Below are 57081 nucleotides of genomic sequence, written 5' to 3' on the forward strand. Positions count from 1 at the left end.
GCTAAGCGGTCTTAGGAAGACAAAACATTCTACCAACTCCTTGGCTCACAGAACGACATGGCTACGATCCGACTTTATGGGGGATATTGGGGATGGCAAAACGCCAAAAAAGCTATTGTAACGTAACGTCAACAGGCGCATGCGGCACAGTTCCCCTGCCCTTATACCGTTTGGTGATTAGTTTATGGCCTGCCCGGCAGGCCGGTTTCAGCGGACCGGCTGCCGCTCGCACCATCGGGTAACATCCGCCTGTTCGCGCGATGCGACGCCGGTTTGCGTCCGCTGGTTTACGTCCGCTGCTTCACATTCGCTGCTTTACATTCGAATACACTGACCATAGCAATCGTCGTTCATCCGCGGTCTTGCCCGTTACCTCATGATCATCACCTCGCTGCTCGATACCGATCTGTACAAGTTCACGATGATGCAGGTCGTACTGCATCACTTTCCGGCGGCCAGCGTCGAATACCGGTTTCGCTGCCGTACGCCGAACATCGATCTCGTGCCGTATATCGACGAGATTCGCAGCGAAGTGCGCAAGCTTTGCCAGCTGCGTTTCAGCGACGGCGAACTCGACTATCTGCGCCGGATGCGGTTTATCAAAGGCGACTTCGTCGAGTTCCTCGCGCTCTTTCACCTGAACGAGAAGTACATCACGATCACGCCGTCCGCGAAGGGCAATGGCGAGATCGATATCGACATCACGGGACCGTGGCTGCACACGATTCTTTTCGAAGTGCCGGTGCTGGCGATCGTCAACGAAGTGTATTTCCGCAATACGCAGCAGGAGCCCGACTATCTCGAAGGCCGCGAGCGGCTCAAGAGCAAGATCGCGATGCTCGGCGCGCGGCCCGAATTCGCCGACTGCAAGATCGCCGACTACGGCACGCGCCGCCGCTTTTCGAAGCAGTGGCACGAGGAAATCCTGCTCACGCTGAAAGACGGGCTTGCCGAGCAGTTCGCCGGCACGAGCAACGTCTACTATGCGATGAAGCACGGCCTGACGCCGCTCGGCACGATGGCGCACGAGTATCTGCAGGCATGCCAGGCGCTCGGGCCTCGGCTGCGCGATTCGCAGATCTACGGCTTCGAGATGTGGGCCAAGGAATATCGCGGCGACCTCGGCATCGCGCTGTCCGACGTGTACGGCATGCAGGCGTTCCTGCGCGACTTCGACATGTACTTCTGCAAGCTCTTCGACGGCGCGCGCCACGATTCCGGCGACCCGTTCGACTGGGGCGAGCGGCTCCTCAAACACTATGAAGACAATCGCTGCGACCCGCGCACGAAGGTGCTTGTGTTTTCCGACGCGCTCGACATTCCGAAGGTGCTGCAGCTGTACGAGCGCTTTCGCGGCCGCTGCAAGCTCGCGTTCGGCGTCGGCACGAATCTGACCAACGATCTCGGCTACCGGCCGCTGCAGATCGTGATCAAGATGGTTCGCTGCAACGGCCAGCCGGTTGCGAAACTGTCCGATTCGCCCGGCAAGAACATGTGCGAGGACAAGGCCTATCTCGCCTATCTGCGCCAGGTGTTCGGCATTCCGCAGCCCGCCGACGACGACGGGTTCGACACCGGAAAGTGATCTCGCAGTGATGCTACGCCGCCATTCGCGGCGTGTGCATTAGCCGGATGGCCGGGTGTTACGCGCAAGGACCGGCCGGTATAATCCGCCGATGTCGCTTCATCGCATCAGCCACGATACGGGGACTTCGCTCATGGACACATCCACCGCCCGCCGCAACATCCTCGCGCGCATTCGCGCGGCGCAGGGGCGCGCGCCCGAACCGGCCGCCGGCGAGCGTGACGCGGTAGAGCGCTATATCGCAAGCCACCCGCGCGGCCCGCGGCCGCCGTTGCCCGACGATCTCGTCGCATGCTTCGTCGAGCGCGCGCAGCTGATGGTGAGCACCGTGGACACCGTCGAAACGCTGGCCGACGTTCCCGCCGCCGCGTACCGGTATCTGAACGAACAGGGCTTGGCTGTGCACGCGATCGCGTGGCAGACGCTGCAGGACATGCAATGGGCCGCGGCGGGCATCACTGTCGAATTTCGCAAGCCCGTCGATTCCGACAAGGTCGGTCTGACAGGCTGCTACTGCGCGATCGCCGAGACCGGCACGGTGGTTTTGATGTCGGGGGCCGAAACCTATGCGTCGGCAGGGCTGCTGCCCGAAACGCATATCGCGATCGTGCCTGCGTCGCGTATCGTCGGCTGCCACGAGGACGTGTTCGATCTCGTGCGCAAAGAACGCGGCGGCGAGTTGCCGCGCGCAACGAACTTCGTATCGGGGCCGTCGCGTACCGCCGACATCGAACAGACGGTGGTGCTCGGTGCGCATGGGCCATATCGCGTGCATGTGATCGTCGTACGCGGCGCGTGAGCGTCTCGTTGCTCGCTTCGTTTGGCTGGTTGTTCAGCCGTGTTTTCTCCCGTCTGTTAGTCCGCTTTTCAGTCCGCTTTTCAGTCCGCTTGTTAGTGTCTTTTTCCACTCTGTTCAATGCCACGGCACTCGCCGCGCGCGCGGCCGTGCCTCGCGCGCTAGCCACACTCGCGATCGCATGCGCTGCGTGGCCGCAACACGCGTTCGCGGCAAGCGTCGACGGCGCTGCGCTGTCCGCGTGGTGGGGCCTGCCGTTCGCCTGCATGCTGCTTTCCATCGCGGTTTTTCCGCTCGTCGCAGCGTCGTTCTGGCATCGCCACTTCGGCAAGATTTCGGCCGGCTGGGCGCTTGCGCTGCTCGTGCCGTTCGCCGTCGCGTTCGGCCCCCAGGCGGCGTTCGGCACGCTGATGCACGCGGTCTTCGAGGAATATCTGCCGTTCATCGTGCTGCTCGCCACGCTTTACACGGTGGCGGGCGGTATCTGTATCAACGGCAACCTGCACGGATCGCCGCGGCTTAATACGGGCATGCTCGCGCTCGGCACGCTGCTCGCGAGCATCATGGGCACGACCGGCGCGGCGATGCTGCTGATTCGTCCGCTGTTGCGCGCGAACGATAACCGCAAGCACGTCGTGCACGTCGTGGTGTTCTTTATTTTTCTGGTCGCGAATGCCGGCGGTTCGCTGTCGCCGCTCGGCGATCCGCCGCTGTTCCTCGGCTTTCTGAATGGCGTGGATTTTTTCTGGACCACCGTGCATCTCGCGCTGCCGATGCTGTTCATCTGCGCGGTGCTGCTCACGGCGTTCTATGCGCTCGACTCGTACTACTTCCGCCGCCACGGCGGCAGCGGCGAGACGCGCAAGCCGTTTCTCGACCCGACGCCCGATTCTCGCGTATTCTTCATCGACGGCAAGATCAACTTCGTGCTGCTCGCGCTGGTGATCGCGCTCGTGCTGATGAGCGGTCTGTGGAAGCCCGGCATCGCGTTCGATCTGGCCGGCGCGCGTGTCGAACTGCAGAACGCGGTGCGCGACGTGGCGCTGATCGTCGTCGCGCTGCTGTCGCTCGCGCTTACGCCACGTTCTGCGCGCAAGGGAAATGCGTTCGACTGGGCGCCGATCGAAGAGGTCGCCAAGCTGTTCGCGGGCATCTTCGTGACGATCGCGCCGGTCATCATGATGCTGCGCGCGGGAGAGGCCGGCGCGTTCGCGGGCGTCGTGCATCTGGTCAACGACGCGGCGGGCGAGCCGCGCAATGCGATGTACTTCTGGGCGACGGGCCTGCTGTCGTCGTTCCTCGATAATGCGCCGACCTACCTCGTATTTTTCAATCTGGCAGGCGGCGATGCGCGGCACCTGATGACCGCGGGCGCGTCGACGCTGGCGGCGATTTCGGCCGGCGCGGTGTTCATGGGCGCGAACAGCTATATCGGCAATGCGCCCAATTTCATGGTGAAGGCAATCGCGGAATCGCGCGGCGTACGGATGCCCGGTTTCTTCGCGTATCTCGCGTGGTCGGGCGCGGTGCTCATACCGTTGTTTATCGCGACGACATGGTTGTTTTTCTGAAGCGGCTCACAGCGCGCTCATGGACGCAGCATCGTTCGGCAATCGATAAGCGGCCGCGATGCCGCGCATTATTCGGAGAATACGGAAATGGCAAAGCAAAAAATCCTCGTCGCACGCCCGATTTTTCCTGATGTGATCGATCGGCTCAAGCAGCATTTCGAGGTCGACTGGAACAATGGCGACGTGCTCGGCAACGATGCGTTGCTCGAGCGCCTCGCCGATAAAGACGGCGCACTGACGGCCGGCGAGCCGATCGGCGCCGCGACGTTCGCGGCTGCGCCGCGCCTGCGTGTCGTGTCGAATATGGCGGTCGGCTACAACAACTTCGATATGGCCGCCTTCAACGCGGCGAATGTGCTCGGCACGAACACGCCCGACGTACTGAACGAAGCGACGGCCGACTTCGGCTGGGCGCTGATGATGGCGACTGCGCGACGCGTTACCGAATCGGAGCACTGGTTGCGCGCGGGTCACTGGAAGAAGTGGGGCTACGACAGCTTTCTCGGCGCCGACGTTTATGGCTCGACGCTCGGTGTAATCGGCATGGGCCGCATCGGCCAGGCGCTCGCGCGCCGCGCGCGCGGCTTCAACATGCAGGTGATCTACCACAACCGGTCGCGTGTCGCGCCCGAGATCGAGGCGGAGTTGAATGCGCAGTACGTGTCGAAGGAAGAACTGTTGAAGCGCGCTGACCACGTCGTGCTCGTCCTGCCATACAGCGCCGCGAGTCACCATACGATCGGCGCGGCCGAACTCGCGCAGATGAAGCCGACCGCGACGCTGACCAATATCGCGCGCGGCGGCATCGTCGACGATGCGGCGCTGGCCGAGGCGTTGCGCGCGAAACGGATCGCGGCCGCCGGCCTCGATGTGTTCGAAGGCGAGCCGAGCGTGAATCCGGCGCTGCTCACGGTGCCGAATGTCGTGCTCACGCCGCATATCGCAAGCGCGACCGAATCGACGCGCCGTGCGATGGCCAATCTCGCCGCAGACAATCTGATCGCAGGCCTCGGCGTGGGGCCGCGGGCCGGTCAGCCGCCGAATCCGATCAACCCGGACGTGATCGGGAAGGCGCGTTCATGATCACGGCATTGCTGGCGGCAGTCGTCGTTCTCGCGGTTGCGCTGGTGATCGCGCTCGTCGTGTTGATGCGCGCGGGCTCGCAAGCGCGCGACGGCGATCGTTTCGACGAATTGAGCGGACGTATCGCATCGAGCACCGACGCGCAGGCGCGCGAGTTCGAGCGCGTCGAACGCGAGCTGCGCAACGACATCACCGAAACCGCGCGCGTGTCGCGCACCGAACTTGCGGGAGGCTTCTCGCAGTTTCAGCAGACACTTGCCGCGCAGTTTACGAGCATGACGAGCGTGCAAAGCGGCAAGATCGACGGCTTCGCGCAGCAACTCCTGAAGCTTACCGAAACAAACGCGCAACAGCTCGACGCGGTGCGGCAGAGCCTGCAGGTGCAGGCGCAACAGGCGCGCGACGAGCAGGGCGTCACGCTGAAGCGTTTTGGCGACACGCTGACGCAGCAGCTCGCGCAAATGACCGAAGCGAACGACCGGCGCTTTGCGGAAGTGCGCGCGACCATCGAACAGCGCTTGAAGGATATCGAAGCGAACAACGCGACGAAGCTCGAAGAGATGCGCCGCACAGTCGACGAAAAGCTGCATGCGACGCTCGAGCAGCGTCTCGGCGAATCGTTCAAGCTCGTGTCCGAGCGGCTCGAGCAGGTGCATCGCGGGCTTGGCGAAATGCAGACGCTCGCGGCCGGCGTCGGCGACCTGAAGAAGGTGCTGACCAATGTGAAGACACGTGGGACGTGGGGCGAAGTGCAGCTCGAAGCCCTGCTCGAGCAGATGCTCACGGCCGATCAGTACGCGAAGAACGTGGCGACGAAGCCGAAGAGCGCGGAGCGCGTCGAATTCGCAATCCGGCTGCCCGGCAAGCCGTCGGCCGACGGCGCCGCGGAACCGGTGTGGCTGCCGGTCGATGCGAAATTCCCGCGCGAAGACTATGAGCGGTTGATCGAAGCGCAGGAGCGCGCGGACCCGGTCGCGGTCGAAGAGGCATCGCGCGCGCTCGAGGCGCGCATTCGCGGCGAGGCTCGCACGATCGCCGAAAAGTATGTCGCGCCGCCGCACACCACCGATTTCGCGCTGCTGTTCCTGCCGACCGAAGGGCTGTATGCGGAAGTGTTGCGCCGGCCGGGTCTGACCGACCTGCTGCAGCGCGACTATCGCGTGACGGTGGCCGGCCCGACGACGCTGACCGCGTTGCTCAATAGCCTGCAGATGGGCTTCCGCACACTGGCGATCGAGCAGCGCTCGAGCGAGGTCTGGCAAGTGCTGGGCGCGGTGAAGACCGAGTTCGGTCAGTTCGGCGATGTGCTCGCCAAGACGAAGGCGCAACTCGAAACGGTGACGCGCTCGATCGAAAAAGCCGAAGTGCGCACGCGCGCGATGAACCGCAAATTGCGCGATGTCGAAGCGTTGCCGGGGGAAGAAGCGCGTGAATTGCTCGGCGATGCATTGTCCGGGTCGGACGCCGACGAACCTTGAGCAGCGGCGGTGGAGCGGGACCGGTCGTGCCGACCGGCGTCTTCCCGCAGCGTTCGCGCTGCCGCGGCGCTTATTTCACAGCCGCTTCACAGCCGCTTCACAACCGCTTCACACCAGCTTCACGCCGCTACTTCTGCCCGGCGCGCGCTGCAAGCTGTGCAAGCGCGTCGCCGGTAATCCGCACGATGCGCCAGTCGGGCAGCACGTTCGCGCCCATTCTTTCGTAGAAGTCGATCGCCGTCTGGTTCCAGTCGAGCACCGACCATTCGAAACGCCCGCACTGCCGCTCGACCGCGAGGGCCGCGAGATGCCGCAGCATTGCCGAGCCGAGCCCGCTGCCGCGCTGCGACGGCTGCACATACAGATCTTCGAGATACAGCCCACGGCGGCCGAGGAAGGTCGAGTAGTTGTGGAAGAACAGCGCGTAGCCGACGATACGGCCGTCGTTTTCCGCGACGAGCGCTTCGGCCGACGGCCGCGCGCCGAACAGCGCGTCATGCAGATCCGCATCGGTCGCGATGAACAGATGCGTGAGCTTTTCGTATTCGGCGAGCTCGTACATGAGCGCGCGCATCGCGCCGACGTCGGCCGGCGCTGCCGCGCGAATGGCCGCCGCCATCATGCTTCCTCGGGCACGTCGCTCAACTGGATCTCGATCCCGCCGAAGCGCGACGCGACCCAGTTATACGCGTGACAGGCGATCCACAGCAGCACGAAGCCGAGAATCGCGTTGAGCAGCAGTGCGCTGAACACTGTCGAGAGTTCGACCGAGCCGTAACGGATAAACGCGACGAGCACGCCGAGCAGCACGATCGGCACGCTGAACGTCAGATAGACGAGGATCAGCGCTTTGGCGGTTTGTCCCGGTGCGATGGACGAGATCTGTTTTTTCATTGAGGTCGTACCCGTGAGTCGCGTAGTGAGCAATGTGGTCGGTCTTGTTCTGGCGCGTGTCGTGATCGCAAATTTATACGCAAATGCGCGTGTGTCAGATTAAACCGTCGAAAAGCATGATATCGACAGTGTCGCCCGCATCGACGTCCGGCTGGTCATGCGCGAGCACGATAAAGCAGTTCGCTTCGCTCATCGAGCTCAACACGCCCGAGCCTTGCGAACCGGTCGGTGCGACGTGCCAGCGGCCGTCGGCGGCGCGCTGCGCGGTGCCGCGCTGAAATTCCGTGCGGCCGGGACGCTTGCGGATCGGCACCGCCGATATCGCGTGCAGCACGGGCGCGGGCTGCGGCGTGGCGCCCGCCATGATCAGCAGCGCGTCGCGCACGATCTGATAGAACGTGACCATGACCGCGACCGGATTGCCGGGCAGGCCGAAGAAGAGCGCAGGGTCGCCGACGCCGGCACGGCCGCCCGACCATACGCGGCCAAACGCCATCGGCCGGCCCGGCCGCATCGCGAGACTCCAGAATGCGACGTCGCCGAGCGCGCGCGAAAGCTGCTTCGTCAGATCCGCGTCGCCGACCGATACGCCACCCGACGTCAGGATCACGTCGGCGCTGGCTGCCGCGGTCAGCAGCGCTTTCTCGAGCGCTGCCGGTTCGTCGCGCACGACACCGAGGTCGATTGCATCGAAGTTCAGGCGGCGCAGCATCGCGAGCAGCGTATAGCGGTTGCTGTCGTAGACGCAGCCGGGTTCGAGCGGCTGACCGATCGAGCGCAATTCGTCGCCGGTCGAAAAGAATGCGACGCGTAGCCGGCGACGCACGGCGACTTCGCCGATACCGAGCGACGCGAGCAGACCGAGATCGGAGGCGCGCAGGATGCGCCCCGCGCGCACGGCCGGCGCGCCGCGTGCGAGATCTTCGCCCGCGCGGCGCCGGTTCGAGCCGGCGCGCAGCGCGGCGGCGGCAAAGCGGATCGATTGACCGTCGCCGGCCGCCTGGTCCGCTTGCGGCCCTTCTACTGCTTGCACTTCTTGCACCTGCTCTTGCGGCACGACCGTGTCGCAGCCGGCCGGCATCAGCGCGCCCGTCATGACGCGCACGCATTGCGCGACGTCGATATTGCCCGTGAACGGATGGCCGGCGAGCGCGCGGCCTGCCACCGCAAGCGAAACGGAGCCGTCGGCTTGCACCGCTGCGGCGAGCGCCGCGCCGTCGAAGGCGTAGCCGTCCATCGCCGAATTGTCGTAAGCCGGCACGTCGATCGGCGACACGATGTCTTCCGCGAGCACCCGATCGAGCGCGTCGGAGAGCGCGACGCGCTCGGCCGCGACGATCGGGGTTGCCCACTGGCGCACGATCGCCTGCGCGGCCGAAACCGGCAAAGCTTGAGGATCGAACTGCGCTACGCAGCGTGAGAGTTCGTTGGACGTGGTCATGAATCGGGAAAGGTCGCGACCGGATGCGGGTCCGGCAGTGGCCGGACGATCGCGGCAGAGACAGCGGAAAGCGGGTGCCCGCTGCCCTCAGTCTGGTCCTCGGTTTCGTTCGAGGTCGGCCAGTTCTTGCAAAGAGTTGACATTGTAAAACGCACGTTCATCGGCAAAAGCGACTTCGACTGTCTTGTGGCGCGCGTACCACGCGCGTACCTTGCGCTCGCCTGCTTCCAGAAAGCTCGCGAGATCGTCGGCAAGGGCGGTGCGCATGAGCGCGAAGACCGGGTGGATCGATACCTCGTGCTGCGCATTGCTCGTGGCGACGGTCGCGATATCGGCGTGTTCGGTATCGAGCGCGCCGGCGAGCCGCGCGGCGAGGTCGGCGGGCAACGCGGGCGTGTCGCACGGTGCGCTCAGCATAAAGCCTGTGCGCGCGGCGCGCAGGCCGGCGAGCAAACCCGCTAGCGGACCGGGGAAGTCGGGCAACGTGTCGGCGATGACCGTTGCGTCGAACGGCGCGCCGAGCTCGGCATAGCGCGGCGCATTGCGGTTCGCGCTGATCAGCAGCGCGCCGGTTTGCGGCGCGAGGCGCCTCAATACATGCAGCGCGAGCGGCTCGCCGCGCAGCATCTGCAAGCCCTTGTCGACGCCGCCCATGCGCATGCCGCGGCCGCCTGCGAGCAGGAGGCCGGTGATCTGTTCGGTCGGAATCGGCATGGGTTTGAGCGGGATGGCGTAGGGGCGTGGGACAGGGCGGCCGGTCGCGCGGGTGAGCGCTGTCGCGTCCTTTTTTCCCGTTAGCCGCCGATATACGACATTTCGACGCGCCGCTCGGCCGCCTCGGCCTGCTGTCCCGGCTGCGCGCTGCCGCGCAGCTGCGAATAGCGGTCCGCGCGCGCTTCCCAGATATGCGCGATGGCGGTCGCAATCTCGTCGTCGCTCGAGCCGTTGCGCAGCAGCGCGCGCAAGTCGTGGCCGTTCGACGCGAAGAGGCACAGATAGACCTTGCCTTCGGTCGACAGCCGTGCGCGCGTGCAGGTGCCGCAGAACGCGCGCGTCACGCTCGAAATCACGCCGATCTCGCCGCTGCCGTCCGCGTAGCCCCAGCGCTGCGCGGTTTCCGCCGCGCTGTGCGCCTCGAGCGGCACGAGCGGAAACTGCTCGCCGATGCGCGCGACGACGTCGGCCGACGGCAGCACTTCGGCCATGTTCCAGCCGTTCGACGTGCCGACATCCATATATTCGATAAACCGCAGCACCGCGCCGCTGCCTTTGAAATGACGCGCCATCGGCACGATCTCGGCGTCGTTCGTGCCGCGCTTGACGACCATGTTTACCTTGACGGGCGCAAGGCCGATCGATTGCGCGACGTCGATGCCGGCGAGCACGTCTTCAACCGCGAAGTCGGCGTCGTTCATCTTGCGAAACAGCGCGTCGTCGAGCGCGTCGAGGCTGACCGTCACGCGCGCGAGGCCCGCGTCCTTGAGGCTGCGCGCCTTGCGCGCGAGCAGCGAGCCGTTGGTCGTCAGCGTGAGATCGAGCGGGCGGCCGTCCGGCGTCGTCAGGTTCGCGAGGCGCTCGATCAGGAATTCGATGTTCTTGCGCAGCAGCGGCTCGCCCCCGGTCAGCCGGATCTTTTCGACGCCCTGTGCGACGAATAGCCGCGCGACGCGCTCGATTTCCTCGAAGGTCAGCAGCGCGCTGTGCGGCAGGAACGGGTAATCCTTGTCGAATACCGCGCGCGGCATGCAGTAGACGCAGCGGAAATTGCAGCGGTCCGTGACTGAAATGCGCAGATCGCGCAGCGGTCGCGACAGCGTGTCGCGCAACTCGCCGCGCGGCGCTTGCGCGGGACCGGAAAAAACCGGCACCGCGCTGACATCGGTCAGAGGAATGATGCGTCGGGACATGGTTCGAATATTGAGATCCAAGACTTCATTCTAACGGAACGCTTCTTTTCGCTCGATTCGGGGAATACCTGCTGGTTGTGAAAAAGCCCGCCGATCGGCGGGCTTTGCGGGTCAGGCATCGGGAGCCGTCTGGCGGGGCTGGCGACCGATTGATTGTTCGGCCACCAGCCTGCCGAGCCTTACTGCGGATGCTTCACCGTTTCGACTTGTTGCATCGGCGCGGTATCGACCGGCGGCAGCGGCTTGCGCTCGCGCGGCGCGCGCACCGGCGGCACGACCTGCGCGGCGGCTTGCTGTGCTGCGCGCAGCTTGTCGGCATCGGTGTTCACCCAGACGAGGCCCACGCCTTCGAGCATCGACTGCAACGCTTGTGGCGACGCTGCGGCCGCGGAGTGCGTGCCGTTTGCGCGTGCTGCTTGCGGCGCGACGGACGCCTGCTCGTGCGCGACGGCGGCAGCCGGGCTCGCAGCGGCGGCGCTCGCCGCTACGGGCGCCGGCGCCGGCTCGGCTGCTGTTTCACGTGCCGGTTCAACGGTCGTTCTTGCCGGTTCGGCGGCTTCGGAGGTTGCCGTATGCGGCGCTTCGACTTGCTGCGGCGCGGGCGCATAGGCCGGAGCTGCAGGTTGCGGCGCGGCGACTTGCACCTGAGCCGGTGCTGCCGCGGCCGATTGGGACTCGGGCTGCGTTGCCGCTGCACCCGACGGTTCGACCGCGGCCGAAGCCGGGGCAGAAGCAGGGGCAGAAGCGGCTGCAACGGGCGCCGATGCTTCGTCGGCAGTTTGCGGCGCAGCCGACGGTGCGTCGAATGCGGCAGCCGGAGCAGCCTCGACGTGCGACGGTGCCGGTGCAGGCGCAACGGGCGCCGGAGCAGCCGACGGCTGGGGCTGTGCGTGCATTGCCGTCGGTTCGCTGACGACCGGCGCCGGGTGCGCGGCCACCGGTTCCATGTGCTGAACCGTCGCGGCCTTTTCGGCTGCGAGCGGCGGCGTTTCGTCGGCCGGCTGCAGTTCGGTGACGACGTGCGATTGAGTCGCAACGGCCGCTACGACCACTTCCACTGCGGCCTCTGCCGGCTGCTGCGTTTCATGGCGGCCCGCATATTCCGGCGCACGCACCGGCATTTCCGCCGGCACGCTCGCGCTATCGCCTTCCGCTTCCGCGACATCGGCTGCCGTGTTGACGTTGACGCCTTCCTCTTCGCGCTCGCGACGGCCGCCACGACGGCCGCGGCGGCGCCGGCGACGCTCTTCGCCGTCACGCGCGACTTCCTGGTCGGCCGGCGCGACGCCGTCCGTCAGGTTCGCCTGAGTCTGAAGGGCGGTATCCGCGGCTTGCGCTTCGGTCTGGCTCAGCGCGTCGGCATTTTCCTGCTGTTGACGGCGCCGCTCGCCGCGCTCGACGCGGTCTGCGCGCTCACGGCGTTCGCCACGCTCCTGGCGCTCGCCGCGCGCGCCGGCTTCCGCCGTATCGACGCGCTCGGCTGCGCGGTCCTGACCGCGTTCCGCGCGCTCGACGCGGTTTTCGCGGCTGTCGCGCTCGCGGCTTTCACGCGGCTCGCGACCTTCACGGCCCTCACCGCGGTTGTCGCGACCTTCGCGACCTTCGCGACCTTCGCGACCATCCCGGCCGCCACGCGTCTCGCGCGTGTCACGCTCCTCGCGCCGCGGCTGCTGACCCGGACGGCCGCCGGCCGCCGCGCCTTCGCCGCGCGTGACCTTGTCGCGCGCCGCGCCGCCACGGCGGTTGCGATCGCCACCGCGTTCGCCACCGCGTTCACCCGTGCGCTCGCCACGTTCGGCGCGCTCGCCGCGTGCCGGCCGGGCGGTCTTTTCCGCCGGAGCCGGCTGGGCGGCCGGCGCTGCCGGCTGCATGCCGAACAGGCCCTTGAGCCATCCGATAAAGCCGCCCGAAGCCGGCGTGACCGCAACCGGCACCGGGGTGGCCGCAGCCGTTCGCACCGGTGCGCTCGGCGCCGGCTTCTCGGGCGTGATGCCCTTGACCGCCGCTTCCTGCTTCGGCTTCACCTCCTCGGTGCGCTTGCTGTAACCCGTTTCCGACTCGAGTTCGCGAGCCGCTTCCTCGGCCATCTTCCACGACGCGCGCGGGTCGTCGAGGCGCACATCGTCGTGACGCAGACGCTCGAGCTTGTAGTGCGGCGTATCGAGGTGCTTGTTCGGCACGAGCACGACGTTGACCTTGAAGCGCGATTCGATCTTGTTGATTTCCGAGCGCTTTTCGTTGAGCAGGAAGGCCGTCACTTCGACCGGCACCTGGCAGTGGATCGCCGCGGTGTTCTCCTTCATCGCTTCTTCCTGAATGATCCGCAGCACTTGCAGCGCGGACGATTCGGTATCGCGGATATGGCCGGTGCCGTTGCAGCGCGGGCAGGTCACGTGGCTGCCTTCCGACAGCGCCGGACGCAGCCGCTGGCGCGACAGTTCCATCAGACCGAAGCGCGAAATCTTGCCCATCTGCACGCGCGCGCGGTCGTGCTTCAGCGCGTCTTTGAGGCGCTGCTCGACTTCACGCTGGCTCTTGGCCGACTCCATATCGATGAAGTCGATCACGATGAGGCCGCCCAGATCGCGCAGACGCAGCTGGCGCGCGACTTCGTCGGCGGCTTCGAGATTCGTGCGCGCCGCGGTTTCCTCGATGTCGGCGCCTTTGGTGGCGCGCGCCGAGTTCACGTCGATCGCGACGAGCGCCTCGGTATGGTCGATCACGATCGCGCCGCCCGACGGCAGCGGCACGGTGCGCGAATACGCGGTTTCGATCTGATGCTCGATCTGGAAGCGCGAGAAGAGCGGGACGTCGTCGTGGTAGCGCTTGACCTTGCTGACGTTGTCCGGCATCACGATGTCCATGAAGGCGCGCGCCTGGTCATGGATTTCGGTCGTATCGATAAGGATTTCGCCGATATCGGGCTGGAAGTAGTCGCGGATCGCGCGGATCACGAGGCTCGATTCGAGATAGATCAGCATCGGCGTGCCGGGCTGGCCGCTTTGCGAGGCCGCCTCGATCGCGCGCCACAGCTGCATCAGGTAGTTCAGGTCCCACTGCAGTTCTTCGGCGCTGCGGCCGATGCCGGCCGTGCGCGCGATGATGCTCATGCCCTCGGGCAGTTGCAGTTGCGCCATCGTTTCGCGCAGTTCCTGCCGGTCGTCGCCCTCGATGCGGCGCGACACGCCGCCGCCGCGCGGGTTGTTCGGCATCAGCACCAGATAGCGGCCGGCGAGCGAGATAAACGTGGTGAGGGCCGCGCCCTTGTTGCCGCGCTCTTCCTTTTCGACCTGAACGATCAGTTCCTGGCCTTCCTTCAATGCATCCTGGATGCGCGCGGAGCGCATTTCGACGCCATCGCGGAAGTACTGGCGGGCGACTTCCTTGAACGGCAGGAAGCCGTGGCGGTCTTCGCCGTAGTTGACGAAGCAGGCTTCGAGCGACGGCTCGATACGTGTGACGATGCCCTTGTAGATATTGCCTTTGCGCTGTTCGCGGCCGGCGGTTTCGATATCGATGTCGATGAGTTTTTGCCCATCGACGATGGCGACGCGCAATTCTTCCTGCTGCGTCGCATTGAACAGCATGCGTTTCATTGAACGGCTCCAGAGCGGCTTTGCGCGGCCCGGCATCCGACGAACTGCGAGGTGCAATCCGGGTTGCAACCAGTTGCAACCAGTTGCAACCAGTTGCAGACCCGTCGCCGGATGACAGGCAGCGGCACGCCGCGCCTTATTGTGTTTTCACAAGCACGCTGGAGCAGGAAAAGTGGCGGGAGAATTGCCTTAAGAGGGCGCCGTCCGCAAGAAAGGACGAGGACGACTGCCGCAGGGCACATGCGAACACGGCTTCAAATAACGGCGCGACACGCCAGAGCCCGGCCGACCGTCTGCCTGTGCCTTCATCCATTCCCGCCGGCGCGCCAACTGGGCGCTGAACCGGACGGGCGAAGGCTGCGGTCTAACGCATGGGATTCGCTGTGCACCGCGATGTCCCGCTCTAAGCTGTCTCGCCTGATTTTTGACGTCGCCAAGTCCCGCATTTCCTCGCAGGACGCCATGGGCGCTCGCCGTATTTTCGCCACCGGCGCGCTTCGCATCGAAGCAAGGCGCGCCCGTCAAATTCTTTTTGACCAAAGTTCCGTTACCGTCGGAGCCGTTTCGACCGAACGCGCCTCTGGGCGCTGTCCCTGCCGGGCACGGCTTCCGTGCGTGCAACTTGTTGCATCTCGTTTTGGGGTGAGCAACGCGCCCCTGGCGCAAGTAAGATGTTGGTTTAACACCTGCACCTGTGCAATCCGCGCGCGGTTTGGCTGCGATTCGGCTGTGGTTCGACTGCGCTTTAACCGCATTTGAACCTCATTTGGACCGCGCTCGGGCTACCGGCGTCGGTTCCATGGCGCAGGCCGAACCCGCTCCCGCTGCAGACTGCTGGGCAAATTATATTCAGAATGAAAGAGTTAGGCAAAAATTCGCAGAAACCGGTCGCAGGTGATCAGGTGTCGATGATCGAAATCGACGACGGTGCGGCAGGTCAGCGGATCGATAATTTTTTATTGCGCATCTGTAAAGGTGTGCCAAAGAGCCATATTTATCGCATCCTGCGCAGCGGGGAAGTGCGCGTCAACAAGGGGCGCGTCGATGCGCAATACAGGCTTGCGTACGGCGACCTCGTCCGCGTGCCGCCGATTCGCATTGCGCACGGCGCGGCCGAGGCGGCGCCGCCGCCGCCTTCCGCCCATTTCACCATCCTGTTCGAAGACGACCACCTGCTCGTGATCGACAAGCCGGCCGGCGTCGCCGTGCACGGCGGCAGCGGCGTTGCGTTCGGCGTGATTGAGCAGCTGCGCGCGGCGCGGCCGCAGGCGAAGTTCCTCGAACTGGTACACAGGCTCGACCGCGAAACGTCGGGCGTGCTGATGCTCGCGAAAAAACGCGCGGCGCTCGTCGATCTGCACGAGCAGATTCGCGAGAACCGCGTCGACAAGCGCTATTACGCATGCGCGCACGGTGCATGGGCGAGCGACTGGGGCCGCCGCCGCGCGGTCAAGGAGCCGCTTCACAAATACCTGCTGCCCGACGGCGAGCGCCGCGTGCGCGTCCAGCCGGACGGATTGCCGTCGCATACGGTGTTCAATCTCGTCGATCGCTGGCCCGAGTACGTATTTCTCGAAGCGGAGCTGAAAACGGGGCGCACGCATCAGATACGCGTCCATCTGGCTCACCTGGGGCTGCCGATCGTCGGCGACGCGAAGTACGGCGATTTCGCGCTGAACAAGGCGCTCGCGCGTGCGAACGCCGTGCCGGGGCTGAAACGCATGTTTTTGCACGCGTACCGGCTCAAGATCACGCATCCGGCGACCGGCGAGACGCTGCAGTTCGAGGCGCGGCTGCCGGACGAGTGCCGGCGCTTTATTTCACAGCTTGCCGAGCTGAACGGGCAGAATCCCTCCGGTCCTTCATCGAGCATTTCTACCCTTATTTCCTCCGATAACGAGACGCACACGCATGGCTCGACAGCAATTTGATCTGATCGTCTTCGACTGGGACGGCACGCTGATGGATTCGACCGCGCATATTGCGCGCAGCATTCAGGCCGCGTGCCGCGATCTGGGGTTGCCGGTGCCGGCGACCGAGGCGGCGAGCTATGTGATCGGCCTCGGCCTGCGCGATGCGCTGCAAATCGCCGCGCCGACGCTGGACCCGGCCGACTATCCGCGGCTTGCGGAGCGCTATCGCTTCCATTTCCTCGTCAAAGATCCGACCACCGAGCTCTTTGCCGGCGCGCGCGAATTGCTGGCCGAACTGCGCGAAACCGGTTACCTGCTGGCGATCGCAACCGGCAAGAGCCGCGTCGGTCTGAACCGCGCGCTCGATCAGGTGCGTCTGACGAGCGTGTTCGACGGCACGCGCTGCGCCGACGAAACCTTCTCGAAACCGCACCCGGCGATGCTGCACGAGTTGACGCGCGAACTCGGGCAGGACCCGGCGCGCACCGTGATGATCGGCGACACGACGCACGACCTGCAAATGGCGGCGAACGCGGGCGTTGCCGGCATCGGCGTCGCTTACGGCGCGCATCCGGCCGACTCGCTATCGGCTTTCGGACCGAAGTACATCGCCGAAAGCATCGGCTCGCTGTCCGACTGGTTGCGCGAGCACGCATGATGAGCGAAAACGCCGCATCGCCCGATCCCGTGCGCGTGTGCGCATCCGACGACCTCGTCGACGGCGGCGCCGGCGTGCGGCGCGACGCGACCTGTGGCGACGGTAACGTCGTTGTATTCTTCGTGCGCTACGATGGCACCGCATACGGCTACCTGAACCGCTGCGCGCACGTGCCGATGGAACTCGACTGGGTCGAAGGTCAGTTCTTCGAATCGTCGGGTTTATACTTGATGTGCTCGACGCACGGCGCGATCTACGCGCCCGATACGGGGAAATGCGTCGGCGGTCCATGCCGTGGCGGGCGGTTGCGTCCGGTGCGCGTCGAAGAGCGCGAAACGCCTGAAGGGCGCGCGGTATTCTGGCTACCGGATGACGAGCTTCGGCCGCTGGGTTTGGGGCCGCTGAGTCTGGGCCGCTGAGTCTGGGCCGCTGAGTCTGGGCCGCTGAGCGCCGGACCCGAAGCACCCCGATCATCCCGTTCAATTCCCGTAACAGCAATCCAATCGATGCAGGCGGCAACGCATGTCTGACAATCTCACTCCCGATTCCCACGAAGCGGCCAAAGCGGCTGCGCAAAAGTCCGTGGCCGACCACGAGCCCGGCTGGGAGCGCGCCGCGCTCGAACGCATCGCGCTCGCCGCGATTGCCGAGCAGCGTGCCGCGCGGCGCTGGCGCATCTTCTTCCGCTTCGTGTTTCTCGCGATTCTCGTCGCGATCGGCTGGGGCGTGTTCGATCTGACGGGCGACCATGTCGCGGCGACGGGCCGTCATACCGCGCTCGTTTCGCTCGACGGCGAGATTTCGTCGGATACCAATGCGAACGCGGACGACATCAACTCCGCGCTCGACGATGCATTCGACGATGCCGGCACCGCCGGTGTGGTTCTGCATTGCAACAGCCCGGGCGGCAGCCCGGTGCAGGCGGGCATCATCTATAGCGAGATCCGGCGGCTGCGCAGCAAGCATCCGTCGATTCCGCTTTATGTCGTGGTCGGCGATATGTGCGCGTCGGGTGGCTACTATGTGGCTGCCGCGGCGGACAGGATCTATGTCGACAAGGCGAGCATCGTCGGCTCGATCGGCGTGCTGATGGACGGCTTCGGCTTTACCGGTCTGATGGACAAGCTCGGCATCCAGCGGCGGCTGCATACGTCCGGCGAAAACAAGGGCTTCTTCGACCCGTTCTCGCCCGACACGCCGAAGATGGACGCGCACGCACAACAGATGCTCGACCAGATCCATACGCAATTCATCGACGCGGTACGCCGGGGCCGCGGCAAGCGGCTGCACGAGACGCCGGACATTTTCTCGGGCCTGTTCTGGACCGGCGAGAAAAGCGTCGAACTAGGGCTTGCGGACGGCTTCGGCGATACCGACTATGTCGCGCGCGAAATCATCAAGGCGCCGGATGTCGTCGACTACACGGTGAAGGAAAGCATCACCGACCGCGTGGCGCGCAAGTTCGGCGCGGCGGTCGGCAGTGCAGCGATTCACGCGATGATTGCCGGCGGAAAGCTCAATTTGCGGTAACGCGCGGGCGGTGCCGCGCGCGTCGAGCGGCTCGACGTGGTGCGACACCGGATGGCGTCTCGGCTCGCGCTGTCGCCGTCGCGATCTAAACTGCCAGCAGCAGAAAAATCGCCGGCCGCTTGTGCAAGTCGGGCGCCGGCTTCCTCTTCCAGTCACTGATCGCGCGGCTCACGATCGTTTCACTCGCGAGCGTCAGATCGACTGCGACACAGACAAGCGTCGACGGCGCGCACGATGCGATCAGCGTATCGAGCAGAGCGCGATTGCGATACGGCGTTTCGATGAAGATCTGTGTCTGTTTCGCCTTGCGCGACTGCTGTTCGAGTTCGCGCAAGCGCTTTGCGCGCTCGCCCGCATCGACGGGCAGGTAGCCGTGGAAGGCGAAGCTCTGGCCGTTCAGGCCCGACGCCATCAACGCCAGCAGAATCGAACTCGGGCCGACGAACGGCACGACCTTGATGCCGCGCTCATGCGCGCGCCGCACGAGCAGCGCGCCCGGATCGGCGACGGCGGGGCAGCCGGCTTCCGATACGAGCCCCGCGTCGGTTCCGGCGAGAATCGGCGCGAGCAGCCGGTCGATTTCACCGGCGGGCGTGTTCACGTTGAGCTCGCGAATCTCGATTTCCTGGATCGGCCTCCCGGTGCCGACTTTCTTCAGAAATGCGCGCGTGGTCTTTGCGTTTTCGCCGATGTAATAGCCAAGTGTCGCGGCGCGCGCGCGAACCGGCGCGGGAAGCACGGCGTCGAGCGCACTCGCGTCGCCGTCGCCGAGCGTGTTCGGGATCAGATAAAGCACGCCGGTCATTGCATCCCCCAGAGCGGATAGCCCGCGGCGAGCAGCAGGCCCGACAACGCGATCAGCGGCAGGCCGATCAGCGCGGTCGGGTCGTCCGATTCGATGGCCTCGATGAGCGTGATGCCGAGCCCTTCGGCCTTCGCGCTGCCGGCAACGTCGTACGGCGTTTCGGCTCTCAGATACGCGTCGAGCGCGGCGTCGGGAAGCTTCCGGAAGCGCACGCGCGTCACGACATCGACGCGTTGTGCCTGATCCGAGCGGCTGTCGAAGAGGCATAGCGCGCTGTGGAACAGTACGTCGCGGCCGCGCATTGCCTGCAACTGCGCGAGCGCTTTTTCGTGAGTGCCGGGCTTGCCGATCTGCAGGTCGTCGAAAGTGGCGACCTGGTCGGAGCCGATGATGAGCGCTTCGTCGCCGGCGGCGAGGCTTGCCGCGACCGCACGCGCTTTCGCCTCGGCGAGGCGCAGCGCGGTCGCTTGCGGGCTTTCGCCGGCATGCGGCGTCTCGTCGAGGTCCGGCACGGCGACATCGAACGGGATGCGCAGGCGTTCGAGCAGCTCGCGGCGGTAGCGCGAACTCGACGCGAGAATCAGGCGGGGCGGGCGTTGGGGCGGGCTTTTGAACGGTTCCGGCATGGTGAAGAACGGGTTATGAAAGGTGGTCCGCGTGCGGCGCCGCAAAGCGCGGCTTAAGTGTTTGACTCGAAAAGACAAAACGGATATAGTTTTGGGCTTTTCTGGCGAGGCTCCTGCGGAAAGCGCTGCGTGATCTCCGGGTTTCTCGATTTTTCGCTGAATCCTTCGCGGCAGGTCTTTTGGGGAATCCCTTTGCGGCAAGGCCTGCCGGGTTTTGCCGCACGTCTTGCCAGATGCCCGCAAGCATGCCCGCAAGCACCTCGCACGCGCCTCGCAGCGCAGGTAAAAGCGAAGCGGGCGGGCGGCGATAGCGGGAAAATGAGCGGGAAAATGAGCGGGAAAATGAGCGGGAAAATGAGCTGAAAAGAGAGCTGGAAAATGCAGGCAGCAGGGGACGCATATGACGCATTCGACTCAGCACAAAGGTACGCCTGGCACCGTTGATCCACGGCAACTCGACCTGTTCGAGTTTGCGCGCAGTGGGCGGCAAGCGGCCGGCGTCGTGCGCGTTTCGCAACTGCCGCGCATGTTAAACGAAGTTCCGGCGGACGCGCCAGCAGACGAACGCGATACCGCTTTCACCTGGCAAGCCGAAGGATCGACGCAGCCGGAATTGCAGGACGACGGCACCGAAGGACCGCAGCCGTATTTGCGGCTCGCGATTCACGGCAGCGCGTGGCTCGAATGTCAGCGCTGTCTTGCGCCGTACGAGCAGGCATTCAATGTCGATGCGATTTATCGCATCGTCGGCACTGAAGCGGAAGCTGAAGAGTTTCCGCTCGATGAAGATGAAGTCGATGTGATCGTGGGCTCGCGCCAGTTCGATCTCGTCGAACTGATCGAAGAAGAATTGTTGCTGTCGCTGCCGCTCGTGCCGAAGCACGAGGTCTGCCCCGACGTGCACGAAAGTCTGAGCTCGGGCGCGGCCGGTACGGAGGGCAGCGACGAGCACGACGAAGCAGATGAAAAAAGCGGAGCCGAGCCGGAACGGCCGAATCCGTTTGCAGTGTTGCAAGGCCTGAAGTCGAAGGGTCCGGCCGAGTCGGATGACGAATCCGACGACGGGCCGGGCAATTCGGGCGGCAAGCACTGAACAGGTTGCAGGGGTAGCGCGGGGCGGTCAGAAAGTGGACCGCCGAGTGGACCGCGAGGTGGGCCGGTTAGCAAGCCTGCCAGTGGCGGTCGCGACATCGCGCTGTGTTAGAATTCGGAAAATTTTCAGGAGTTATCATGGCAGTTCAACAAAACAAGAAGTCGCCGTCGAAGCGTGGCATGCACCGTTCGCACGATTTCCTCAACACGGCGCCGCTCGCAGTCGAGCCGAGCACGGGTGAAGTGCATCTGCGTCACCACATCAGCCCGAACGGCTACTACCGCGGCAAGAAAGTCGTCAAGACGAAGAACGACTAATCGGCGAGAGCGTGTTGCGCCCGTTCATAGGCGTTGCGCGCGGCGATCGGTCCGTCGCTGCCGGTTGCGCGGCTGCGGTTTGCGCTGCGGCCATTGCAGCGGATTCAACGATCAGGCTGTTTCGTATCGGCTTGACAGACACTCGCCTGACATTTTCCCGGCACATCGAAAAGGCGGCATTCACTTGCCGCTTTTTTGTGTCTGAAATTCGTCGCACTCGATGACTGTAAAACTCACGATCGATTGCATGGGAGGCGACCACGGCCCGTCCGTGACCGTCCCGGCTGCCGTCAACTTCGTTCGCTCGCATCCCGACGCGCAACTGATGCTGGTCGGCATCGAGAGCGCGATCCGCGCGCAACTGAAGAAGCTGAAAGCATTGAACGAGCCGGCGCTGACGGTCGTGCCGGCGAGCGAGATCGTCGCCATGGACGATCCGGTCGAGGTTGCGCTGCGCAAAAAGAAAGACTCGTCGATGCGCGTCGCACTGAACCGCGTGAAGGATGACGACGCACAGGCCTGCATCTCCGCCGGCAACACCGGCGCGCTGATGGCGGTCTCCCGCTACGTGCTCAAAACGCTGCCCGGCATCGAGCGCCCGGCGATCGCGTTCGCGCTGCCGAACCCGACCGGCTATACGATGATGCTGGACCTTGGCGCGAACGTCGATTGCGAGCCGCAGCATCTGCTGCAGTTCGCCGAGATGGGCCACGCGCTCGTGTCGGCACTCGAGGGCAAGGAGCGTCCGACCATCGGTCTGCTGAACATCGGCGAAGAGATGATCAAGGGCAACGAGACGATCAAGCGCGCCGGCGAACTGCTGCGCGCGAGCACGCTGAATTTCCGCGGCAACGTCGAAGGCGACGACATCTACAAGGGAACGACCGATGTGATCGTCTGCGACGGTTTTGTCGGCAACGTTGCGTTGAAGACGTCTGAAGGCCTCGCGCAGATGCTCTCCGACATCATCAAGGAAGAGTTCGGCCGCTCGTGGCTCACGAAGGTGATGGCGGTGCTCGCGCTGCCGGTGCTGCTGCGTTTCAAGAAGCGTGTCGATCATCGGCAATACAACGGCGCCGCGCTGCTCGGCCTGCGCAGTCTCGTGATCAAGAGCCACGGGTCCGCCGATGCGTACGCGTTTGAATGGGCCATCAAACGCGGGTATGATGCCGTCAAAAATGGCGTGCTCGACCGTCTGGCGCGCGCGATGGACGAGAACGCGGGTTCCCTCGAACAGGCAACGCAGACGGCGCAAGCCGCGCGCGACGCGAGCAGCACGGCGGGCGGCGCTTCGCCGGATCTGGCCGCTTCATCCGGATCGGGCAGTCCCGCGAAGTTGACCGCCGCATCGACCGCCACATCGACCCCCGGGCCGACTCCTGAGCCCGGCGCGGACGATCCGGCGAATCCCGCCGGTTCATCCGCCGGTGCGGTGGGCTCCGACGGTCCCGCGGGCTCCGCTGCTAGTCCTGCCGCCAGTCCTGCGGTCGATCCTCTCGCAGGCCGCACAGGTCGTGCCGGGCCCTACGCCGCATCATCCTCGAAGGCATAATGGCGCAATCCACTCTTTACTCCCGCGTGCTGGGCACCGGCAGTTATCTGCCGCCGCAACGCATCTCCAATCAGGAACTGGCCGATCGTCTCGCGAAGCAGGGTGTCGAGACGAGCGACGAATGGATCGTTGCCCGCACGGGCATCCACGCACGTCATTTCGCTGATCCCGAAGTCACGACGAGCGACCTGGCCCTCTTCGCTTCGCAGCGCGCGATCGAAGCCGCCGATGTCGATCCGCAATCGATCGACCTCATCATCGTCGCAACCTCGACGCCCGATTTCGTGTTTCCGAGCACCGCTTGTCTGTTGCAGAACAAGCTCGGCATCAGGAACACCGGCGCCGCATTCGACGTGCAGGCCGTGTGCTCGGGTTTCGCCTACGCCGTCGCGACGGCGGACAGCTTTATCCGTAGCGGCCAGCATCGCACCGCGCTCGTCGTCGGTGCCGAGACGTTTTCGCGCATTCTCGATTTCAACGATCGCACCACGTGCGTGCTGTTCGGCGACGGCGCGGGCGCGGTCGTACTGCAGGCATCGAACGAGCCGGGCGTGCTTTCGAACGCGCTGCACGCGGACGGCAGCTACTCGAGCATCCTTTGCACGCCGGGCAATGTGAGCGGCGGTGTGGTGTCGGGCAGCGCGTTCCTGCACATGGACGGCCAGGCGGTGTTCAAGCTCGCGGTCGGCGTGCTCGAGAAGGTCGCGGTCGAAGCGCTCGAAAAAGCGAACCTCAAGGCCGAAGAAATCGACTGGCTGATTCCGCATCAGGCCAACATCCGCATCATGCAAAGCACGTGTCGCAAGCTAGGCTTGCCTCAGGAGCGCATGATCGTCACCGTGCACGAGCACGGTAATACGTCGGCTGCGTCCATCCCGCTCGCACTCGACGTCGCGGTCCGCGACGGCCGCATCAAGCGCGGGCATAACGTGCTGATCGAAGGCGTCGGCGGCGGCTTTACATGGGGCGCTTCGGTGATCCGTTTCTGACGGCCGGCCAGTTCCTGCCGCAGTTCTTTCGTGACGACGGCCGCGTGCCGCTCGCCTATGCAACGGCGGTGAGGGCCGTAAGGGCGGCAACAGCGCGATAGCACACATGCTGCTTGCGCGTACGCAGGAGCGCGCGCATGCAAAAGACGGCATCGCGCGCCTCGCCGCGCACATCTGAATTCATCGATTTTGGGGGCGATATGAAATTTGCGTTCGTTTTTCCGGGCCAAGGCTCGCAATCGGTCGGCATGCTGAACGCGTTCAGCGATCATCCTGTTGTGCGCGAGACGGTCCAGGAAGCGTCGGACGCACTGAACCAGGACATCGGCAAGCTGATCGCCGAAGGCCCGGCAGACGATCTGAATCTGACGACGAATACGCAGCCCGTCATGCTGACTGCAGCCTATGCGATTTACCGCGCATGGCAGGTGGCCGGCGGCCCCGCGCCGGCTATCGTCGCGGGCCACAGCCTCGGCGAATACACGGCGCTTGTCGCGGCCGGCGCGCTCAAGTTTCGCGACGCGGTGCCGCTCGTGCGTTTTCGCGCGCAAGCGATGCAGAGCGCGGTGCCGGTCGGCGTCGGCGGCATGGCCGCGATTCTCGGCCTCGACGACGATACGGTGCGCGCCGCGTGCAGCGAAGCATCGTCCGAAGGCTCGGTCGAGGCCGTCAACTTCAATGCGCCCGCGCAGGTCGTGATCGCGGGCCATAGGGCCGCGGTGGAAAAAGCGTGCGAAATCGCCAAGGCGAAGGGCGCGAAGCGCGCGCTGCCGCTGCCGGTGTCGGCGCCGTTCCACTCGTCGCTGCTCAAGCCCGCTTCCGATCAACTGCGTACCTATCTCGCGAATGTCGAAATCGAAGTGCCGTCGATCTCGGTGATCAACAATGTCGACGTCGCGATGGTCCGCGAGCCGGCTGCGATCAAGGACGCGCTCGTGCGCCAGGCGGCCGGTGCGGTGCGCTGGGTCGAATGCGTGCGGGCGATGGCGAAAGAGGGCGTGACGCAGGTATTCGAATGCGGTCCGGGCAAGGTGCTTGCTGGCCTCACGAAACGCATCGACGGCAATCTCGGCGGCGCGGCAATCGTCGATCCGGCGTCGCTCGACGAAGCGCTGAAGCTCGCGAACGCTTGACGTGACGCAGGGCAGGCACGGCACCACACGCGCGGTTACGAAGCGGCAGCGCCACGGCGAATAAAATGGCGGACCACCAACGGCCAACACAATCGATCGCACACGGCCGCCGCCGCGGATTGGTTTAAACCGCCTGCGAACAGCGGGCAAGCGGAACCCAGGCAGAATCACAGCGGAATTCAACGATGGAAAAATCTCTCGACAAGCAGATCGCAGTGGTCACCGGCGCATCGCGCGGCATTGGTCGCGCGATCGCGCTCGAACTCGCGCGTCAGGGCGCAACCGTGGTCGGCACGGCGACCAGCGAGAGCGGCGCGCAAGCGATCACCGAAGCGTTTCGCGAAGCGAATCTGCACGGCCGCGGCGCGGTGCTCGACGTCAACGACGCCGCTGCTGTCGAAGCGCTGATCGACGGCACGGTGAAGGAATTCGGTTCGCTCAACGTACTCGTGAATAACGCGGGCATCACGCAGGACCAGCTCGCGATGCGCATGAAAGACGAAGACTGGGACGCCGTGCTCGATACGAATCTGAAGGCCGTGTTCCGTCTTTCGCGCGCGGTGCTGCGCCCGATGATGAAGGCGCGGGGTGGGCGCATCGTCAACATCACGTCGATCGTCGGCGCGTCGGGCAACCCGGGCCAGGCGAACTATGCGGCGGCGAAGGCCGGCGTGGCCGGTATGACGCGCGCGCTGGCCCGCGAGATCGGTAGCCGCGGCGTCACGGTGAACTGCGTCGCGCCGGGCTTCATCGATACCGACATGACGCGCGTGCTGCCCGAAGAGCAGCAGACCGCATTGAAGGCACAGGTGCCGCTGGGGCGTCTGGGCACGCCGGAAGAGATCGCCTACGCGGTCGCGTTCCTCGCATCGCCGCAAGCCGCCTACATCACGGGCGTCGAATTGCACGTAAACGGCGGCATGTATATGTCGTAATCAAATTCGGTTACTATCCGCGCCGCAGCGCAGTTTCGCGCGTGCGCGGACGGAGCCTTGGCAGCAACGTGCGCGCCGTTTTTCCGCGGGGCAAACCTGATAAAATGCGCGCACCTGTATTTATGAACTTTTTTCCCTTGGAGGGGTAATGGACAACATCGAACAACGCGTTAAGAAGATCGTTGCGGAACAACTGGGCGTCGCCGAAGCGGAAATCAAGAACGAAGCCTCGTTCGTCAACGATCTCGGCGCTGATTCGCTCGATACCGTCGAACTCGTGATGGCCCTCGAAGACGAATTCGGCATGGAAATTCCGGATGAAGAAGCCGAGAAGATCACCACGGTGCAGCAAGCGATCGACTACGCTCGCGCCAACGTCAAGGCCTAAGGTCATTCGCGCCAGCGTCGCTGCCTGCATGGTCGTCGCCCGCGTGGTCTTCGCATCTGCCGGCGCCGCCCGCATCGTCCGTGTCGGCGCGCCGCCGCACCATGGCCTGCGCGCCGCGCGTGGAACAGGCGGCCGGGCCGCCGCTTCCGGCATTCATGCCAGGCTCATAGCCACAGGGTACACAGGCTCGTTTCCTGTTACCGCTGTGGCTTTTGCTTTGGGCTGAATCTGCCGCTTTCGCTTTCGTCATTCTATGGAAAAGGGGTTACCGTGAGCCGCCGTCGTGTTGTTGTTACAGGCCTGGGGCTGATTTCGCCTGTTGGCAATAATGTTGCCGATGGATGGGCCAATCTGGTCGCCGGCAAATCCGGCATCGCCGACATCACGAAGTTCGACACGTCGAATTTCTCCACTCGCTTCGCCGGCGAGGTCAAAGGCTTCAGCGTCGAGGAATACATTCCGGCCAAGGAAGCGCGCCATATGGACACGTTCATCCATTACGGCATCGCGGCGGGCATGCAGGCGATCAAGGATAGCGGCCTCGCGATCGACGAAGCGCTGGCCGAACGCGTCGGTGTTGTCGTCGGCTCGGGCATCGGCGGCCTGCCGATGATCGAAATCACGCAGACCGAACTGTTGAACCGCGGCCCGCGCCGCATCTCGCCGTTCTTCGTACCGGCGTCGATCATCAACATGATTTCGGGCCATCTGTCGATCAAGTTCGGCCTGAAGGGCCCGAATCTGTCGATGGTTACGGCGTGCACGACGGGCCTGCATTGCATCGGCGAAGCTTCGCGTCTGATCGAATACGGCGACGCCGACGTGATGATCGCGGGCGGCGCGGAATCGACCGTGTCGCCGCTCGGCATCGGCGGTTTCGCGGCGGCGCGCGCGCTGTCGCAGCGCAATGACGACCCGGCGACGGCGAGCCGTCCGTGGGACAAGGACCGCGACGGTTTCGTGCTCGGCGAAGGCGCGGGCGTGATGGTGCTCGAAGAGTACGAACACGCGAAGGCGCGCGGCGCGAAGATCTACGCCGAAGTGGCGGGCTACGGCATGAGCGGCGACGCGTACCACATGACCGCGCCGCTCGAAGACGGCGATGGTGCACGCCGCTGCATGCTGGCCGCGATGAAGAACGCGCGCATCAACGCAGACGAAGTCGGTTATCTGAATGCGCATGGCACGTCGACCCCGCTGGGCGATCTCGCGGAAACGACCGGCATCAAGCGCGCGTTCGGCGATCACGCGAAGAAAATCGTCGTTAACTCGACGAAGTCGATGACCGGGCACCTGCTCGGCGGCGCCGGCGGCCTCGAGTCCGTGTTCACGGTGCTCGCCTTGCATCATCAGGTGTCGCCGCCGACCATCAACATCTTCAACCAGGATCCGCAATGCGATCTCGACTACTGCGCGAACACCGCGCGGGAGATGAAGATCGATGTCGCGCTGAAGAACTCGTTCGGGTTCGGCGGCACGAACGGGACACTGGTGTTCAAGCGCGCATAAGCGGCCTTACCGTTTGACGCAGTCGCATAGGCAACCATCGCAGGAATCCCACGGCGGATCGTCGCAGCGCATCGTGCTGCGGCGATCCGCCTTGCTGCATGGTTCGACCGCGGCCTTCATCGCGATTGCGGCCGCAGCGGTTTTCACGACGCTGATGCCGCGCGCCGGATGGCCGCATGCCGCAGTCGCGGCACTCGCGATGCTCGCCATGCTGTGCCTCGCATGGGTGCATGATGTGCGCCGCCGCCCCGCGTCGCTTAAAATCGGGCCGGATGGTTTGAGAGCGTGGAACCGCGCCGGGAAGCCGATCGCAGAGGGGCGTGTCGCGGGCTTCGGGCAATGGAGCGGCTGGCTGCTGTCCGTTGCGGTGGTAAGCGACAATGGCCGTTCCCGCACGTTGCTGGTCACCGCCGACATGCTTTGCTCCGACCATTTTCGTGAACTGTCGGTACAGGCCAGGCGCGCCGCGCACGGGGCAATGTAACGACTGTTACCGCCGTTACTGCTGTAACGTGACGGGATGAAGGGGACGCTACAATGGTGCCCCCGCGGGCCCCTTGCTAACGGATTTATCAGGTGAGCGAAAAAGAAATTGATCAGGTGCTGGTCGAGCGCGTGCAGAACGGCGACAAGGCCGCGTTCGAGCTTCTGGTCACGAAATACCACCGCAAGATCATCCGGCTGATCTCACGCCTCGTGCGGGATCCGGCCGAGGTCGAGGACGTGGCCCAGGATGCGTTCATCAAGGCGTACCGGGCGCTTCCGCAATTCCGCGGCGAGTCGGCTTTCTATACGTGGTTGTACCGGATTGCCGTGAATACGGCGAAGAACTACCTTGCGACGCAGGGCCGGCGGGCGCCCACGTCCACCGAAGCGGACGCTGAAGAAGCTGAAACTTTCTCGGATGCCGACCAACTAAGGGATATCAACACGCCCGAGTCGATGTTGATGAGCAAGCAGATCGCAGAGACGGTCAATGCTGCGATGGCGGTTTTACCGGAAGAGCTGCGCACCGCCATTACTCTTCGTGAAATTGAGGGATTGAGCTACGAGGAAATCGCCGAAATGATGGGTTGCCCGATCGGCACCGTCAGATCGAGAATTTTCCGTGCTCGCGAAGCCATTGCGGCAAAATTGCGTCCGCTGCTGGACACACCCGAGGGTAAGCGCTGGTAGTTCGCGCTGGTATTTCGCGCTGGTAATTCGCTAGTAGTTGGCCGGTGTTCGGCTATCAGTCGCGTCGGGGCAGCGGTCCAATATCTGGGTCAGGTGGTGTCACTACGGGGTCTGTAAGGATGGGGAGCATCATGGGGTCGGTTTCGTTGCATGTGCAAGCGAACTCGCAGGCCAGTCTGCAAACGGGCTCGCGCGGCGAGCGTCTGTCTGCATTGATCGACGGTGAATGGCAAGGAGAAGACTCCGATGCGTTCATCGCCGCGTTCGATCATGAGGATCGCGCGGCGTGGTCGAACTATCACCTGATCGGCGACGCATTGCGTTCCGACGATCTCGCACTGGGCGCAAGCGCCAGTCGCGCGTTCATGAGCGGCTTTGCGGCGCGCTTCGAAAACGAAGCGCATATTGTCGCGCCCGCGGCATCGCGCGCGAGCGGCGCCGCGCAGCCCAAGCGGTTCGGTCTGCGTCTCGTGCCCGCGTTCGCGGTGGCAGCGGCGGCGGCCACGCTGACATGGATCGTCGTGCCGCAACTGCAGGGCGTGAATACGGGTCTGCAGAATGCATCGCAGATCGCCTCGCTATCGTCGGGTGACCGGTCGGGCGATCGCGTAGAGCGCGTGGCGATGGCGTCGATGCCGGCCGCGACCGCGCAGCCGGCGGTGCAGGATGCGAACATCATCCGCGACGCGAGTCTCGATCAATATCTCGAGGCCCATCAGCAATTCGCGCAGCAGCCGTCGATGGGCGGCGCGATGCCGCTGATCCGTGCGGCCGTCACGACGACGCAAGGCCGGTAGGGTCCACAGGATCGATAGCTCGATGCAGACTTTGCGGTTCAATAAAACGAAAACCTGGGGACGGCTGCCGACACTTGTGTTCTGTGCAGCCGCGTTGCTTTCAGCGTTATCCGCCTCGCCTCGCGCATTCGCGCAGGACGATTCGTCGGCCCGCCATCAGGCGGCCGAACTGCTGAATCGGATTCATGAGGCTGCGCAGCAGCAGAATTACGAAGGCGCCTTCGTCTACCAGCGCGGCGCGTTCGTGCAGACTTCGCGCATTTCGCACTATGCGACGCGCAACGACGGCGAATACGAGCAGCTCGAGAGTCTCGACGGCAAGCCGCGCAGAATGCTGCGCCATAACGACGAGCTCTACACGTTCATACCCGAACGGCATCTGTGCGTTGTCGAGCAGCGGCAGAACAAGGATTCATTCCCCGCCCTGCTGTCGGCGAGCAGCGACGACGTGCTGTCGGTCTATGAGCCGAAAATTCTCGGACGCGATCGTGTCGCGGGCCTCGAGGCCGACGTGATCGAGCTCGACCCGAAGGACCAGTATCGTTTCGCGTACAAGCTGTGGGCCGATAAGAAAACCGGCTTGCTGCTGCGCGCACAGACGCTCGATCCAAACGGCGACGTGCTCGAGCAACTGTCGTTTTCGCAAATTCGCATCGGCGTGCCCGTCGACAAAACACCGATCGCCGCGGGCATTCGCAATACAGCCGGATGGACGGTCGTGCACCCGCCGCTCGAGCCGGTCAATATGGAAGCGCAGGGTTGGCAGATCGCGCCGAACGTGCCGGGCTTCAGGAAGATCCGGGAGTTGCGGCGCCCGATGGCCGCGCACGATCCGGGCAATCCGCCGATTCCCGTCGATCAAATGGTGTTTTCGGATGGCCTCGCGGCTATTTCGATCTTCGTCGAGCCCGTCGAAAAGAATACCCGGAAGGAAGGCGCGGGCAGCACGGGGGCGACCCATGTGCTCGTCAAGCGCCGCGGGGACTTCTGGATAACCCTGCTTGGCGAAGTGCCCCAGGTCACGTTGCAGCAGTTCGCGTCTGCCATAGAATACAAGGCTCCCAGGTAATCCATCGGTTTACGACGACATGACGAATCTCTCGGTGCGCAAATTCCTCGCGGCCGCGTTGCTAGCGGCTTGCCTGCCGTTTCTGCCGCATACGGCGGCGGCGGCTCCCGCGGCAAGCCTTCCCGATTTCACCGACCTCGTCGACAAGGTCGGCCCCGCGGTCGTCAATATCCGGACGACCGCGCACGTGCCGACCAGCAACCGCGGCTTGCCGCCGGGGCTCGATGACGGCGATATGTCTGAATTTTTCCGCCGCTTCTTCGGCATTCCGATGCCGCAGTCGCCACAGTCCCCCCATGGCGGCGGCGGGGGCGGCAGCGACAATCAGGGCAGTCAAGGCGGGCAGGGCGGTGGAGACTCGCAGCAGGACAACAGCGATTCCGAAACGAACAGCGGCGTCGGCTCCGGCTTCATCCTGTCGTCTGACGGTTACGTGATGACCAATGCGCACGTCATCGACGATGCCGACACGATCTACGTCACGCTGACCGACAAGCGCGAATTCAAGGCGAAACTGATCGGCGTCGACGAGCGCACCGACGTCGCGGTCGTGAAAATCAACGCGACGAATCTGCCGACCGTCACGATCGGCGACTCGAACAAGGTCCGCGTCGGCGAATGGGTGGTTGCGATCGGTTCGCCGTTCGGCCTCGAGAATACGGTGACGGCCGGCATCGTCAGCGCGAAGGGCCGCGATACGGGCGACTACCTGCCGTTTATCCAGACCGACGTCGCGGTGAATCCCGGCAACTCGGGCGGCCCGCTCATCAATATGCAAGGCGAGGTGATCGGCATCAACTCGCAGATCTACAGCCGCACGGGCGGCTTTATGGGCATCTCGTTCGCGATTCCGATCGACGAAGCGATGCGCGTCGCCGATCAGCTGAAGACGTCGGGCAAGGTCGTGCGCGGCCGGATCGCAGTCGCGATCGGGGAAGTCACGAAGGACGTCGCCGATTCGCTCGGCCTGCCGAAGGCGCAAGGCGCGCTCGTGAGCAGCGTCGAACCGGGCGGTCCGGCCGACAAGGCAGGCGTGCAGCCGGGCGACATCATCCTGAAGTTCAACGGGCACCCGGTCGATACCGCAACCGATCTGCCGCGCATGGTCGGCGACACGAAGCCGGGCACGAAGACGTCCATCACGATCTGGCGCAAGGGCCAGACGCGCGACCTGTCGGTTACGGTCGCCGAGATGCAGCCCGAGAAGACCACCCGCGCCGACCAGCGCAAGCCGCCTGCGCCGAAACAGCAGCCGTCGAACGCGCTGGGCATCGCCGTCAGCGACATCCCCGCTGATCAGCTCAAGACGCTGAAGCTGCGCAACGGTGTGCAGGTCGATGCGGTCGACGGGCCGGCCGCGCGCGTCGGGCTCGAGAAGGGCGACATCATCCTGCGGATTGGCGACACCGACGTGACGAGCGCGAAGCAGTTCAACGAGCTCACCTCGCATCTCGATCCGCAGAAGATGGTCGCGCTGCTCGTGCGTCGCGGCGACAACACGCAGTTCGTGCCGATCCGTCCGCGCGCGTCGTCGCCGAAGTGATGTGCTCAGCGATCGCTCAGTGACCCGCTCAGTTACCCGCTCAGTGACCCGCTCAGTGACGCGTTCAGGCACCCGCTCGTTGGTCCGCGACGCGACCCCGGAAGCGGCCGCTCAGGCGACGCACGCAACCACTGAAGCGAACCCGGCGGCGTCGCGTGCGCCGCTGGTATTCACGCTTTACGGGCGCGCATGGTGTCATCTTTGCGACGACATGCGCGCGGCGCTCGAACCGCTTCTCGTCGAATCCGGCGCGCGTGTCGACGTCGTCGATATCGACGACGATCCCGCGCTCGAAGCACGCTACAACGAAGCCGTGCCGGTATTGATATGCGATGGTGTCGAGTTGTGCCGCTATCATCTGGACGCCGCGCGCGTGCGTGCGGTGCTGGCCGCGCGACTCGATGCGCCGGCTAGCTGATGCATCGCTCACGCATTTTTTCCCGGTTGCCGGCGCAAACCGCATGCGCAATTTCGCTGCGAATCGTAGCGAATCCTCGATGCGTGACGCGCTGCCGCCGTGCTCCTTCTCTGCAAAACCGCCTGTGATACCCCTTTTCGGCTAAAATAGACAGGTTTTTCAGTCAGTTTACAAGGCGTGCTTCGCGACCCACCGAGCGCGCCTTTTTTGCTTGTTCGGCCTTGAATGGATCATATTCGTAACTTCTCGATCATCGCGCACATCGACCATGGCAAGTCGACGCTTGCCGATCGCATTATCCAGATTTGCGGCGGCCTGTCGGACCGCGAAATGGAATCGCAGGTGCTCGACTCGATGGATCTCGAGCGCGAACGGGGCATCACCATCAAGGCGCAGACCGCGGCGCTCTCGTATAAGGCGCGCGACGGCAAGGTCTACAACCTGAACATGATCGACACGCCGGGCCACGTCGACTTCTCGTACGAGGTCAGCCGCTCGCTGTCCGCATGCGAAGGCGCGCTGCTCGTCGTCGATGCGAGCCAGGGCGTCGAAGCCCAGACGGTAGCTAACTGCTACACCGCGATCGAACTCGGCGTCGAAGTCGTGCCGGTGCTCAACAAGATCGATCTGCCGGCGGCGAATCCCGAAAGCGCGATTGCCGAAATCGAAGACGTGATCGGTATCGACGCGACGGATGCCGCGCATTGCAGCGCGAAGACCGGGCAGGGCGTCGAAGACGTGCTCGAAGCGCTGATCGCGAAAGTGCCTGCGCCGAAGGGCAATGCGGACGCGCCGCTGCAGGCGCTCATCATCGATTCGTGGTTCGATAACTACGTGGGCGTCGTGATGCTCGTGCGCATCGTCAACGGCACGCTGCGCACGAAAGACCGCATCCGCATGATGGCGACGGGCGCCGAGTATCCGGTCGAGCACGTCGGCGTTTTCACGCCGAAGTCGCGCAATCTCGACACGCTTTCCGCGGGGCAGGTCGGTTTTATCATCGCGGGCATCAAGGAACTGACGGCGGCACGCGTCGGCGATACGGTCACCACCGTCAAGAACCCCGCGCCCGAGCCGCTGCCCGGTTTCAAGGAAGTGAAGCCGCAGGTGTTCGCCGGTCTCTATCCGGTCGAAGCGAACCAGTACGACGCGTTGCGCGAATCGCTCGAAAAGCTGAAGCTCAACGACGCGTCGCTGCAATACGAGCCGGAAGTTTCGCAGGCACTCGGTTTCGGGTTCCGTTGCGGCTTCCTTGGCCTCCTGCATATGGAAATCGTGCAGGAGCGGCTCGAACGCGAGTTCGACATGGACCTGATCACCACTGCGCCGACGGTGGTGTACGAGGTTCTGCAGCGCGACGGCACGATCGCGATGGTCGAAAATCCCGCGAAGATGCCGGATCCGTCGAAGATCGAGGAAGTGCGCGAGCCGATCGTCACGGTGAACCTGTACATGCCGCAGGACTATGTCGGGTCGGTCATCACGCTGTGTACGCAGAAGCGCGGCAGTCAGATCAACATGCAGTACCACGGCCGGCAGGTGCAACTGACCTATGAAATTCCGATGGCCGAAATCGTGCTCGACTTCTTCGACCGGCTGAAGTCGGTGTCGCGCGGCTACGCGTCGATGGACTACGAGTTCAAGGAGTATCGCGCGTCCGATGTCGTGAAGGTCGACATGCTGATCAACGGCGACAAGGTCGATGCGTTGTCGGTTATCGTGCACCGCGCCCAGAGCCAGTATCGCGGCCGCGAAGTCGCCGCGAAGATGCGCGAAATCATCCCGCGCCAGATGTACGACGTCGCGATCCAGGCGGCGATCGGCGCGCACATCATTGCGCGCGAGAACATCAAGGCGCTGCGCAAGAACGTGCTCGCGAAGTGTTACGGCGGCGACATCACGCGTAAGAAGAAACTGCTCGAGAAACAGAAGGAAGGCAAGAAACGGATGAAGCAGGTCGGCTCGGTCGAGATTCCGCAGGAGGCGTTCCTCGCGATCCTGCGAGTCGAAGACAAATAAGACGAACAACGGGAACCCCTCGATGAATTTTGCATTGATTCTTTTTGTGCTCGTCGTTTTGACGGGTATCGCATGGGTTGCAGACAAGCTCTTTTTCGTGCCGCGGCGGCGGCGGGCGGCGGATGCGGCCGTCGCCGAGTTCGACCGTCAGCAGGAGCGCGTCGGCGAACGCTTCGCCGATGAAAACCCCGCGCAAACGCGCGCAAAACTACGTGACGAGAAGTTGCGCCAGCCGTGGTGGCTCGAATACACGGCGAGCTTTTTCCCGGTCATTCTGGTGGTGTTCGTCGTGCGCTCGTTTGTTGTCGAGCCGTTCAAGATTCCATCGGGCTCGATGGTGCCGACGCTGCTGGTCGGCGACTTTATCCTCGTGAATAAGTTCGATTACGGGCTGCGCCTGCCGATCGTGAACACGAAGATCACGTCGGGCCATCCACTGCAGCGCGGCGACGTGGTCGTGTTCCGCTACCCGAAAGACGAATCGGTCGACTACATCAAGCGCGTGATCGGCTTGCCCGGCGACGTGGTCGCGTATCAGGACAAGCAGCTGACGATCAACGGCAAGCCGGTCCCGGAAACGCCGCTGCCCGATTACTTCGATGAAGAGCGCGTTGGCTATGCGAAGCAGTTCGAAGAAGATCTCGACGGCCGCAAGAACCGCATTCTGAATAATCCGGCGGTGCCGCCGTTCATCGTCGGCGCGGAAGACTACCCGTTTCGCAGCAACTGCGACTACAACGATCGCGGCGTGATCTGCAAAGTGCCGCCGGGTCACTACTTCATGATGGGCGACAACCGCGACAACAGCGCGGACAGCCGCTACTGGGGCTTCGTGCCGGACGCGAATATCGTGGGCCGCGCGTTCTTCATCTGGATGAACTTCAGCAACCTCAAGCGGATCGGCTCGTTCGAGCAGTGAACCGCTTCTTCCTCGCGGATCGAAGCGGACGGTGCGCAGTGAGCGCGAGAGGCGCCCGCTTCGACGCCTGCTTCGGTTCGCGTTTCTGTTCATGCTTCGGTTTGCGCTCGGTTTGCGAGTACAAGCGGCGTTTGCTGGCCGTGAAATCGCGGCTTGAACGTCACGCATGAGGACAGTTGCGTCGCAATTCGATTGCCGGTACTGAAGCACCGCATCGAATCGGTCCGCACATCACGGCCTCGACCACGGCCTCAACCACGGCCAGGATCAAGCCCGGATGCCGCTCCGAAGCAAACCCGACTCGAAGCACGAATCGCAGCGCCGAATCGCGCAGCGCGATCTGCGCAACGTGTTATCACGCTACTTTAAGAACCTGTTGTAACTTCGCTTCACCACGCCTGTTCGCGTGCCGGCCCGCGTTTTCGCCGGGGCTGGCGCGCGCGTTATACTCTGCCCATGCCTTTATCTCCGTTGGAAAGCCGGCTGCGCTACGAATTTCGCAATGCGGAATTGTTACGCCAGGCTCTCACTCATCGCAGTCATAGCGCCACGCATAACGAACGGCTCGAGTTTCTCGGCGACTCCGTTCTCAATTGCGCGGTGGCGGCACTTTTGTTCCAGCGGTTTGGAAAGCTCGACGAAGGCGATTTGTCGCGGGTGCGGGCCAATCTCGTTAAACAGCAATCGCTGTACGAAATCGCTCAGGCCCTTAATATTTCCGAGGGACTTCGCCTCGGCGAGGGCGAGCTGCGCAGCGGCGGCTTCCGGCGGCCGTCTATTCTCGCGGACGCGCTCGAGGCGATTCTGGGCGCCATTTTCCTCGACGGCGGCTTCGAGGCTGCGCAGACGGTCATCAAGCGGTTGTACGTGCCGATTCTCGACCATATCGATCCGCGCACGCTGGGCAAGGATGCGAAGACGTTGCTGCAGGAATACCTGCAGGGTCACAAGATTGCGTTGCCCACTTATACGGTCGTCGCTACCCATGGTGCGGCGCACAATCAGCAGTTCGAAGTGGAATGCGCGGTGCCGAAGCTCGACGTCAAGGTGTCCGGCTCCGGCGCGAGCCGGCGCGCGGCCGAGCAGGCCGCCGCGAAAAAGGCGCTCGATGAGGTGATGGCGGCGGCGCCGGCTGTCGTGGCGAAGCCGAAGCGGTCGAAAAACGGGCGCGCTGCGAAAAACGCCGAAGCGGAAATCGTCCCGGGCGTGACCGGCGTGCAGACAGCGCTCGATCTGCGTGCGCCGGACCTGCGCAAGGCCGAGCGCGCGGCGCGTGGCGAAGCGAAGGCAGCGGCTGAAGCGCTCGCCGAACGCGCGGCGCCCGTGGCTGCGGCGAGTCAGGCGGCACCGCTCGCGGTGATTCGCGCCGCGCATGTCGAATACAGCCAGGCTCAGGGCAGCGTCGGCGGCACGGGCGGCGGCACCGATAAAGCGGAAAAAACGGACAAGGCGGAAAAGCTCGAGAGAACGGGCGACAAGGGCGCGGAGCGGTCTGACGACAAGCTCGCGCGCGGCGAAAAAGCCGACCGCGCCGACCGGCAGACCGAGCGGACCGATGCGGCGACGCGTCCGCCGGACACGCCCGGCGACCCGATCGAAGCTTCGAGTCGTCAGGGCGAGAAGGTGGTGGACAAGCCGGAAGCCGCTGCGCGCACCGCCGACAGGGCGACCGAGAAGCCCTCGGACAAAGCCGCGGACACGCCTGCCGACAAAGCTGCGGACAAAGCGACCGACAAACCCGCAGACAAAACAGATAAATCAGACAAACCCGTCGAAAAAGCCGCTGACAAGATTGAACGTCCCGCAGACCGGGCTGGAGACAAATCCGCCGACAAGCCCGAACCCGCTACCCGCGCAGCGAGCGTGAACGGGAGCGCAAGCGGGAACACGAGCGGACACACAAGCGGAAACGCAACCCCGAATCCGACGGACCGGGATAACCCGGCTGACAGGTTCGAAGCCGCCGTACGCAGCACCGAAAAGATAACGGCCCGCAGCCGTGACGCCGCCGGCGCGGCAACGGCCGAAGCGGACCTCGAACCCGGCGTCGCGAGCGCGCTGCATACGCGCGTCGCCGACGCGGGCCATTGATCCACCACGATTGCTCCCGACTGATTCACGCGTTTGACCTGACCGAACATCGTCGTCTTGCCGCCCGCTTCTGCTTTCACCGCGACCGCTTTGCGCGAGCGCGATGCAATGCACGGCGGCCGGGTCAGTCGCAGCGTAGCCCCCGAATATGAACACGCTCATTACACCAGGATTTCGTTGCGGCATGGTTGCCATCGTCGGCCGCCCCAACGTCGGCAAGTCGACGCTGATGAACGCGCTCGTCGGCCAGAAAGTCAGCATCACGTCGCGCAAGGCGCAGACCACGCGCCACCGCATCACGGGCATCCGCACGCTCGACGACGCGCAGTACATCTTCGTCGATACGCCCGGCTTCCAGACGCGCCACAGCGGCGCGCTGAACCGCTCGCTGAACCGCGCGGTCACGTCGACGCTGACGTCCGTCGACGCGGTGCTCTTCGTGATCGAAGCGGGCCGCTTCGGACCCGACGACCAGCAGGTGCTCGACCTGATTCCGCGGTCGGCGCCGACGCTGCTGATCGCGAACAAGCTCGATCGCGTGAACGACAAGGACACGCTGTTCCCGTTCATGCAGAAGATGGCGGCCTTGCGCGAGTTCAGGGAGATCGTGCCGCTATCGGCGAAGAATCCCGACGACATCAAGCGGCTTTTCGAGACCGTGAAGCCGTATCTGCCGGAAGGCGAGCCGATCTACGGCGAAGACGATCTGACCGATCGCAGCGAGCGCTTCCTCGCGGCCGAGATTCTGCGCGAGAAAGTGTTCCGCTGGACCGGCGACGAATTGCCGTACACGAGCACGGTGATCATCGACAAGTTCGAGGCCGAAGGCCGCCTGCGGCGCATCTTCGCCACGATTCTCGTCGAGCGCGATTCGCACAAGGCGATGATCATCGGCCAGAAGGGCGCGAAGCTGAAGCAGATCAGCACCGAGGCGCGACTCGATATGGAAAAGCTGTTCGACGGTCCCGTGTACCTCGAGACCTTTATCAAGGTGAGGAGCGGGTGGGCGGACAACGAAGCCGGACTGCGCGCGTATGGGTACGAATGACGCATGGATGACGCTGCCGCCGGAACCGGAGTCTGATCCGCCGGAGGAGCGTACCGCTCGCGGTCGCGCGAAGCGCACGACATCTTCGATTTCTTCGGCATCCAGCAAGTCGAAGAAGTCCGACGCGACGCGCACGGCCGGCGACGACTTCGCCGACGAAGCGCTGCTCGAAGCCCGCGATCAGGCGACCCGCAACGCAAGCGCAAGCCAGCAGCCCGGCGACGAACCCACGCGCGCCGCGTCGCGCGCAGCCAGGCCCGCCCGCCGCGCGTCATCACGCGCGCCTGCCTCCGAATACCGCATCTCCGAACAGCCGGCCTTCGTTCTGCACAGCTATCCGTATCGCGAAACCAGCCTGATTCTCGATGTGCTGTCGCGCGACCACGGCCGCCTCGCCTTGATTGCGAAAGGCGCCAAGCGCCCGCATTCCGCGCTGCGCGGGGTGCTGCAGACCTTCCAGCCGCTCTCGCTCGCATGGACCGGCAAGTCCGAAATGCGCACACTGACGGGCGCCGAGTGGGTCGGCGGCATGCTGCCGCTGGCCGGCGACGCGCTGTTGTGCGGTTTCTACGTGAACGAACTGCTCGTCAAGTTCTGTGCGCGCGAAGATCCGCATCCGCAGCTGTTTCACCACTATGTGGTGACACTCACGCGCCTCGCGCACGACGAACCGCCGGTGCAGGTGCTGCGTTCGTTCGAGCGCGTGCTGCTGCGCGAGACCGGATACGCGATGTCGCTCGATCGAACCGCCGCGCGCCTGGCGGTCGTGCCGGGCGGCCGCTACGTGTTCGATCCGGAACGCGGCGTGCGTGACGCTTCCGACGATCTGCCCGCGCAATGGCCCGTCGTATCGGGTCAGACCTTGCTCGATATGGAGCAGGACGATTACCATCGTGCGCAGACGGTTGCGCAAAGCAAGACGCTGATGCGCTTCCTGCTCAACACTTACCTTGGCGGCACGCCGCTCGCGACGCGCCAGATCCTGATCGACCTGCAGAATCTATGAGCTTCTTTCTCACGTCGCCGAACGTGATCGACCTGGGCGTCAACATCGACCACGTTGCCACGCTGCGCAATGTGCGCGGTACTTCCTACCCCGATCCGATCCGCGCGGCGCTGGCGGCCGAAGAGGCGGGCGCCGACGCGATCACGCTACATCTGCGCGAGGACCGCCGGCATATCGTCGACGCCGACGTGCGCGCATTGCGTGCGCAACTGAAAACGCGGATGAACCTCGAATGCGCGGTCACGCAGGAGATGCTCGATATCGCGTGCGACGTGCGGCCGCACGATGTCTGCCTCGTGCCGGAAAAACGCGCCGAACTGACTACCGAAGGCGGTCTCGACGTCGCCGGCCGCTTCGATGCGGTGCGCGATGCGTGCAGGCAGCTGGCCGACGCCGGCTCGCGCGTCTCGCTCTTCATCGACGCCGACGACGCGCAGATTCGCGCCGCTCACGAAGCCGGCGCGCCCGTCATCGAACTGCATACCGGCGCTTATGCCGAAGCGCACGACGAAGCCGCGCAACGGCGCGAATACGAGCGCGTCGTGCAAGGCGTCGAACTGGGCCGCTCGCTCGGGCTCAAGGTCAACGCGGGGCACGGCCTGCACTACACGAACGTGCAGCCGATCGCGGCGATCGAAGGGATCGTCGAACTGAACATCGGCCACGCGATCGTTGCGCACGCAATCTTCGCCGGCTGGGATAACGCGGTGCGCGAGATGAAGGCGATCATGGTCGCCGCGCGTCTTGCGGCACAGGCCTGAGCGAAAAGCGGGCGGCTCCATGGCGATCTATGGCATCGGTACCGACGTCGTGCAGGTGAGCCGCGTGGCGGCGGTGATGGAGCGCACGGGTGGCCGGTTTGCGGAAAAAGTGCTCGGCCCCGACGAGCTGCGCGTCTATCACGCGCGCAACGCGCGGTCCGCGGTGCGCGGCCTCGCGTTTCTCGCCACGCGCTTCTCGGTGAAGGAAGCGTTCTCGAAGGCGATCGGGCTCGGCATGCATTGGCCGATGACATGGCGCGCGCTGCAAACGCTCAACGAAGAGGGCGGCAGGCCGTATGTCGTGGCCTCGGGCGAACTCGCCGACTGGCTCGCCGAGCGCGGCATTACCGCACGCGTGACGCTGTCCGACGAACGCGACTATGCGGTGTCGTTCGTGATCGCGGAGACCGGCGCCGAGACCGGTGCGCAGACGGGTGCGTAGTCCGGCGTTCGTCGCGGCGCGCAGTCCGGCGAGCGCGCGGCCGTTGCATCGTTTGTCCGCTTCTTCTGCTTCTTCTGTTTGTTCTGTTCCTTCCGTTTCCTCCCAATGAAGAAAATCTCTGCTGGACCGGTCATGCTCGACGTTGTCGGCAAGACGCTCAACGCGGCCGACAGGCGCCGTCTCGCGCATCCGATGACCGGTGGCGTGATCCTGTTTGCGCGGCACTTCGAAAGCCGCGCGCAGCTCGTCGCGCTGACCGATGCGATCCGCGACGTACGCGACGACCTGTTGATCGCCGTCGATCACGAGGGCGGCCGCGTGCAGCGCTTTCGCGCCGACGGCTTCACGGTGCTGCCGTCGATGGGCAAGCTCGGCGCGCTGTGGGACGACGACGTGCTGCACGCGACGAAGGTCGCGACCGCGGTCGGCTATATCCTCGCGGCCGAACTGCGCGCGTGCGGCATCGATATGAGCTTCACGCCGGTGCTCGACCTGAACTACGGGCAATCGCAGGTCATCGGCGACCGCGCGTTTCATCGCGACCCGCGCGTCGTGACGATGCTCGCGAAGAGCCTCAACCACGGGCTCGCGCTTGCCGGCATGGCGAACTGCGGCAAGCATTTCCCGGGGCATGGCTTTGCGCAGGCGGATTCGCACGTCGCGGTACCCGTCGACGAACGCAAGCTGGACGAGATCCTGGCCGAAGACGTCGCGCCCTACGACTGGCTCGGCATGTCGCTCGCGTCGGTGATTCCCGCGCATGTGATCTATCCGCTCGTCGATTCGAAGCCGGCGGGTTTTTCGCGCGTCTGGCTGCAGGACATCCTGCGTGGTGCGCTCGGCTTCACGGGCGCGATCTTCAGCGACGATCTGTCGATGGAGGCCGCGCGCCAGGGCGGCACGCTGACCGAGGCCGCGAGCGCCGCGCTCGAAGCGGGCTGCGACATGGTGCTGATCTGCAATCAGCCGGAAGAAGCCGGAAAGGTGCTCGACGCGCTGCGCGTCAAACAATCGAAGGCATCGCGCCGGCGTATCAGGCGCATGCGGCCGCGCGGCAAGGCGTCGACGTGGGACAGGCTCGTCGACGAGCCGGAGTATCAGCGTGCGCAGGCGCTGTTACGGGACGCGTTTGCGTGAACACTGCGTTAAAGATTGCATGAAACACCGCACGGAGCCCCGCTGAGCGGCCAAGCGGGGCCGAACAAAAAGAAAGGCGCAAGCTCGACCGCTTGCGCCTTTCTTCGTTCTTGCCCACTGCGTTTGCAACCCCCGTCAGCCCCGACCCCGGTCAGTTCAACCGCATCCGCTGCAGCTTGTTGTACAGCGTCTTCGGACTGATCCCGAGCAGCGATGCTGCGCGATGGCGCGTGCCGCCGACCGCGTCGAGCGTCGCGCGAATCAGCATTTCTTCGACATCGGCGAGCGGCGTGCCGACCGTCACCTGCACGCGGCCGCCGTTCAGATCGCGCCCGCCGATGCCGTGCGTTTCGTCGGCGCGCAGCGTTTCGATCACATCGCCCGATGCCTGATACGCGCGCCGCACGCGCTCCTGCAACTCGCGCACATTGCCCGGCCATTCATACGCGAGACACTCGCGCAGGAAATTGGGCGAAATAAGCTTCGTCGCATCGGCGACGCCACGTGCATTTGCTTCGCGATTCAACTCGTCGACGACCGCCTCGGCAAAAAGCGCGGGGTCGTCGCCGCGCTCGCGCAGCGGCGGCAGCGACAGCGCCGCCGCTTCGAGACGCAGGCCGAGGTCTTCGTGCAGCGAGCCGTCCGACACCGCGGCGCGCGGATTCTTGCGCGTCGACGCGATCAGGCGGAAATCGGTCACGACCTGGTTCGTGCCGCCGACGCGCATAAAGGTCTGCGAGTCGAGCGCGCGCAGCAGCGCTTCCTGCTGCGGACGCGGCAGCAGCGCGATTTCGTCGATAAACAGCGTGCCGCCGCTCGCCTGTTCGAACAGGCCCGGCTCGCGCTGTTCGGCACCGCTGAACGCGCCGCGCTCGTGGCCGAACAGCAGGCTGTCGAGCGGCCGTCCGCCGCCGACGGCTGCCGCCGCGCGGCAGTCGAACACGATAAACGGTCCCTTGCGACGCCGGCTCATTTCGTGCAGCGTGCGCGCAGCGACTTCCTTGCCGGTGCCCGCTTCGCCGGAAATCAGCACCGCGGCCTCGGTCGGCGCGACGTGCTCGATCGTGTCATAGATATGCTGGATTGCGCCGCTGCGGCCGATCATCGGGCCGAAGCGACCCATATGGCGCAGTTTCGCGCGCAGCGTCCGCACTTCCTCGGTCAGCTCGTACGGCCGCGGGATGCGCGCCAGCAGGCTGCGCAGGCGCGGAATATTAACGGGCTTCAGCAGGTAGTCCCAGATGCCGTGCCGCAATCCCTCGATCGCGCTCTCGACCGTCGCGTTGCCGGTCATCACGATAACAGGCAACGCGCCGCCTGGCGGCTGCGCGGGCAGGTGCTGCAGCAGATCAAGGCCGCTGCCGTCGGGCAGATTCAGGTCCACGAGCACGACGTCCGGGATAAAGCGCGTCAACGCGGCACGGGCTTCTGCGAGCGTGATAGCGGTGTCGACCGAAAAGCCATCGGCGGCCAGGATCGCCGAGAGGCCGGACAGGCTATTGGGATCGTCTTCGACAATCAGGGCATGTGGCATAACGAGCGCAATTTTTTCAAAGGGACGGAAACCCGTTGCGCCGGTTATCCGGACGCATGCGGGGCACGGTATCGGGCTGGTGCTGTCAGTCGAATTTCGGACGCGGCGTCTCGACGCTTATCTGTTCTGGTCCTGTTGCCTCCGGTAACGCTCATGAACCCTGTCTGTGGGGCTCGTTTGTCTCGCTGCGCCGGCGGTCCGTCTACAGGTTCCACCCGAGCGCTATATGCTGGTCGTCCGTGGGTGCCGGACGTGGTGCTGGCCTGGCCGCGCAGCGGGGGGCGGCGTCCGGACATGAACCGGCATGCGTTCCGGTCGGGCGCGCGACTCGCTGCTTATTTTCGGGCGGCCACGTGCGCCTACTGCTACGCGCACGGATTACTGCATGAACCGGCATCTGACTCGACTACGACTCGCCGACTGACTCGACGACTACAGCTCGCGATTGGCATCGAAGAAGCGGCGCACTTCGAGTTCCGCCTCGTCGCGGGTTTTGCCGTAACGCTCCTGGATCAGGCCGGCCAGCTTATCGGCGCGGCCCTCGGCCTTCGTCAGTTCGTCGTCGGTCAGTTCACCCCAGGCCGTCTTCGCCTTACCCATGATCTGCTTCCACTTGCCTTCAGCGATGTCATTGTTCATTGAGACCTCCCTTGTTCAATGAACCGCCCTGAAATCCGGGCGGTTGGCTCGTACCTAAGCAGAGGACGTGCCAGACCGACAATATGCTGCAGAATCAATGGTTCGACGTTGGGTCAGCCCGGTCAGCTGTGCAAATTTGCATAAATTTCCGGTAAAGATTTCCACCACCATACACGGTCGCGGAAAAAAGAAAAAGCGCCCAAAAAGGGCGCTTTCGCGAAAGAGAACGATGCGCAGCGTAGCTTCGAACGAAGCCTGCGCCTTACTTACGCGCGGCTGCGATACTCGTGCGTGCGGGTATCGATTTCGATCTTGTCGCCGATATTGCAGAAGAGCGGCACCTGCAGTTCGAAGCCGGTGTTCAGCTTGGCATTCTTCAGCACCTTGCCCGACGACGTGTCACCCTTGACCGCCGGCTCCGTGTAGACGATCTCGCGGACCAGCGTGGTCGGCAGTTCGACGGAAATCGCCTTGTCGTTGTAGAAAACGACTTCGCACGCCATGCCGTCCTGGAGGTAGTTCAGCGCGTCGCCCATCATTTCCGCTTCGACTTCGTACTGGTTGTAATCGGCGTCCATGAACACGTACATCGGGTCGGCGAAATACGAATAGGTGACTTCCTTGCGGTCGAGCACGACGACGTCGAATTTGTCGTCGGCCTTGTAGACCGTTTCCATGCCCGCGCCCGTCAGCAGGTTCTTGAACTTCATCTTGACGACGGCGGCATTGCGGCCCGACTTGTTGTATTCGGCCTTCTGCACGACCATTGCGTCGTTGCCGATCATCACGACGTTGCCGGTGCGGAGTTCTTGAGCAATCTTCATAAAACTGTCCTGTACGAAATATTGTGCTTCACGTTGCTTGCCCAGCGGCATGCCGTGGTTCGGTCAGCCTCGGTTTGGCCTGCCTTTGGTTAATGCGCTGGTTCAATATGCGGGTTACTACAGTTCGATACGGATTCAAGCCGGGCTTTATCAAGGCAAAAACCGGCAAAAACAGGTAAAGCCGGCGGGGGCCGTTGGCTAACCGTTTATTTTAACTGAGATTTTGCGTATTCCGCCAGATTTCCGGCGAGATCGCCGGCGCGCGCGAGTTCGCGCGCCCATTGTTCGGCGCGTGCCGTCAGCGCCGGCAGGTGACGCGCGAAATCGGCCCACAGCGTACCCCAGTCGGCCGCGCCGACGCCGTTCCACGCGTGCCAGAAGCGCGTCAACGCATCGCGCGCGGCGGCCGGCAGCGCATGGATCTGCTCGTCGGGGGCGCAGCGCGGCGCCGAGCCTACATAGTGCGCGAGTGCGGCGTCGAGCTTGGGCAGATGCGCGTCGTCGGCTTGGGGATAGATATGCCAGACGAAAGGGCGCGCGGCCCATTGGGCACGCACGAATGAGTCTTCGCCGCGCACGAAATTCAAATCGCTTGCCCACAACAGACGGTCATAGCCGGGCTGCTCGGTGAACGCGAGCGCATGCGCGGTGAGGCTGCCACGCGTCGCGTGGGTGCCCGCCGCGAACGACGGCAAACCGAAGAAGCGCGCAAGCGCGCCCGAAATGCGGCCTTCGGGCACGAGCAGCACGACCGGCGCGCGCGCGTCGCGCCATTGTTCGAGCAGCGCGTCGACGGCCGGATTTTCATAGGCGAAAAGCGAGATCACGGTCGCGCCGGCGGCAGGCGGCGGGGTGCCGGCCGTCTCGCGCCACCATTGAGCGCGCGTCGTTTCGGACGCTTCGAATGCGGCGCGTTGCGCGTCCAGATCGCGTTCCTTGAGCACGCCGCCGGTGCCGGGCGCGAGGCCCGGAAAGAAAAACGTCTTCACGAGCGGGTAACGCGGATGCGGCGACGGCCGCAGATGGAAATCGGCGACCCAATCCTCGGCGCTCAGATACTCGAGGTTGATCCACACCGGTGCGCTCGCGCGGCGCGCCATCGCCGCGACATAGACCGGCGGCAGTTCGCACGCGAACGCCTCGATCACGACATCGGCCACTTCGAGCGTATCGCCCGCATGCGCGGGCTCGTGCCAGTGCTCGACGACGATGCCCTGCACCGTCTGGCGCGCACGGTCCGTCTCGACGGCCGGGCACAGCGCGTGGAACGCGCGCAGATCGTCCACGAACACGCGTACCTGCCAGCCGTGTTCGGCCGCAAGCTGGCGCGCGAGGCGCCAGCAGACGCCAATATCGCCGAAGTTGTCGATGACCGCGCAAAAGATATCGCAGGCGACCGTCGCGTTTCGCGCGCCGGCGGGCGCCGCTTGTGTGTCGCCGTGCGCGGACGATGGCGGCGGTTGTTGCGAGCGCGAACCATGCGGCATTCGCGAAGCGCGGCGCGCGGCGGGACGGCCAGCGGGATGCGAAGCCGGATGGGAAGCGGAAGCTGAAGCGGAAGCGGCGGCGGACATGGCGGCGGGGCCCGTGAACCGCGCGGGCGCGACAGGATCGGAATGTTCTAAACTGGCGATTCTAAGTCCAATTACCGCCCGCGCGCGGCATACAGTCCGATCCGGCATGGCCCACTCCGACGCTTCCGCCACTCCAGAAGACTTCGAGCCGAAAAAAGTGCTCGCGCAATTGCCGCATCTGCCGGGCGTGTATCGCTATTACGATGCGAGCGGCGCGGTGCTGTACGTCGGCAAGGCGCGCGACCTGAAAAAGCGCGTGTCGAGCTATTTCACGAAGACGCTGCTGTCGCCGCGTATCGCGATGATGGTCACGCGCATCGCGCGCATCGAGACGACGGCGACGCGCTCCGAAGCCGAAGCGTTGCTGCTCGAGAACAATCTGATCAAGGCGCTTGCGCCGCGCTACAACATTCTGTTTCGCGACGACAAGTCGTATCCGTATCTGAAGCTGACTGGCCATCGGTTTCCGCGCATGGCGTACTACCGTGGCGCGGTGGACAAGAAGAATCAGTACTTCGGACCGTTCCCGAGCGCGTGGGCCGTGCGCGAGAGCATCCAGATCCTGCAGCGCGTGTTCCAGTTGCGCACCTGCGAAGACTCTGTGTTCAACAATCGCACGCGGCCGTGCCTTCTGCATCAGATTGGCCGCTGCACGGCGCCATGCGTCGGGGCGATCGGCGAGGAGGACTATGCGCGCGACGTATCGAATGCGTCGCGCTTTCTGCTCGGCCGCCAGTCGGAAGTGATGAGCGAGCTCGAGCAGAAGATGCATGCGTTCGCAGCCGAACTGAAGTTCGAACAGGCCGCCGCGGTGCGTAACCAGATGAGCTCGCTATCGACGGTGTTGCATCAGCAGGCGATCGAGGTCGGTGGCGACAACGACGTCGACATTCTCGCGGTCGTTGCGCTCGGCGGACGCGTCTGCGTCAACCTCGCGATGGTGCGCGGCGGCCGGCATCTCGGCGACAAGGCGTATTTCCCGGCGCATGTCGAGAGTGCGCTGGCGGTCGACGAAGGCGGGCTGGGCGACGACGATGCGGACGAGGTCGCGGCATTGACGATGACGGCGGACCTCGTCGCTGCCGAAGCCGGCCGCGACGCACTCGACGCGCTCGATGTGCTCGAAGCGCTTCGATCGGCAGAATCGGACGAAGATGGGTCGCAGGACGAAGCAAACGCGATCGATGCCGTCGATACGGATATTGCGGACGAAGCCGCGGCAAGCGATGCGAACGGGACGGACGAGACGGACGAGACAGACGAAACGGACGAGACGGACGAGACGGACGCTGCCGACGACGACATCACGCCCGTCACTGCAGCCGCCGCCGGCACATCGGCATCGACGACGCGCGCCCGCGCGAGCATGCCGGGTATCGAATCCGAAGTACTCGAAGCCTTCATCGCGCAGCACTATCTCGGCAACCGCATCCCTCCGGTGCTCGTCGTGAGCCACGCACCCGCGAACCGCGAACTCGTCGATCTGCTCACCGAACAGGCCGGCCACAAGGTCGCCGTGCTGCGCCAGCCGCAAGGCCAGAAGCGCGCGTGGCTCGCGATGGCCGAGCAGAACGCGCGCCTCGCGCTCGCGCGGCTGTTGTCCGAACAGGGCTCGCAGCAGGCGCGCACGCGCGCATTGGCCGACACACTGGGCCTCGAATTCGAAGACCTCGCGAAGCTGCGTATCGAATGCTTCGACATCAGCCATACGATGGGCGAGGCGACGCAGGCGTCATGTGTCGTTTATCACCATCACAAGATGCAGTCGTCCGAATACCGGCGCTACAACATCGCCGGCATCACGCCCGGCGACGACTACGCGGCGATGCGCCAGGTGCTGACGCGCCGGTACGAGAAGATGGTCGCGCAGGCCGCGGCGAATGCCGCCGACGAAGCCGTGACCCTGCAAACCGAAGCGGCCGCAGACCCGCTCGTCACGCCCGATGCGGCCGAGCCCGTCGCCGCGGGCGGCACGTTGCCGAATATCGTGCTGATCGACGGCGGCAAGGGGCAGGTCGAAATCGCGCGCCAGGTGTTCAACGAACTGGGGCTCGATCTCGGCATGCTGGTCGGCGTGGCGAAAGGCGAGGGGCGCAAGGTCGGCCTCGAAACGCTCGTATTCGCCGATGGCCGCACGGCGCTCGAGCTCGGCAAGGAAAGCGCGGCGCTGATGCTCGTCGCGCAGATCCGCGACGAGGCGCACCGCTTCGCGATCACCGGCATGCGCGCGAAACGCGCGAAGACGCGGCAGACATCGCGGCTCGAGGAGCTCGAAGGCGTCGGCGCGAAACGCCGTCAGCGCCTGCTCGCGCGCTTTGGCGGCCTGCGCGGCGTCGTCGCCGCGAGCGTCGAGGACCTCGCGAGCGTCGAAGGCATTTCGCGCGCGCTCGCCGAGCAGATTTACCGGCAACTGCATTGAGCCTGCCGGCGCGCCGGCGTGCGCCGGACTTCGCGTCGCCTGATGTTTGTTGGCTTGTAGCTGTCTCATTGAGACGGCACAATTGCAACTCCATTTTTCGGAAGCCTGTCGCTGCCCATGCCGTTCAATTTCCCGATCTTTCTGACGTGGCTGCGGATTGTGCTCATTCCACTTGTCGTGGGCGTGTTTTACCTGCCTAACACCATGATGAGTGCCGAGCACCGCAATCTGGCGGCAATGGTCATTTTCATTCTGGCGGCGCTGACCGACTGGTTCGACGGCTATCTCGCGCGCAAATGGAACCAGACGTCGGCATTCGGCGCGTTTCTGGATCCCGTCGCCGACAAGCTGATGGTCACGGCGGCGCTACTCATGCTCGTCCAGCTCGCGCGGCTCGACGCGGCGATCGCGCTCGTCATCGTCGGCCGCGAAATCGCGATCTCGGCGCTGCGCGAGTGGATGGCGCAGATCGGCGCATCGAAGAGCGTCGCGGTGAATTCGCTCGGCAAGTTCAAGACCGCGTGCCAGATGGTCGCGATTCCGATGCTGCTGCTTTATGCACCCGTGCCGTTTCCAGGCGGATTCGTGCTCGACACGCGCGTGTGGGGCGTGTGGCTCATTTATCTCGCCGCCGTGCTCACGATCTGGTCGATGCTTTATTACATGAAGCTCGCGTGGCCGCAGATTCGCGAGCGCGGCGGCGCGGTCTGAGGTGCGGTCTCGTCCGTGGCTTTGCATGTGCCTTTGCGAGCGGCCCGAAGCAATCTGAATGAGCCGTTTCGGGACGCGGTAAGGCTCGCAGCAGGCGCGCCGCAAAAAGGGTTGACACGTTTCAGTGCTTTATACATAATCTCGTCTCTCCGGTGCAGGCGGTTCTGAAATTGGATGCGCTGGAAGAGAAGCAAAATCAGGAAGCAAAATCAGGAAGCAAAAAGCAGCAGATGCAATGCGGGAGTAGCTCAGTTGGTAGAGCGCAACCTTGCCAAGGTTGAGGTCGCGAGTTCGAGACTCGTCTCCCGCTCCAGAATTCGAAGCGGCGTTCTGAAGGCAGAAATCGTGCGGCGCTTCAGGTGCTAAAACAGCAGCAGTGCAAAAGCAACACACTGCGAAGATGCTCGTTTGAGCGGTTTTGCAGGATCGCGCGGGAGTAGCTCAGTTGGTAGAGCGCAACCTTGCCAAGGTTGAGGTCGCGAGTTCGAGACTCGTCTCCCGCTCCAGCAATAAAGGGAAGCAAGCAGGGGAAGCGAAGCTTCCCTTTTTGTTTGGTGCTTTTTTGTTCAGAGCAGTTGTTCTGCAGGCCGGTGGGCCAATCACATCATCTGCGGACCGTTGCATGTGCATCATGCATGTGCGAATTGACTAACGTGTCCAGGTTCCGCAGTCCGCTTACGGCGCGATAGCAAAGCGGTTATGCAGCGGCCTGCAAAGCCGTGTAGGCCGGTTCGACTCCGGCTCGCGCCTCCAGAAAAGAAAAGCCCTGATCCAGAATGAACTGGTCAGGGCTTTGCTTTTTTCGCCGTGGCCGCCTTCGTTCGACCCCTTGTTCCGCTCGACTGTCTCGCGCACGATTGTCATCGTGCCATTCGCGTCACCGTATCCGGCAAGAAACGAAATGCGCTTCCTGCGATATCTGAGCCTGCTGATTGCCGCGCTAGCGGTGCTCGCGCCCGCCGCTCACGTACTCGAGATGCCGAACAAGTTCGCGCTCGACGCACCGCTATGGCTCGCGGTGCAACAGCATCTGTATCGCGGCTGGGGACCGTTGGTGGGCGCGCCGACTGAAATCATGGGTCTGCTGATCAATACTGCGCTCGCGTGTGCGAGATCGGCCGGACGCGAGCAGAGACGCGCTGCGGCGCTCGCTGCGTGTGCGTATGCGGGCATGCTCGGGGTGTTCTGGATATTCAATGCGCCCGTCAATGCCGCAGTCGCAACGTGGACGCCCGCGACGTTGCCGCTCGATTGGCCGTCCTATCGATTGCGCTGGGAAACCGGCCATGCAAGTGCCGCAGTCCTGTCCGTCGTCGCGCTCGTCGCCGTGTTCTACGGTTATGTGAGCGCGCGTGGTCATGGCTTTGACGAACGCCGGTAGATCGCGCGTCGATACCGGCACATACCGCGGGCGGGTGCTCGATCACAACGCGGCGTCGCCACGGCATAATCCCCGATTCCGCGAGCCCTTTGCCACATGCCTTTTTCGATGACAACCATGTCCGATCCGCAACAACCCGCTACAAAGCCGGCGCCGACATTCGACTGGCGCTGGAAAGCCTTCGACGATCTGACCAACGTCGAGGTCTACGAGATGCTCGCCGCGCGCAGCGCGGTTTTCGTCATGGAGCAGAACTGTCTTTATGGTGATATCGACGGACTCGATCGCGACGCGTGGCATCTGCTCGCGTACGGTTCCGATGCAACGGGCGCGAGGCTCGCCGGCTATTTGCGCGTGCTATTGCCAGACGCTGACGAAGCGGATATCCGCATCGGCCGCGTGTTGACCACGGCCGATTTTCGCGGCGTCGGCCTGGGCAAGGCGATGCTTGAACGTACGTTGGGCCATATCGATGCGCAGTGGCCGGGCACGCCGATCCGTCTGCATGCGCAGGCGCATTTGCAGGCGTTTTACGGCGCGTATGGTTTCGAGCCGGTCTCGGACGTCCACGAGGAAGACGGCATCCCGCACGTCTGGATGCGTTCGGCCTGACAGCACCCGATGCGGCGCGCGACGCATGAAGATCGTCGCGCGCGATGGGCTATCCGGCGTAGACGTCAGTTAGTCTGCGCCGGAGATTTGACGGGAAACGCGGTATCGACGGTCTCGCCGTCCGAAAAATGCAGCTTCAGATGCACGGTGTCGCCGGGCGCGATCTTGTGCTTCGCATCTTCGAGCATCACGTGATATCCGCCCGGCGAGATTTGCGCTTCGCCATGCGGCGGCACGGTCAGCTTGTCGACCATCACCATTTTCTGCGTCGAGCCGTTCGACACCGTTTGATGCAGCATCGCGCTGCCATAGTCGGCGCTCGAGATATCGACGAGGTCGATCGGCTTGTCGCTATTGTTCGCGAGTGTCACGTAACCGGCGGCGGGCAGGTTGTTCGGCAGCCAGCGGACCCACGCGTTCTTCACCGCGATCGACTGCGCGGCGCCGGCCGCATAAGCGGGTGTGCCGGCGGCGAACATCAGCGCGAGCGACAGTGCGACGGTTTGCGTCAGCTTCGGCGCGAAGTTAATGCGATGCATCGAAGAGGTCAGTGGTCTCATATTTGTTGATCGTCGTGAGAACAGGAACAGAAACGGGAACGGTATACGCCACGCAATGCATCACGAGCGCGCCTCGATGATACGGCGCAGATCCTGTGCGATCTGATCAGGCGTGTCCTGATCCGTGGCGAGCAGCCGCGCATGGCCTTGCGCATCGAAAATATAGACGGCCGAACTGTGCGTGACTTCGTAATTGCCGTTCGGGTCGCGCTTTTCCATCTGATACGCGACGCGATAGCGTTGTGCGAGCGATTCGATTTGCGCGTCGCTGCCGGTCAGGCCGCGTGCATGCTGCGCATCGAACGCACCGACATAGTCGTGCAGCGCTTGCGGCGTATCGCGGGCCGGGTCGACGGTCACGAACAGAATGCGCACCTGTTGCGCGTCGGGGCCGAGCTTGTCGAGCACTTGCATCAAACGGGCCATTGTTTCCGGGCACACGTCGGGGCAATGCGTGTATCCGAAGTAGACGAGCGTCGTCAGACCTTTGAACGAGTCGCCGGTGACCGGCTTGCCGTCGTCGCCGGTCAGCGAGAACTGGAGGTCGGGCAAATGGCCGGTCACGTCGGTCAGATGCCATGGCGTTTCGTCGTGCGAGCAGGCCGTGAGCGCGCCTGTCATGCACAGCGCGACCGTTAGCATGGCGAGGCTATGAGCAGGCATACGCCATGCGCGCATCGAGCGCGCTATGCGCACCATGCGCACCGCACACAAGCGGGCGATCATGGAACGGGTGAACGAAGATCCGGGGAACAAAGGCGTTATCACCGACTCGATTGAAGGACGGACGCGAAGGACAGACGTCGGAACCGCAGCAAGCACTGCAGCAAAAGCGTAGCAAAAGGCGCGAGCCGGCCCAACATGTTCGACAGCTCCGTTCAAAACGGAATCGACGACAATCCGGCAACAATGCGGTTTGCGGCGGAGGCAGAAACTGTAGCGCATTTTCCGAAGCCGCGTCACGCGCGTACCGCCCGACGCGGCCTGCGAGGCAATATGACGCGGCAGCTGAAAGCCGTATGAAGTCGGATTGTTCCGTTTTTGAGCGAAATTCACATGTGTCCGCTTATAGTTCGCCTACGACGCATCGGACAAATTGCGGCGGCGTCTCGCCGAGTCCAAGCGCCTCGATTAATCGACCGATGCGCGGTAAGATGCGCGTTCTTTTCCGGCTGAAAGCAGCCGAAAGCTGCTGAAAGGCAAGACATATCGATGCAAGCACCTCCCGTAGCCTTCGCCCCCACCGAATACGCGTTCTTCTTCGACTTCGACGGCACGCTCGTCGAACTCGCGCCGACGCCGGACGGCGTGCTCGTGCCGCCCGACGTACCGGCCCTGCTGACTGAACTGCGCACGTTGACCAACGGTGCGGTCGCGGTCGTGTCGGGCCGCGGCATCGGCAGCATCGACGGCTTCCTGAGCCTGCCGGACCTGCCGATCGCCGGTTTGCATGGCGCCGAGCGGCGCGATGCGAACGGCGACACGCAGCGCATCGGCTTTAACGACGACCGGCTGCTGCGCATGGAGCAGGTGCTCGCCGATGTGGTCAATAACAATCCCGGCATGCTGCTCGAGATCAAGGGCGCATCGCTCGCGCTTCACTACCGTAACGCGCCGGACCGCGAGCCGGTTGCGCGCGCGGCGACCGCGCGGCTCGTTGCCGATTATCCCGGCGCATACGTGCTGCAACCGGGCAAGATGGTCTACGAGATCAAGCCGAAGGACGTCGACAAGGGCCGCGCGTTGCGCGCGTTTCTCGACGAGCCGCCGTTCGCGGGCCGTAAGCCCGTGTTCGCCGGCGACGATCTGACCGACGAAAAGGGCTTCGCGGTCGTCAACGAAACGGGCGGCGTTTCGATCAAGGTCGGTGGCGGCGATACGATCGCGCGCACGCGCCTCGATTCGGTCAGCGCGCTGCACCAGTGGCTCGCCGCGATCGTGGCGACGGCGCGCGGCGGCGCGTCATGAGCCGTCTCATCATCGTTTCGAACCGCGTCGCGCCGATTTCCGAAGGTGGCCCTGCGGCAGGCGGCCTCGCGGTCGGCGTCTACGATGCGCTCAAGGAAACCGGCGGCATGTGGTTCGGCTGGAGCGGCGACGTGCTCGCCGCCGGGCAGCCGCAAATCAGGCTCGAAGAGCGCGGCCCGGTGACGTTCGCGACGATCGGCCTCGCGCGGCGCGATTACGATCAGTATTACCGCGGCTTTTCGAACGCCACGCTATGGCCCGCGTTTCACTACCGCGCCGATCTGCTGCAGTACGACCGGCACGATTTCGAAGGCTATTGCCGCGTGAACGCGTGGCTCGCACAACAGCTCGTGCCGCTGTTGCGCGCCGACGACGTGATCTGGGTGCACGACTATCATCTGATTCCGTTTGCGCAGGCGCTGCGCTCGGCGGGCGTGACGAACCGCATCGGTTTCTTTCTGCATATTCCGTTTCCCGCGTCGCAAGTGCTGCTCGCCGTGCCGCCGCATCGCGCGCTCGTCGAGGCGCTGTGCTCGTTCGATCTGCTCGGGTTCCAGACCGCACCTGACTTGCGTTCGTTCTGCGATTACATCGTCAACGAAGCGGGCGGCAGCATCGATGCGCGCCCCGCCGCCGCGGCCGAACCGCTGCGGATACACGCGTTCGGTCGCACGTTGCGCGCGGCCGCGTATCCGATCGGCGTCTATCCGGACGAGATCGCCGAACTCGCGAAAGCGGGCGAGCGCGGCAAGCCGGTGCGCACGATGAAAGCGACGCTGCACAAGCGCAAGCTGATCATGAGCGTCGACCGGCTCGATTATTCGAAGGGACTCGTCGAGCGCTTCCGCGCGTTCGAGCGGCTGCTCGACCAGACGCCCGCGCAGCGCAACAACGTGTCATTCCTGCAGATCGCGCCGCCGACGCGCGCCGACATGCACGCGTATCAGGAAATCCGGCTGCAGCTCGAAAGCGAGTCGGGCCGCATCAACGGCCGCTTCGCGGAGCTCGACTGGACGCCGATTCTCTATATCCACCGGCAGTACGAGCGTTCGGTGCTCGCGGCGCTGTTCCGCACGGCGCACGTCGGCTATGTGACGCCGCTGCGCGACGGCATGAACCTCGTCGCAAAGGAATATGTGTCCGCTCAGGATCCGGAAGATCCGGGCGTGCTCGTGTTGTCGCGCTTCGCGGGCGCCGCGCAGGAATTGACCGGCGCGCTGATCGTGAACCCCGTCGATATCGACGATATGGCCGATGCGCTCGCCGCGGCGCTGGCGATGCCGCTTGCCGAGCGGCAGGCGCGGCATCGGGACATGATGACGCAGTTGCGCGAGAACAATGTGTCGGTGTGGCGCGACAACTTCATGCGCGACCTGCAGCGTGCCGAGCCGTTGCCGCATCTCTCGCATCTCACGGATGGCGATGAGACGCCGCATCGAATCGACGGCGAGCGCGCGGACGTGACGGGCTGAGTCGCGAGCGCGCGAGCAGACGGGCGTGGCCGTACGCGGCCCGAAGCGACGACGAACGACCACAAACGACCACAAACGAAAATGCCGCTTCGAACACAAGGTTCGAAGCGGCATTTTTTTCGGGCTGCGCGCGGCGATCAGGCCACGTGCTGCTCGTCGACCTTCTTGCTGCCGCCGACATGCAGCGTCGTCGTCTTGCCGTACTGTTTCGCGAGCAGGTCGCGATAGAGGCCCGGACGATTGCGCAGCTCTTCGGGGCTGCCGTCGTCGATGACCTTGCCCGCGCTCATCACGATGATCCGGTCGAAGTTGTGCAGCGTCGACAGGCGGTGCGCGATCGCGATGACCGTGCGGCCGACCATCAGCCGGTCGAGTGCCTTCTGGATCGCTTCTTCCGACGCGCTGTCGAGTGCCGAGGTCGCTTCGTCGAGCAGCAGGATCGGCGAGTCTTTCAGAATCGCGCGCGCTATCGCGATGCGCTGGCGCTGACCGCCGGAAAGCTTCACGCCGCGGTCGCCGACGATCGTGTCGAAACCTTCCGGCATTGCTTCGATAAAGTCCGTGCAGCGCGCGTCGCGCGCCGCCGCGAGCACTTCCTCGCGCGATGCCTCGGGCCGGCCGTACGCGATGTTTTCGTAAATCGTCCGATGCAGCAGCGAAATATCCTGCGGCACGAGCGCGATCGCATGGCGCAGGCTGTCCTGCGTAATTGCGCCGATATCCTGGCCGTCGATCCTGATCTTGCCGCCCTGCGGTTCGTAGAAACGCTGCAGCAGCGCGAGCACGGTCGATTTGCCCGCGCCGGACTTGCCGATCAGGCCGACACGCTGGCCCGGCTCGATGTTCAGATCGAAGTGATCGAGAATCGGCCGGCGTTTCGGATAGGCGAACGTGACCTGCTCGAACGTGACGCGGCCGCCTTGCGGCACGAGTTCGGCCGCATCGTTGTGGTCCGGCATGCCGTGCGGCTCGAGCAGCGTCTTGACCGCTTCGGCAAGACGCGCCACGTGCTGCGTGACGTCGACGAGCGCCACCGCGAGGTCGCGCGTGCCGTGCAGGATCGTGAAGCCGAGCGAACTGACGAGCACGATGTCGCCGGAGGTCGCTCGGCCCTGGTCCCAGAGCCACAGCGCCCAGCCGAGCAGCCCCGCGGACAGCAGCG

51 protein-coding genes, 3 tRNA genes and 1 pseudogene (1 of these 55 only partly in view) are annotated in these 57081 nt (G+C 64.3%); 40 read left to right on the forward strand and 15 right to left on the reverse strand.

What is annotated here, in order from left to right; genetic code table 11:
• Positions 1-376 precede the first annotated feature (376 nt).
• The 5 genes from pncB (at position 377) to QYH69_RS20935 (ending at position 6513) form a co-directional block, all read left to right on the forward strand.
• Positions 377-1585 (forward strand): nicotinate phosphoribosyltransferase, encoded by a 1209-nt coding sequence (gene pncB / locus QYH69_RS20915; protein ID WP_308833712.1) that lies wholly within the window; start codon positions 377-379, stop codon positions 1583-1585.
• A gap of 133 nt (positions 1586-1718) precedes the next feature.
• A complete protein-coding gene (locus QYH69_RS20920; protein ID WP_308833713.1) occupies positions 1719-2384 on the forward strand; it encodes a lactate utilization protein C in 666 nt (221 codons plus the stop codon).
• 146 nt (positions 2385-2530) lie between these two features.
• Entirely contained in the window at positions 2531-3952 is a 1422-nt protein-coding gene (locus QYH69_RS20925; protein ID WP_308833810.1) for a sodium:proton antiporter, read from the forward strand.
• 87 nt (positions 3953-4039) lie between these two features.
• A complete protein-coding gene (locus QYH69_RS20930; RefSeq protein ID WP_308833714.1) occupies positions 4040-5035 on the forward strand; it encodes a D-glycerate dehydrogenase in 996 nt (331 codons plus the stop codon).
• A complete protein-coding gene (locus QYH69_RS20935) occupies positions 5032-6513 on the forward strand; it encodes a DNA recombination protein RmuC (protein WP_308833715.1) in 1482 nt (493 codons plus the stop codon). Before QYH69_RS20930 ends, QYH69_RS20935 begins: the two co-directional genes overlap by 4 nt.
• Positions 6514-6640: 127 nt before the next feature.
• Here QYH69_RS20935 and QYH69_RS20940 read toward each other — a convergent pair whose 3' ends face one another.
• The 6 genes from QYH69_RS20940 to QYH69_RS20965 form a co-directional block, all read right to left on the reverse strand.
• Positions 6641-7132, reverse strand: coding sequence for a GNAT family N-acetyltransferase (locus tag QYH69_RS20940; protein WP_308833811.1), 492 nt, complete (start codon positions 7130-7132; stop codon positions 6641-6643).
• Positions 7132-7407 carry a hypothetical protein gene (locus QYH69_RS20945; RefSeq protein ID WP_075157757.1) on the reverse strand — a complete coding sequence of 92 codons (276 nt, stop codon included), beginning with the start codon at positions 7405-7407 and terminating at the stop codon, positions 7132-7134. Before QYH69_RS20945 ends, QYH69_RS20940 begins: the two co-directional genes overlap by 1 nt.
• A gap of 94 nt (positions 7408-7501) precedes the next feature.
• The gene (gene glp / locus QYH69_RS20950; RefSeq protein WP_308833716.1) at positions 7502-8848 is read right to left on the reverse strand and encodes a gephyrin-like molybdotransferase Glp; all 1347 of its coding nucleotides are present in this window, start codon (positions 8846-8848) and stop codon (positions 7502-7504) included.
• An 87-nt stretch (positions 8849-8935) separates the two neighbouring features.
• Entirely contained in the window at positions 8936-9562 is a 627-nt protein-coding gene (gene mobA / locus QYH69_RS20955; RefSeq protein WP_308833717.1) for a molybdenum cofactor guanylyltransferase MobA, read from the reverse strand.
• Between the two features lie 80 nt (positions 9563-9642).
• Positions 9643-10755, reverse strand: coding sequence for a GTP 3',8-cyclase MoaA (gene moaA, locus QYH69_RS20960; protein ID WP_308833718.1), 1113 nt, complete (start codon positions 10753-10755; stop codon positions 9643-9645).
• Between the two features lie 179 nt (positions 10756-10934).
• The gene (locus QYH69_RS20965) at positions 10935-14351 is read right to left on the reverse strand and encodes an Rne/Rng family ribonuclease (RefSeq protein WP_308833719.1); all 3417 of its coding nucleotides are present in this window, start codon (positions 14349-14351) and stop codon (positions 10935-10937) included.
• 854 nt (positions 14352-15205) lie between these two features.
• On the opposite strand from QYH69_RS20965, the gene QYH69_RS20970 reads away from it, so the two are divergent.
• From QYH69_RS20970 to QYH69_RS20985, 4 genes are all read left to right on the forward strand, one after another.
• Positions 15206-16282 carry an RluA family pseudouridine synthase gene (locus QYH69_RS20970; RefSeq protein WP_308833720.1) on the forward strand — a complete coding sequence of 359 codons (1077 nt, stop codon included), beginning with the start codon at positions 15206-15208 and terminating at the stop codon, positions 16280-16282.
• Positions 16263-16922, forward strand: a complete 660-nt coding sequence (locus tag QYH69_RS20975) for an HAD-IIIA family hydrolase (RefSeq protein WP_308833721.1) — start codon at positions 16263-16265, stop codon at positions 16920-16922. Before QYH69_RS20970 ends, QYH69_RS20975 begins: the two co-directional genes overlap by 20 nt.
• Entirely contained in the window at positions 16919-17341 is a 423-nt protein-coding gene (locus QYH69_RS20980; RefSeq protein ID WP_308833722.1) for a Rieske 2Fe-2S domain-containing protein, read from the forward strand. The genes QYH69_RS20975 and QYH69_RS20980 overlap by 4 nt, the downstream gene beginning before the upstream one ends.
• 103 nt (positions 17342-17444) lie before the next feature.
• Positions 17445-18452, forward strand: coding sequence for a S49 family peptidase (locus QYH69_RS20985; protein ID WP_308833723.1), 1008 nt, complete (start codon positions 17445-17447; stop codon positions 18450-18452).
• Between the two features lie 85 nt (positions 18453-18537).
• Here the strand turns inward: QYH69_RS20985 and QYH69_RS20990 are convergent, their stop codons facing one another.
• Together QYH69_RS20990 and QYH69_RS20995 are read right to left on the reverse strand one after the other, a co-directional pair.
• Positions 18538-19257 carry an SAM-dependent methyltransferase gene (locus QYH69_RS20990; protein WP_308833724.1) on the reverse strand — a complete coding sequence of 240 codons (720 nt, stop codon included), beginning with the start codon at positions 19255-19257 and terminating at the stop codon, positions 18538-18540.
• Positions 19254-19883: a Maf-like protein gene (locus QYH69_RS20995; protein WP_308833725.1), complete on the reverse strand. Its 630-nt coding sequence runs from the start codon at positions 19881-19883 to the stop codon at positions 19254-19256. The genes QYH69_RS20990 and QYH69_RS20995 overlap by 4 nt, the downstream gene beginning before the upstream one ends.
• 400 nt (positions 19884-20283) lie before the next feature.
• Between QYH69_RS20995 and QYH69_RS21000 the strand changes: the two genes are divergently transcribed.
• From QYH69_RS21000 to nagZ, 22 genes and pseudogenes are all read left to right on the forward strand, one after another.
• The gene (locus QYH69_RS21000; RefSeq protein WP_308833726.1) at positions 20284-20976 is read left to right on the forward strand and encodes a DUF177 domain-containing protein; all 693 of its coding nucleotides are present in this window, start codon (positions 20284-20286) and stop codon (positions 20974-20976) included.
• A gap of 137 nt (positions 20977-21113) precedes the next feature.
• A complete protein-coding gene (gene rpmF, locus QYH69_RS21005; RefSeq protein WP_219799365.1) occupies positions 21114-21293 on the forward strand; it encodes a 50S ribosomal protein L32 in 180 nt (59 codons plus the stop codon).
• A 220-nt stretch (positions 21294-21513) separates the two neighbouring features.
• Positions 21514-22513, forward strand: a pseudogene (plsX, locus tag QYH69_RS21010) (phosphate acyltransferase PlsX); the annotation flags it as partial.
• Positions 22514-22844: 331 nt separating this feature from the next.
• Positions 22845-23834: a beta-ketoacyl-ACP synthase III gene (locus tag QYH69_RS21015; protein WP_308833727.1), complete on the forward strand. Its 990-nt coding sequence runs from the start codon at positions 22845-22847 to the stop codon at positions 23832-23834.
• A gap of 200 nt (positions 23835-24034) precedes the next feature.
• On the forward strand, positions 24035-24967 hold the full coding sequence (gene fabD, locus QYH69_RS21020; RefSeq protein WP_308833812.1) for an ACP S-malonyltransferase: 933 nt from the start codon (positions 24035-24037) through the stop codon (positions 24965-24967).
• 185 nt (positions 24968-25152) lie between these two features.
• Positions 25153-25902, forward strand: a complete 750-nt coding sequence (gene fabG, locus QYH69_RS21025) for a 3-oxoacyl-ACP reductase FabG (RefSeq protein ID WP_308833728.1) — start codon at positions 25153-25155, stop codon at positions 25900-25902.
• A 148-nt stretch (positions 25903-26050) separates the two neighbouring features.
• On the forward strand, positions 26051-26290 hold the full coding sequence (acpP, locus tag QYH69_RS21030) for an acyl carrier protein (RefSeq protein ID WP_004197638.1): 240 nt from the start codon (positions 26051-26053) through the stop codon (positions 26288-26290).
• Positions 26291-26560: 270 nt separating this feature from the next.
• Positions 26561-27799, forward strand: a complete 1239-nt coding sequence (gene fabF, locus QYH69_RS21035; protein WP_308833729.1) for a beta-ketoacyl-ACP synthase II — start codon at positions 26561-26563, stop codon at positions 27797-27799.
• Between the two features lie 73 nt (positions 27800-27872).
• Positions 27873-28283 carry a protein YgfX gene (locus QYH69_RS21040; RefSeq protein WP_308833730.1) on the forward strand — a complete coding sequence of 137 codons (411 nt, stop codon included), beginning with the start codon at positions 27873-27875 and terminating at the stop codon, positions 28281-28283.
• A 92-nt stretch (positions 28284-28375) separates the two neighbouring features.
• Positions 28376-28975: an RNA polymerase sigma factor RpoE gene (gene rpoE, locus QYH69_RS21045; protein ID WP_075157742.1), complete on the forward strand. Its 600-nt coding sequence runs from the start codon at positions 28376-28378 to the stop codon at positions 28973-28975.
• A gap of 131 nt (positions 28976-29106) precedes the next feature.
• Positions 29107-29772 carry a sigma-E factor negative regulatory protein gene (locus tag QYH69_RS21050; RefSeq protein WP_308833731.1) on the forward strand — a complete coding sequence of 222 codons (666 nt, stop codon included), beginning with the start codon at positions 29107-29109 and terminating at the stop codon, positions 29770-29772.
• Between the two features lie 22 nt (positions 29773-29794).
• Positions 29795-30841: a MucB/RseB C-terminal domain-containing protein gene (locus tag QYH69_RS21055; RefSeq protein WP_308833733.1), complete on the forward strand. Its 1047-nt coding sequence runs from the start codon at positions 29795-29797 to the stop codon at positions 30839-30841.
• A 19-nt stretch (positions 30842-30860) separates the two neighbouring features.
• Entirely contained in the window at positions 30861-32384 is a 1524-nt protein-coding gene (locus tag QYH69_RS21060) for a DegQ family serine endoprotease (protein ID WP_308833734.1), read from the forward strand.
• Positions 32385-32547: 163 nt separating this feature from the next.
• Entirely contained in the window at positions 32548-32802 is a 255-nt protein-coding gene (locus tag QYH69_RS21065) for a glutaredoxin family protein (protein ID WP_308833813.1), read from the forward strand.
• A gap of 225 nt (positions 32803-33027) precedes the next feature.
• Positions 33028-34821, forward strand: coding sequence for a translation elongation factor 4 (gene lepA, locus QYH69_RS21070; protein ID WP_308833735.1), 1794 nt, complete (start codon positions 33028-33030; stop codon positions 34819-34821).
• Positions 34822-34843: 22 nt separating this feature from the next.
• A complete protein-coding gene (gene lepB, locus QYH69_RS21075) occupies positions 34844-35740 on the forward strand; it encodes a signal peptidase I (RefSeq protein ID WP_308833736.1) in 897 nt (298 codons plus the stop codon).
• Positions 35741-36196: 456 nt separating this feature from the next.
• Complete coding sequence (gene rnc / locus QYH69_RS21080) at positions 36197-37831, forward strand: ribonuclease III (protein WP_374992465.1); 1635 nt, start codon at positions 36197-36199, stop codon at positions 37829-37831.
• Between the two features lie 184 nt (positions 37832-38015).
• Positions 38016-38879: a GTPase Era gene (gene era / locus QYH69_RS21085; RefSeq protein ID WP_308833737.1), complete on the forward strand. Its 864-nt coding sequence runs from the start codon at positions 38016-38018 to the stop codon at positions 38877-38879.
• Complete coding sequence (gene recO / locus QYH69_RS21090; RefSeq protein WP_308833738.1) at positions 38866-39885, forward strand: DNA repair protein RecO; 1020 nt, start codon at positions 38866-38868, stop codon at positions 39883-39885. Before era ends, recO begins: the two co-directional genes overlap by 14 nt.
• On the forward strand, positions 39882-40646 hold the full coding sequence (pdxJ, locus tag QYH69_RS21095) for a pyridoxine 5'-phosphate synthase (RefSeq protein WP_308833739.1): 765 nt from the start codon (positions 39882-39884) through the stop codon (positions 40644-40646). The genes recO and pdxJ overlap by 4 nt, the downstream gene beginning before the upstream one ends.
• A 19-nt stretch (positions 40647-40665) precedes the next feature.
• Positions 40666-41088 carry a holo-ACP synthase gene (gene acpS, locus QYH69_RS21100; RefSeq protein WP_308833740.1) on the forward strand — a complete coding sequence of 141 codons (423 nt, stop codon included), beginning with the start codon at positions 40666-40668 and terminating at the stop codon, positions 41086-41088.
• Between the two features lie 132 nt (positions 41089-41220).
• On the forward strand, positions 41221-42225 hold the full coding sequence (gene nagZ, locus QYH69_RS21105; protein WP_374992466.1) for a beta-N-acetylhexosaminidase: 1005 nt from the start codon (positions 41221-41223) through the stop codon (positions 42223-42225).
• 151 nt (positions 42226-42376) lie between these two features.
• Here the strand turns inward: nagZ and QYH69_RS21110 are convergent, their stop codons facing one another.
• The 4 genes from QYH69_RS21110 to earP form a co-directional block, all read right to left on the reverse strand.
• The gene (locus QYH69_RS21110) at positions 42377-43759 is read right to left on the reverse strand and encodes a sigma-54 dependent transcriptional regulator (protein ID WP_308833742.1); all 1383 of its coding nucleotides are present in this window, start codon (positions 43757-43759) and stop codon (positions 42377-42379) included.
• A gap of 432 nt (positions 43760-44191) precedes the next feature.
• The gene (locus tag QYH69_RS21115; RefSeq protein WP_075157732.1) at positions 44192-44398 is read right to left on the reverse strand and encodes a CsbD family protein; all 207 of its coding nucleotides are present in this window, start codon (positions 44396-44398) and stop codon (positions 44192-44194) included.
• A 266-nt stretch (positions 44399-44664) separates the two neighbouring features.
• Positions 44665-45222 carry an elongation factor P gene (gene efp, locus QYH69_RS21120; protein ID WP_075157731.1) on the reverse strand — a complete coding sequence of 186 codons (558 nt, stop codon included), beginning with the start codon at positions 45220-45222 and terminating at the stop codon, positions 44665-44667.
• A gap of 206 nt (positions 45223-45428) precedes the next feature.
• Positions 45429-46709: an elongation factor P maturation arginine rhamnosyltransferase EarP gene (gene earP / locus QYH69_RS21125; RefSeq protein ID WP_308833743.1), complete on the reverse strand. Its 1281-nt coding sequence runs from the start codon at positions 46707-46709 to the stop codon at positions 45429-45431.
• A 193-nt stretch (positions 46710-46902) separates the two neighbouring features.
• Here earP and uvrC point away from each other — a divergent pair, with 193 nt between their 5' ends.
• The 7 genes from uvrC to QYH69_RS21160 all read left to right on the forward strand — a co-directional run bounded on the left by uvrC (position 46903) and on the right by QYH69_RS21160 (position 51919).
• Positions 46903-49215: an excinuclease ABC subunit UvrC gene (gene uvrC, locus QYH69_RS21130; RefSeq protein WP_308833744.1), complete on the forward strand. Its 2313-nt coding sequence runs from the start codon at positions 46903-46905 to the stop codon at positions 49213-49215.
• A gap of 117 nt (positions 49216-49332) precedes the next feature.
• A complete protein-coding gene (pgsA, locus tag QYH69_RS21135; RefSeq protein ID WP_308833745.1) occupies positions 49333-49926 on the forward strand; it encodes a CDP-diacylglycerol--glycerol-3-phosphate 3-phosphatidyltransferase in 594 nt (197 codons plus the stop codon).
• A 237-nt stretch (positions 49927-50163) separates the two neighbouring features.
• Positions 50164-50239 (forward strand) — tRNA-Gly (locus QYH69_RS21140).
• Between the two features lie 117 nt (positions 50240-50356).
• Positions 50357-50432 (forward strand) — tRNA-Gly (locus QYH69_RS21145).
• 173 nt (positions 50433-50605) lie between these two features.
• A tRNA-Cys gene (locus QYH69_RS21150) sits at positions 50606-50679 on the forward strand.
• A gap of 112 nt (positions 50680-50791) precedes the next feature.
• Positions 50792-51307, forward strand: coding sequence for a hypothetical protein (locus tag QYH69_RS21155; RefSeq protein WP_308833746.1), 516 nt, complete (start codon positions 50792-50794; stop codon positions 51305-51307).
• Positions 51308-51424: 117 nt separating this feature from the next.
• Entirely contained in the window at positions 51425-51919 is a 495-nt protein-coding gene (locus QYH69_RS21160) for a GNAT family N-acetyltransferase (protein WP_308833747.1), read from the forward strand.
• 65 nt (positions 51920-51984) lie between these two features.
• On the opposite strand, the gene QYH69_RS21165 is transcribed toward QYH69_RS21160, so the two are convergent.
• Both QYH69_RS21165 and QYH69_RS21170 read right to left on the reverse strand, forming a co-directional pair.
• Positions 51985-52398: a copper chaperone PCu(A)C gene (locus QYH69_RS21165; protein ID WP_308833814.1), complete on the reverse strand. Its 414-nt coding sequence runs from the start codon at positions 52396-52398 to the stop codon at positions 51985-51987.
• 141 nt (positions 52399-52539) lie between these two features.
• Entirely contained in the window at positions 52540-53121 is a 582-nt protein-coding gene (locus QYH69_RS21170) for an SCO family protein (protein WP_308833815.1), read from the reverse strand.
• A gap of 570 nt (positions 53122-53691) precedes the next feature.
• Between QYH69_RS21170 and otsB the strand changes: the two genes are divergently transcribed.
• On the forward strand, positions 53692-54447 hold the full coding sequence (gene otsB / locus QYH69_RS21175) for a trehalose-phosphatase (protein WP_308833748.1): 756 nt from the start codon (positions 53692-53694) through the stop codon (positions 54445-54447).
• On the forward strand, positions 54444-55919 hold the full coding sequence (gene otsA / locus QYH69_RS21180; protein ID WP_308833750.1) for an alpha,alpha-trehalose-phosphate synthase (UDP-forming): 1476 nt from the start codon (positions 54444-54446) through the stop codon (positions 55917-55919). Before otsB ends, otsA begins: the two co-directional genes overlap by 4 nt.
• A 137-nt stretch (positions 55920-56056) precedes the next feature.
• On the opposite strand, the gene QYH69_RS21185 is transcribed toward otsA, so the two are convergent.
• Positions 56057-57081 carry the 3' portion of an ABC transporter ATP-binding protein gene (locus QYH69_RS21185; RefSeq protein WP_308833751.1) on the reverse strand. Its footprint extends 814 nt past the window's final position, so 1025 of the gene's 1839 nt are visible here — the last part of the coding sequence; its start codon lies beyond the right edge, outside the window — the gene reads right to left on this strand; its stop codon occupies positions 56057-56059.

This window comes from Paraburkholderia sp. SARCC-3016, from assembly GCF_031119615.1.
Taxonomy (GTDB): domain Bacteria; phylum Pseudomonadota; class Gammaproteobacteria; order Burkholderiales; family Burkholderiaceae; genus Paraburkholderia.

Bases quoted from the DNA above. Each gene is read 5' to 3' on its own strand.
- pncB (WP_308833712.1), top strand. From the start codon at position 377: ATGATCATCACCTCGCTGCTCGATACCGATCTGTACAAGTTCACGATG.
- QYH69_RS20920 (WP_308833713.1), top strand. From the start codon at position 1,719: ATGGACACATCCACCGCCCGCCGCAACATCCTCGCGCGCATTCGCGCG.
- QYH69_RS20930 (WP_308833714.1), top strand. From the start codon at position 4,040: ATGGCAAAGCAAAAAATCCTCGTCGCACGCCCGATTTTTCCTGATGTG.
- QYH69_RS20935 (WP_308833715.1), top strand. From the start codon at position 5,032: ATGATCACGGCATTGCTGGCGGCAGTCGTCGTTCTCGCGGTTGCGCTG.
- QYH69_RS20940 (WP_308833811.1), bottom strand. From the start codon at position 7,132: ATGGCGGCGGCCATTCGCGCGGCAGCGCCGGCCGACGTCGGCGCGATG.
- QYH69_RS20945 (WP_075157757.1), bottom strand. From the start codon at position 7,407: ATGAAAAAACAGATCTCGTCCATCGCACCGGGACAAACCGCCAAAGCG.
- glp (WP_308833716.1), bottom strand. From the start codon at position 8,848: ATGACCACGTCCAACGAACTCTCACGCTGCGTAGCGCAGTTCGATCCT.
- mobA (WP_308833717.1), bottom strand. From the start codon at position 9,562: ATGCCGATTCCGACCGAACAGATCACCGGCCTCCTGCTCGCAGGCGGC.
- moaA (WP_308833718.1), bottom strand. From the start codon at position 10,755: ATGTCCCGACGCATCATTCCTCTGACCGATGTCAGCGCGGTGCCGGTT.
- QYH69_RS20965 (WP_308833719.1), bottom strand. From the start codon at position 14,351: ATGAAACGCATGCTGTTCAATGCGACGCAGCAGGAAGAATTGCGCGTC.
- QYH69_RS20970 (WP_308833720.1), top strand. From the start codon at position 15,206: ATGAAAGAGTTAGGCAAAAATTCGCAGAAACCGGTCGCAGGTGATCAG.
- QYH69_RS20975 (WP_308833721.1), top strand. From the start codon at position 16,263: ATGGCTCGACAGCAATTTGATCTGATCGTCTTCGACTGGGACGGCACG.
- QYH69_RS20980 (WP_308833722.1), top strand. From the start codon at position 16,919: ATGATGAGCGAAAACGCCGCATCGCCCGATCCCGTGCGCGTGTGCGCA.
- QYH69_RS20985 (WP_308833723.1), top strand. From the start codon at position 17,445: ATGTCTGACAATCTCACTCCCGATTCCCACGAAGCGGCCAAAGCGGCT.
- QYH69_RS20990 (WP_308833724.1), bottom strand. From the start codon at position 19,257: ATGACCGGCGTGCTTTATCTGATCCCGAACACGCTCGGCGACGGCGAC.
- QYH69_RS20995 (WP_308833725.1), bottom strand. From the start codon at position 19,883: ATGCCGGAACCGTTCAAAAGCCCGCCCCAACGCCCGCCCCGCCTGATT.
- QYH69_RS21000 (WP_308833726.1), top strand. From the start codon at position 20,284: ATGACGCATTCGACTCAGCACAAAGGTACGCCTGGCACCGTTGATCCA.
- rpmF (WP_219799365.1), top strand. From the start codon at position 21,114: ATGGCAGTTCAACAAAACAAGAAGTCGCCGTCGAAGCGTGGCATGCAC.
- QYH69_RS21015 (WP_308833727.1), top strand. From the start codon at position 22,845: ATGGCGCAATCCACTCTTTACTCCCGCGTGCTGGGCACCGGCAGTTAT.
- fabD (WP_308833812.1), top strand. From the start codon at position 24,035: ATGAAATTTGCGTTCGTTTTTCCGGGCCAAGGCTCGCAATCGGTCGGC.
- fabG (WP_308833728.1), top strand. From the start codon at position 25,153: ATGGAAAAATCTCTCGACAAGCAGATCGCAGTGGTCACCGGCGCATCG.
- acpP (WP_004197638.1), top strand. From the start codon at position 26,051: ATGGACAACATCGAACAACGCGTTAAGAAGATCGTTGCGGAACAACTG.
- QYH69_RS21050 (WP_308833731.1), top strand. From the start codon at position 29,107: ATGGGGTCGGTTTCGTTGCATGTGCAAGCGAACTCGCAGGCCAGTCTG.
- QYH69_RS21055 (WP_308833733.1), top strand. From the start codon at position 29,795: ATGCAGACTTTGCGGTTCAATAAAACGAAAACCTGGGGACGGCTGCCG.
- QYH69_RS21060 (WP_308833734.1), top strand. From the start codon at position 30,861: ATGACGAATCTCTCGGTGCGCAAATTCCTCGCGGCCGCGTTGCTAGCG.
- lepA (WP_308833735.1), top strand. From the start codon at position 33,028: ATGGATCATATTCGTAACTTCTCGATCATCGCGCACATCGACCATGGC.
- lepB (WP_308833736.1), top strand. From the start codon at position 34,844: ATGAATTTTGCATTGATTCTTTTTGTGCTCGTCGTTTTGACGGGTATC.
- rnc (WP_374992465.1), top strand. From the start codon at position 36,197: ATGCCTTTATCTCCGTTGGAAAGCCGGCTGCGCTACGAATTTCGCAAT.
- era (WP_308833737.1), top strand. From the start codon at position 38,016: ATGGTTGCCATCGTCGGCCGCCCCAACGTCGGCAAGTCGACGCTGATG.
- recO (WP_308833738.1), top strand. From the start codon at position 38,866: ATGGGTACGAATGACGCATGGATGACGCTGCCGCCGGAACCGGAGTCT.
- pdxJ (WP_308833739.1), top strand. From the start codon at position 39,882: ATGAGCTTCTTTCTCACGTCGCCGAACGTGATCGACCTGGGCGTCAAC.
- acpS (WP_308833740.1), top strand. From the start codon at position 40,666: ATGGCGATCTATGGCATCGGTACCGACGTCGTGCAGGTGAGCCGCGTG.
- nagZ (WP_374992466.1), top strand. From the start codon at position 41,221: ATGCTCGACGTTGTCGGCAAGACGCTCAACGCGGCCGACAGGCGCCGT.
- QYH69_RS21110 (WP_308833742.1), bottom strand. From the start codon at position 43,759: ATGCCACATGCCCTGATTGTCGAAGACGATCCCAATAGCCTGTCCGGC.
- QYH69_RS21115 (WP_075157732.1), bottom strand. From the start codon at position 44,398: ATGAACAATGACATCGCTGAAGGCAAGTGGAAGCAGATCATGGGTAAG.
- efp (WP_075157731.1), bottom strand. From the start codon at position 45,222: ATGAAGATTGCTCAAGAACTCCGCACCGGCAACGTCGTGATGATCGGC.
- earP (WP_308833743.1), bottom strand. From the start codon at position 46,709: ATGCCGCATGGTTCGCGCTCGCAACAACCGCCGCCATCGTCCGCGCAC.
- uvrC (WP_308833744.1), top strand. From the start codon at position 46,903: ATGGCCCACTCCGACGCTTCCGCCACTCCAGAAGACTTCGAGCCGAAA.
- pgsA (WP_308833745.1), top strand. From the start codon at position 49,333: ATGCCGTTCAATTTCCCGATCTTTCTGACGTGGCTGCGGATTGTGCTC.
- QYH69_RS21160 (WP_308833747.1), top strand. From the start codon at position 51,425: ATGTCCGATCCGCAACAACCCGCTACAAAGCCGGCGCCGACATTCGAC.
- QYH69_RS21165 (WP_308833814.1), bottom strand. From the start codon at position 52,398: ATGTTCGCCGCCGGCACACCCGCTTATGCGGCCGGCGCCGCGCAGTCG.
- QYH69_RS21170 (WP_308833815.1), bottom strand. From the start codon at position 53,121: ATGCTAACGGTCGCGCTGTGCATGACAGGCGCGCTCACGGCCTGCTCG.
- otsB (WP_308833748.1), top strand. From the start codon at position 53,692: ATGCAAGCACCTCCCGTAGCCTTCGCCCCCACCGAATACGCGTTCTTC.
- otsA (WP_308833750.1), top strand. From the start codon at position 54,444: ATGAGCCGTCTCATCATCGTTTCGAACCGCGTCGCGCCGATTTCCGAA.